Origin of the sequence: Deinococcus psychrotolerans (assembly GCF_003860465.1) — a bacterium.
GTDB classification, from domain to species: Bacteria; Deinococcota; Deinococci; order Deinococcales; family Deinococcaceae; genus Deinococcus; species Deinococcus psychrotolerans.
Genome location: NZ_CP034183.1, coordinates 442,340 through 497,633, shown reverse-complemented (window position 1 = coordinate 497,633; position 55,294 = coordinate 442,340). Strand labels below are relative to the sequence as shown.

Sequence of the window (55,294 nt, the reverse complement as noted above, 5' to 3'; positions counted from 1 at the left end):
GTCTTAGGGGGTTACCGGGAAAAGGATGACGAAACGGGATGTCGCAACCGCCAAAATCGCCTTTTGTCAGAACATTGGCGCTCAATTCTTCACATGTCTTGGCAAACCAAGTCACGGTTCATTGGAACTCACAACCCTAAAAAGCCTGATTCAGACGAGAAAAAAGGCGCAACTTGACCGCTGCGCCTTTTTCCGAACCCGTTGTTACCGTGTAGTCTTGCTCATTCGTCGCTGCTCAGCACCGCGAGGAACGCTTCTTGCGGCACTTCCACCGTACCGATCTGCTTCATGCGGGCCTTGCCCTTCTTCTGCTTATTGAGCAGCTTTTTCTTGCGGCTGATGTCGCCGCCGTAGCATTTGGCCAACACGTCTTTGCGGTAAGCCTTGACGGTGGCGCGGGCAATAATTTTGCCGCCGATCATGGCCTGAATCGGCACCGGCCACATCTGACGCGGAATGACTTCGGCCATCTTGTCTACGATCTTACGGCCCAGCGGATAGGCCCGGTCTTCGTGGACGATCACAGCCAGCGCGTCCACGATCTCGTTGTTGACGTAGATGTCCACTTTGACCAGCTCGCCCTCACGGTAGCCGGTGATCGAGTAATCCATGCTGGCGTAGCCGCGCGAGATGCTCTTGAGGCGGTCGTGGAAGTCATACAGAATTTCGGCGAACGGCACTTCGTAGATCAGCTCGACGCGCTTGCCGAGGTAATTCATGGTCACCATGCTGCCGCGCCGCTCTTGCAGAAGCTGCATCACCGGGCCGACGTGTTCTTCGGGCAGCATCACCGAGAGCTTAATGTACGGCTCCTCAATCAGTTCCACCCGGTCGCGGGTCGGAAACTGCGCCGGATTCTGCGTTTCAAACACGTCGCCGTTGTTGAGGGTGATGCGGTAGATGACGGCAGGCGCGGTGGCAATCAAGTCAAGGTCATACTCGCGCTCGAGGCGTTCTTGGATGATTTCTGCGTGCAGGAGGCCCAGAAAGCCGCAGCGGAAGCCGAAGCCCAGTGCTTCACTCGTTTCCGGCTCAAAGGAAAAGGCAGCGTCGTTGAGCTTGAGTTTTTCGAGCGCCTCGCGCAGTTTGCGGTACATCTCGGTGTCGGTGGGATACAGACCCGAGAACACCACCGGCTGGGCCGGCTTGAAGCCGGGAAACGGATCGGTGATGGGCCGCTCGCGCTCCATCAAGGTGTCGCCCACCTGCGCGTCGTGGATGTCGCGCACGCCCGCCGCCACCCAGCCCACGTCGCCCGCCGTCAGCGAGTCGCCGACCACCAAGCCGGGGGTGAAGGTGCCGACTTTATCGACTTCAAAATGCTTGCCGGTCGAAAACAGGGTGATTTTGTCTTTGGGCCTGATGGTGCCGTCCAGCACGCGCACAAAGACGATCACGCCCTGATAAGCGTCGAACACCGAATCGAAGATCAGGGCTTTGAGCGGCGCTTCGGGCGTGCCCGGCGGCGAGGGAATGCGCTCCACGATGGCTTCCAGAATTTCCGGGACGCCCACGCCGGTTTTGCCGCTGGCAAAGATGGCGTCCTCGGCAGGAATGCCCACCACTTCTTCGAGTTCCTGCGCCGCGCCTTCAGGATCGGCGGCGGGTAAGTCGATTTTGTTGACCACCGGAATGATCTCCAGACCCGAATCGATGGCGAGGTAGGCGTTGACGATGGTCTGGGCTTCCACCCCCTGCGAGGCGTCCACGAGCAGCAGCACGCCCTCACAGGCCGCCAAACTGCGCGAGACTTCGTAATTGAAATCCACGTGGCCGGGGGTGTCGATCAAGTTGAGGGTAAAGACTTCACCGTTAGGACGGGTGTAGCTCAGCCGCACGGGGGTGGACTTGATGGTAATGCCGCGCTCGCGCTCGAGTTCCAAGGTGTCGAGCGTCTGGTCGCGCTTGTCGCGCTCACCCATTGCTCCGAGGTGTTCCAAGATTCTATCGGCAAGGGTGCTTTTGCCGTGATCGACGTGGGCGATAATTGAAAAATTCCGAACCTGCATCCCGACAGTCTAGCGGGCAGGCGTGGATAAGCACAGGGGCAGCGGCGGGAATCTGAGCCATTTGGCTGAAGCGTAAATCTGCCGCCCTGTTTACACTAAACAAAATGGATGTGAAATCGTTAGGCTACCGAACGGATTTGATGCTGCTACGACTGTGCGGTAGCCAGCTTGAAGAGCAGAGCGGTCATTTTACTATTCGCACGCCACGCAATCCCGGCTTCTGGTGGGGAAATTTTTTGCTCTACAAGTCTCTGCCCGCTTCCGGCGAGTTTGAACGCTGGCAAGCCGAGTTTAGAGCCGCTTTTCCTGCCGCCAAGCACATGACTTTTGGCGTGGACTGTACTGATGGTCAACTCGGAGAAGTAGCCGCTGAAATTGAAGCCGCCGGATTTGAACTTGCTCCAAACACGGTGATGACGGCAGGCCGAGCAGATCTCAGGCCCCCAGCGCGGCCCAATATGCGGGGCGAATACCGGAAGCTCACCAGAGACGATGACTGGGCACAGGCTTTACAGCTCCGACTGGCCTGTAACGACACGGTGAAAGCTCAAAGCTACCAAATTCATGCTGAGGAGCGGATGCGGGAAGCGCGGCGCATGGCCGAAGCTGGGCATGGCGGATGGTTCGGTGCGTTCGTGAATGGGCAAATGGAAGCTGGAATGGGCCTTTACACAGACGGTTGCGGCGTGGCCCGCTTCCAAAGCGTAGAAACCCGGCCTGAAGCGCGGGGGCAGGGATTGGCCTCAAACTTAGTCCACTTCGCCGCCCAGTACGGCTTTGAACAAATGAATGCCCAAACGCTGGTGATGGTGGCTGATCCCGATTACCTTGCCATCCGCCTTTACCGCGCTGTGGGCTTCAAGGACACCGAAACGCAACTGGGGTTTGAGAAGCGGCCAGCCTGAATGGAAGGACTTCAAAGTTTCAACGCCGTGAACGCACTATCTTGCGGCTATGACTTCTCCAGCTCTCCTTCAAACCGTCCGAGCCGCTTACGCCCGCTATGAGGGGGAGGCGGGCCAATTTTTGCAAGAATTCAAGGCGGCGGGCGGGCAAGTCTACTGCGGCGCGGGCTGCTTTGGCTGCTGCAACATGCCGATTCGCCTGAGCCTTGCCGAGGCCGCCCTGATCGCCAGTGTCCTGACGCCCGAAGAAGCCCGCAAAGTCGAGAAACACGCCCGCAAAGTCATCCACAACGCCCGCACCGCGCCGAGCGAGGACGAATATGTCAGCCGCCACCGCCTCAACGTCGGCTACTGTCCGCTGCTGGGCGCAGACGGCGCGTGTACCCGCTACGAGGTGCGCCCGACCCGCTGCCGCGACACCTTCAGCGCGTTTCCGGCGGTGTACTGCCAGGAAGGCACCTGGGAAGGCATGACCAAAACCGAGCGCCGCGAATACGGGCGGGAAGTCAGGCAAACGCTGGGCACCGACGGGGAGACCCATTTCATTGCGCCGCTCGAAGAGATGAGCGAACCGATCTGGGCGAGTTGCAGCCGCGCCATGCAAAAAGCCTGGAACCTGGAAGCGTGGGGAGACTTTTGGGTGCTGACCACGCTGGCAGCCAACCCTACTTTTATGGCGGCCATCGAGCGGGGCAACAAAGGCGCGGCCCTCCGGGAAGCGCGGCAAGCGGGCTTGGAGCATCCCGAAGTGATCGAGTTCGCTTAAATCGAGGCCACTGCCGGCAAAATCGGGCGCTCAGGATTCTCGGCTTCCAGCTTGTGGCCCGCTTCAAACAGGGCGGCGGGCACCACCACACCTACCGGACGAGCGCCTTTGAGGTGGCTGGCCAGCACGTTGTTGGCTTGGCTGACCACAAAGCGCGGAGCATGGTCGTCTGTCCACTCGGCGCTGACGCCCTCGGCCTGCATTTTTTGCCAGACCTGCCGGTAAGGCGCTGAGAGTTGATCGGCCCAGTTTGCGTTGAGTTCGGCGGCAGTGGTCATGGCTCAGGCTAAACCCTGCTCGGCGCACTGCACAAGCCGGACAACGTTCACCTTTGCCAAAGGGGTTTACTCGAAGCTGCTGCCGCCGCCGATTCGCACGCCCTGATAGTAAGCGTAAGCGGCGGCGTAGCAAGGCGGCTCTTTGTACCAGGGCTTGGCATTGCAGATGCCTTTCATGTTGGTGTAAAAGGCTTCGTCAGTGGTGCGGCGGTTGGCGTCGGTTCGCTGAAACACCTTGAGATTGCGGTAGCCGAAATCGTGGACATTGCAGGCCGGCCGGAAATCTTCGGTGTAGCTGAGGCCGAGGCCACTGGGCGTAGAGCAACCGTCGCGGCTGAAATCCAAGCCCGGATAAGCGGGACTGAAGCGGTTGGCGTACTGGACGTTGTAATACGCCACGCTGCCCCAGCTCACTCCCTTGACGTACGCGAGGCGGTCTGAGGCGAGGTCAAGCCCAGTCAACGCCGGAGCGGCCGGCAAGCTGAGCTGGCGCGGCACTTCGTTATAAGCTTCTTGCATCGCGGCGAGGAGTCCAGCGTCGTCGCCGTACTGCTGCAAAATCGCCTGACTTTGAGCGTCTTGGAGTTCGGGCCGCTCGGCGTAGGGACTGAGCGCAGAAGTATGCATTTTGGATTGTTGGCTACACGAAGCGAGCAAGAGGCCGGCGGCGAGAAGAGCAAGGTATTTTTTCATCTGAGCGCTCCTAGCGCCGCGTCTCCGCTCGGGGCCAAGACCCACAAGCCAGCGTGGCAACTTTAGTTTGATTGGCTCTACTCTAAGACAAATCTCATTTGTTTGTCTAGCTCCTCCCCCATTTTCGGGACTTCAAGCCAAAGCAAAGACCGCCCAGTTTTCACCGAGCGGCCTGCTTTGCATCTATTTGAGCGAGCGGGTAAGGCGTGAATCTTCTTTACCGCTTACTCGCCTCAATCAGCGCCGGAACAATCTCGTTCACGTCGCCCACGATGCCGTAATCGGCAACCTTGAAAATCGGCGCTTCGGCGTCTTTGTTGATAGCCACGATGAATTTGCTCTTGCCCATACCCGAGAGGTGCTGCACCGCGCCCGACACCCCCAGCGCGATGTACGCTTTTGGCTGCACGGTTTTGCCGGTCTGGCCGACCTGTTCGGCGTAAGGCCGCCAACCTGCGTCCACCACTGCGCGGGTCGCGCCCACGCCTGCACCGAGGTTGTCGGCGAGCGGTTCTACAAACTTACTGAAATTCTCGGCGTTGCCCACCCCGCGTCCGCCGGTCACGATCACGTCGGCTTCGCTGAGGGCCACGCGGCTGGACTTCTCCATGCTCTTGCCGGTAATGGTGACGCGGCTCTGGGGCAGCTCTAGATCGACGTCGTACTGCTCACCAGCGGCGGCAGCGGGCGCGGCAGGCGCGAAACTGCCGGGCTTGGCGCTGATCACGGTAACTGCTCCCTCCGCCTCCACCGTTTCAGTGACACGGGCGAGATAGGTGTAGCGCTGGGCCTGAAGACCTGCACCGCTGCCGCTGAGCGAAATCACGTCTTCCAAGTAAGGCGCGTCCAGCTTGACGGCCACACGCGGCGCGTACTCGCGGCCAGAACGGCTGCCCGGCGTGATGACGGTGTGCGCCTCGCCTTCCTGGGCAATTTGGGCAACGGCGGCGGCCCAAGTTTCGGCGCTGTACTGCGCCAAGCCAGCACTGTCGGCCACCAAGACTTGGTCGGCGACGGCGGCCGCTTCGCTCGCCACTCCGGCCACATTCTGGCCGAGTACCAAAATGGTGATCGGGCCTTCTCGTCCGGTGCCACGCGCCGCCGTGACCATTTCTAAGGTGGCTTTGGCAAGTTTGCCGTCAGCGTGTTCTGCAACGATTAAAATCATGGAAGTGCTCCTTTGGAGGGGAAGAAAGGGGAAGCAAGTGAGAGCGGTTCCTGCGCTACTTGATGACCTTCGCTTCATTGCGCAAAAGATCAATCAGTTGCGCCGCCGCTGCCTGCGGGTCTTTACCGTCAATGATTTTGTTCATGCGGGCGCGGGTCTGGATTTCTGCGCTGATGAACTTGACTTTGCTGGCGGCGTTATAGCTGGCCAAGTCGTCTTTGCGAAGTTCTTTTTTCTTGGCCTTCATGATGTTGGGCAAGGTCGGGTAACGCGGCTCGTTGAGGCCCTGCTGGGTGGTCACGACGGCGGGCAGCGTGGCTTCAAAACTTTCGTTGCCTTCGTCTACGTCGTGCCTGCCGGTGAGCTTGTCGCCTTCTAGCTTGAGTTCGTTCGTCCAGGTCAGTTGCGGCCAGCCGAGTCGCTCGGCGGTGGCGGCTCCCAGCGCCTGCGAGTCCCAGTCGGCTTCCTGACCGCCCACCAAGATCAGTTCGGCGTTTTCAGCCTTGGCCAGTTCAGCCACCACCTTGCTCAGCGACACGGCGTCTAAGCGCTCATCGGTTTCCACATGCACGGCGCGGTCTGCGCCCATCGCCAGCGCGGTTCTGAGGGCGTCCTCATTGCGCTTGGGGCCAACCGCCAGCGCGATAATCTCGTCTACGCCCGCGCCGCTTTCACGCAGACGCAGCGCTTCTTCCACGCCGTATTCGTCCATGCCGTCCATCACCACTGTGGTGCCGTCTAAGTCGATGGTGTTGCCGCTCAGCCGCACGCGGGCTTCGGCGTCCGGCACTTGCCGGATCAAAGTCAAAATCTTCATGTCTTGCCTCCAGTTGAATACTTGTTTATTCTCTCAAATTAGACTCGGTACAAGTTTAGCAGTTTACACAGACTTCTCTCAAGACAACTGGCTCTCAAGTTAAGTAGATCAAGCCTGCTTCGGTGGCCCGGAAGCCGCACGCCCGGTAAAAGCTCCGCAGATGCGGCTCAAAGTCCACGTGAAGCCAGTCGATTTCGCATTCACGGGCAGCTCCGGCCGCGCGGCGCACCAGCTCACGGCCCACGCCCTGACGCTGGAACTCAGGATGCACGGTGGTGTCGAGCAAAAAAGCGTGAACGCCGCCGTCCCAAGCCACGTTGACGAAGCCGATGAGCTGCGGGCCATCGTAAGCGCAAACCCACGTCAGGCTGTGCTCTAAGCGCTGCAGACTCGGCGAACCTGCTCCACCCCAAGCCAGCGCCCAGAGGGTTTGGTAAGCGGAGAGATCGGGCAACTCACGGACGGCATAACGGATATTCACGGTCAGACCAGCCTAAGCCAAAGCACCGCTGTTCACCCTGAGTACGCCGCCAAGCTGGGGCGTTTGTTGTTGCTCAGGGGACGGGGCCGCTCTGCACCTGAAGCTACTGGGTGAGATCAATCATCGTCGTAGCGAACGCAGCTTCTCTTTTCCCCCAGTCCGGCGGAATTGCAACGATCCTCTTTCTTTTTACCGAGTCTCATCTTTACCAAGCCGTATTCGCTAGCCTGATGGCAGCGGGGCAAACTGCAAGCTTACTGCTGCATTCTTACTCCAACGGAGGAACCACCGATGATTACCGTGATGAACCGCATTGCCGTCAAACCCGAATACGCCGAGAGGTTTGAAGAACGCTTCCGTGACCGCGCCCGCTTGGTCGACGAGATGCCCGGCTTTGTCAGCAACCAAGTCTTGCGGCCCGTCAACCCACAAGAGCCGTACATCGTGCTGACGCTTTGGAACAGCCGAGCGGAGTTTGAAGCGTGGACGCGCTCAGACGCTTTCATTCAGGGACACGCCCGCTCCGGTTCGCTGCCCAAAGAGGCCTTCAGCGGCCCCAACAGCTTGGAGATTCACGAAGTCTTTCAGGATTCGGGCCGCCCCGATCTGGTTGCCGAGCCGCGTGGGGAAGCCTTCAAGCCTCACTGAACACCGTGAAAGTCGAGGAACCCTCTCTGTGCTGACACGCCTTCTATACTGACGGCTTATGACACATCAAACGCACGAAACCGTCTTCACGATGGAAGCCACTCCGGTCAAATTCGGGCGCGGCGCGGCGAGCGAGGCAGGCTGGGAAGCCGCCCGGTTGGGGATGCGGCGGGTCATCCTCATCACCGATCCGCACGTGGCGCGGCTGCCCATTGTAGATGACGTGGCGGCGCAGCTCAGATCGGTTGGGATTGAGGTCAGCGTGTTTGACCGCAGCCGCGTGGAGCCCACTCTGGAGTCGCTCGAAGAAGCGGTGGCCTTTGCCCGCGCCTTCAATCCGGACGGCTTCGTGTCGCTGGGCGGCGGCAGCAGCATAGACACTGCCAAAGTCGCCAATTTGCTGCTGACGCACGGCGGCGAGATTTTGGAGTACGTCAACGCTCCAATTGGTGCGGGGCGCAAACCCACTGGCCCGCTGCTGCCCCACCTCGCCATTCCGACCACGCCGGGCAGCGGCTCGGAAGCGACCACCGTCGCGGTGCTGGATTTGCCGGAACTGAAGGTCAAAACCGGCATCTCGCACCGTTATTTGCGGCCTTCTCAGGCCATCGTCGACCCCGAACTGACCCGCAGCGCTCCAAGTGCGGTGATCGCTTCGGCGGGCCTGGACGTGGTGTGTCACGCCGCCGAGAGCTATCTCAGCCGCCCATTTGACAGCCGCCCTCAACCGAAAACGCCAGACGAGCGCCCCCCCTATCAGGGCAGCAATCCGGTGGCTGACGTGTGGAGCAGTCAGGCGCTGCGGTACGGCGGCCAGTATTTGCGTCGGGCAGTGGCAGACGCGGACGACTTGGAGGCGCGGGGAATGATGATGTTGGCGGCCACCATGGCGGGCGTGGGCTTCGGCTCGGCGGGCGTGCATATTCCGCATTCGTGCGCTTACCCGGTTGCGGGCCTAAAGCACGAGTACCAAGCCGAGGGCTACCCCAGCCCGTTTATTCCGCACGGCTTTTCGGTGATCGTCACCGCGCCCGCGGCGTTCCGCTTTACTTACGAAGCGATGCCGGAGCGCCATTTGCAAGTGGCCGAGTGGTTGACCGGCAGGCCGATTCAAGACCCCGGCCCGGACAGTTTGCCCGACGCCCTGATCGCGCTGATGCGGGAGGTGGGTGCGCCCAGTGGGCTGAGCGAACTGGGTTACACCGAACAGGATTTGCCGGAGCTGGTGGCCGGAGCCGTGAAACAGCAGCGGCTTTTGGCGGTGGCTCCAAAGACGCCCAGCGAAGCGGATTTGGAAGCAATTTTGCGGGCGAGTTTTGAGAATTGGTAAGGGTGATACCCGTATCTGCTAGGCTCAAACCGTGAAAATTGCCGAAGCCCTCATTGAACGCGCTGATTTGCAAAAGCGCATTCACCAACTTCAAGACCGTATTCAGTTGAATGCCCGGAGTCAAGAAAATGAAGCGCCCAGTGAAGACCCTCTTGCCTTGATGGCCGAACTCGACCAAATCTTTGCAAGAATGGATTACCTCGTTCCCCGAATCCACCACAGCAACAGCGCTGCCCGCCTTGACGCTCGGCGCACGCTTACGGACGCACTCGCGCACCGCGAAATTCTGGATCTGCGCCTGACGCAGTACCGCAGCGCTATTGCGGCGGCCAGTTCGGGGCAGGCGCGGCAAACCCGGAGCGAGTTGCGCTGGGTGTCGCACTTGCCAGTCCGCGAGCTTCAGGCACAAACGGACACCCTAGCTCAGGAGCGCCGCAAACTGGAAACCGAAATTCAGCAGGCCAACTGGCAACACGATTTGCTAGAGTAAAGGCGCTGCGCCGCGCCGGGCGAGCGCCAAACCCCGCCTGTGGGTCAAGACAGGCACATGTCGCGCTGGGGCAGCGTAGAGGGGTAATGCCCTCCTCACTTTTTTGCCCAGCACTTTGCACTCCAGAACTGCACCGCGCACCATTTCTCTTTATGACCAAGGTGCTGACGGCGGGAAGCAGCACAGCGCAGGCCACCCTTCTTCGGAAGCGGTGGCCTGCGTTGTTTGACACTCAGGCTTTTTCTAAGAACGTCAAACTGTCCTCGCAGCCTTTACGCTCCCCGAATGACGATTCGCTCCTTTCTGCCTTTACTTCAATTCAATCAGCTTCACACCTTCACCCAAACGCAAAACCACAGTTCCCGATTCACAGACGGCGCTGTACTTACCTGTTTCAGGTTCTAAAATGCGTTTATCTCGTTTGCTCATGGTCATGCTGGCTGTCACTTTGCCTATATTTGGATCAAAAATCAGCACACTGGCGACTATCTTAGAGCCATTCCAGTCTTGCTGACCATAAATCCTATCACCCCGACAACCAAGCTCAAGCGCCTTCGAGCCGTCCGCATAAGCTGAAACTAGAGTTGTTTGCACATTCTGCCGAACATAAATCGGCGTTTCGTCCGTGAGTGACGCGTTTTTGGGCGCAACCATTGCTGAGGCGGCCAAGCTGGAAAGGCCCAAACCCAGCAGGCCGATTCCAAGCAGTCTCACTCTACTTGCCAGCGAAAGGCCGGAACATATCATGCTGGCCGTACCAAGCATGGTGAACGTCTTTATCAATGGCAAACAAGCGGGCCAGCACTTTGGCTTCCTCATCGTTGATGTCGCGCACAGTAAATTCACTCAGGTACTCGTCCACGCTGGTAAAGGTGCGGTCTTCCCCATTGACGCGGACATGCAGGTGCAAGTTGCCCGCTTCGGCGCTGTCATCAAAACGGCGGCTGAGGTTGTCGCGCCAGCGGTCAAAATCGTGTGTGCCCATCACCACGAAGCCCTGGCCCTGATAATCGATCATTTTATAAGTCATGCCCTCATGCTAACGCGCCGACCTGCCTACATATCCCCGCTCCGACTTGTTACCCTGCGTTCATGACTTCTTCCCGTGCTTTTGTTTCTCTCATCGGTGCTGGCCCCGGCGACCCCGGCCTGCTGACTTTGCGCGGCCAAGCCGCTCTCGCCGCCGCCGATGTGGTGCTGTTCGATTACCTCGCCAACCCCGAGCTCCTGCGGCACGCACCGCAGGCCCAGACCATTTACGTGGGCAAAAAGGGCTTCTCGGAATACATCAGCCAAGAGCAAATCAATGCCCTGATCGTGTCTGAAGCGCAGAAGAACGGCGGGCAGCGGGTGGCGCGGCTCAAAGGCGGCGACGTGTTTGTCTTCGGGCGCGGCTCTGAGGAAGCGCAGGCGTGCGTGGACGTGGGCATCCCCTTTGAAATCGTGCCGGGCATCAGCAGCGCGATTGCCGCCCCGGCCTACGCAGGCATTCCAGTGACGCACCGGGGCGACGCCCGCAGCTTTGCGGTGCTCACCGGAAACACGCAGGAAGGCAGCGCCCACTACGAGCGCCTCAGCGGAGTAGACACTCTGGTGCTGCTGATGGGGGTGCGCAATCTCGGCACAATCGCCAGTGACCTCATCAAAGCGGGCCGCCATCCCGGCACGCCCGCCGCCACGATTCAGTGGGGCACCACGCCGCAGCAGCGCGTCGTCAGCGGCACCCTCAGCAGCATTGCTGAAGAAGTCGAAAAGGCCGGACTCGAAGCCCCCGCCGTGACGGTGGTCGGTGAAGTGGCGCGGCTCAGAGACCAGCTGAAGTGGTTTGAAAGCCCCGCCGAACTCGGCCACCCGCTACTGGGCAAGCAGGTGGCCGTCACCCGCACCCGCGACGGTTCGAGCGCTCTGGCCGACTTGCTGCGCTCCAAAGGCGCGAACGTGCTGGAAGTGCCGCTGATCCGCTTTGAGGCCAGCTCAGCGCCGCAGGAGGTTCGGGCGCGGCTGCGTGACCTGAGCGGCGTGGACTGGCTGCTCCTCAGCAGCAACCAAGCCGTCAGCGCTTTATTCGCCCACCTCGACGAACTCGGTTTAGACGCCAGAGCGCTGTGCGGCGTCAAGCTGGGGGCCGTCGGGCCGAGCACCGCCCGCAGCCTCGAGGAGCACGGCTTAAAGGCGGATTTCATGCCGTCTACGCCCGGAGCGAAGCACTTGGGAACGGAGTTGCCCGCAAAAGCCGGAGAGACGGTGCTGCACCTCACCAGTCAACTGGCCGAGGCCGAGCTGCAAGATGCTCTAGAAGCACGTGGCCTGACGTACCAGCGCGGCGAACTCTACCGCACCGTGCCCGCCGTACCGAGCGAAAACGAACTCGAACGCCTCAAGGCCGCCGACGTGGTCACGCTGGCTTCCGGCAGCGCGGCGCGGCATTTGGCGCAGCTGGCCGGAACACACTTCAAGGTGGCGGCGATGGGGCCGCAAACCGCCGACGCCGCCCGCGCTTTGGGCTTTGAGCAAGTCAGGGTGGCCAGCACAGCCAGTTTGGAAGCGCTGGTCGAAGCGGCGGCGGAATTGGCCGGAGGATTGATCGAAGAGCCGCAAGCGTAGGACAGCCCAGCCCACTTCTCAGCTCAAGTGAAAACCAATGGAACAACGAAAGAAGAGCAGCCAGCCCTTAGGCTCCTGCTCTTCTTTCGTTGTTGAGTTTTAAATTAAGCGGCGCGGCGGCGAACGAGGCCCAGCGTCATTACGCCTTGGGCACTCAGCGCGGCGGTGAGGCTGGCGAGGCTTAGCGAACCGTCGTCGGCGTGGGCCTGTAAGGTGGCGTCACCGAGGCGGGCCTGGGGCCACAGGCGCAGCGTCCAGCCTTCCACTTGGGGAAGGGCGCGGCCCTCGGGCAAAACGACTTCCATTAGCACGTCTTCGTGCAGGGGCTCGGCAGGGGTCGCAGTGGTGGGCTGGGCAAAGAGCTGAGCAGGTTGAGTGGTGGCGGCGCGGCGACCAAAGCGGGGAAGGGTGAAGGTCATGCAGTTATGCTACGCCCGCACTGAAACGGCGTCCATCGGATTAGTGTGTGCTTGACGCTTATTGTATCGGGACTTCCGATACCGGCCAAGTCAGCTTTTCCCAGCCCATTCGAGAACCCGCTCCACCGACAGCCAGTCTGCTCCGTAAGAATTGTAGTGGGCAGCTTCGATGGTGCCGTCTGCGCCGATCAGGAACTCGGCAGGCATCCGGGTCAGTTCTCCGTCGTCTTTGAGCGCCGAAGTGCCCATCATTTTCAGGCCGCTCAGGGCGGTGGGCAAGTTGCGCAGGTCGAGGAACCCGCGCAGGCTGTGATCCAGACCGTAGCGGTCGTACGTTTCGTCGAGTGGGTCGGCCAGCACCGGGTAAGGAGGGCGCAGTTTGCCGATGCCGAGCGCCAAATCGGCCACCGTACTTCCCCACACCGAAACGATCTGCACCCCCTGCTGGCGCATCCGTTCGCTGAGCGCAATGATCTGGAGATGGTGCGGGTTGCACAGCGCACAAGTACTCTGGCGGTTAAAGATCAACCAGATTTTTTTGCCGCGCAGGTCGCTGAGGCGCACCTCACCGCCGCCGAAGTCCGGCAGACAAAATTCCGGAGCCACCTCACCCACTTTCAAACGGCCTGCCACCTCACGCGCCCGCTTGCCTGCCTGAACCGGACGCAAGGCCCCGGCCGCCGTAAGGTGCGTGACGGCCTTGGTCAGTGCGTCCCAACGCAGCCCGTGACGCTGAGCCGTTTCACCTAAGCTCAAACCGTGCAGGGCAGCCAAGTAAACGGTGCGGGCTTCCTCACTGCCTAGAGACTCGGTGCTGGCCAGTGGCGAGGCCGTGAAATGGTCATTCAAGGTAAGTGCCTGCTCGCTCGGGCTGAGCGCCGAGGCGTGGTACTCGGCGGCGCTGACACTCTGGAGGGTATCGGCACTGGTCAGCGGCAAAACCGTATGGCTTGGCGTGCTGCTCACCTCCATCAGCCCTGAGCGCCACACCAGCGGCAGCAGCGAACCCAGCGTCCGCAGGCGAACCAATTGCGCAAGGCTGTGCGCTTCCAGATGCCCGGTCTCGATGAGCGAGGCCAGCACGTCATCTACCTTGCGGCTGCGCAGTTGCGCTTCGACAACCGCTTGTGTATTGACCCCCAGCCGCAGGAGCGAACTGCTCCAACTCGGAAGCAGAGCGCTGCGAACACCGGTAATCCGCCCTTCACTGAAGCGCAAATGGGTATTGAAGCTCGGTTCTGAGAAGCTCAATTGCAGGACGGAGGGAAGCGGCTGTTCGGCAGTTTGCACCACAGCCTGCATGGACGGAAGCATCAACATGAAGCCACCTTGACAGCCTGAGCCACACAGCCTTCTGTCAGGGCACTGTCTTGAGCGCGTCTAAATCAAAGCTCTCACAGAGCTTGCTTAGAACGTGTCAAGGCGGCCTCGGAACACCACAGCAGTGGCCGCTCCGCTCCCTCCAGCACATTCGTTTAAGATTGAAGGGATTTGAATTTGGCAGTCGGGCGGCGAACACAGCAGCCAAGCACAAAGTGAAGTCACCCAGTCTTTGAGAGAAAAGTCACATGCAAGACTCTGAATGCTGCATCTTCTCGCGCCAAAACTGTAAGTCAAACGCAAATTAGAGGCGACGTACTGGGATAAAGAGCACCTGTGGCATTTGGCTCCTTTGGGCAGCGGCGTAGCAAATCCCTCAAGCCAACAAATCCAGAGCGGTCATGCCCTCAGCAGGGTGCTAAGGCTGCCGCTGAGGCTGAGAAGATCAACAGCTCAGCGGGGTCGCTGAATGGATACCCAGGGCCAGTTTCCTGCGCCAGGCGCTGGAGCTGCCGCCCCGCCGGATCAAAGTACAGCCGAATTTCCTTCCGTGCTTGATTGACCGCACCGCCGCGCCAGAAGGCAAAACGCAATTTTCCCGCCGCATCGTAGGTTTGGGCCAAGGTGGTAAAGCTGTCGCTGGTTCCACCCGCATAGGTCAGGCGGCGCACCGTCCCTGAAGCGTTGCGCCAGCGGTCGCAAGTGGTGTCATCCGGCCAGATGGAGCCGGGAGACATGACCCGGTGTTCCTCTTTCAGGCGGCCCTGACGGTGCGCCGTTTCGACTTGCACCACCACCGACCTGACTTCGGCCACCCCTACGGGCAAAGCGGCGGCCAGCGTAAGCAGCAGCGCTAGCACTTGGCTCCTTTGGGCAGCGGCTTGACGTAACTTTTGAGCGGCGTGGTAAAGCCCCTAGCTCGGAAGCCAGTTTCTTTAATCAGCTGGCCCCGCATGTCATACGAAGCCCGCGCATCCACCATCTGGCCCGCAAAGCCGCTCCACGCCACGCTGACGCCGGTCAAACGGCCAAGCCGGTCATAACTTTGGCGCACCCGTAGGGTGTTGTCGGGGTACTGCTGGCCGTACTGGGCAAACCGGACTTTGCCGCTGGCGTCGCTCATCAGGCGCAGCTCGCCCAGCGTGCAGGTCTTGAATGGCGCGGGCCGAATGGGTTTGATCGGCTTTCTGACGACACCGGCGGCAGCGAGCGGCAACAGCGCAACGAGAAACGTAACGAGAAAGAAGGCCCTCAAGTGGTTCATACGGTCAGTACGGTTGGCACACCCGCAAAGTTGCCGACTCGCCGGAAGTCCCGTTTGGTTTGCTTGCTTACCTGCCATACTTGCCGAATGTTGACGGCTCAAAATATTTCCGTAACCCTCGGCGCGGCCCGCGTGCTGCACGACGTTGATTTGAAGGTTAAGGCCGGCGAAATCCTGCACCTGACTGGCGGCAACGGCGCGGGCAAAACCACTTTGCTGCGGGTGCTGTGCGGCCTAACGGCCAGCGCGGGCCAAATTCAGGTGCAGGGCCACCCGCCGCGCAGTGTGGCGGGCCGCGCCGCCTTCGCCTTCGTGCCCGACGAAGCCGAGCTGTACGACGACCTGAGCGTTGCCGAACATGCCCAGTTCGCTTCACTGGCTTACGCCGCGCCGCTCGAAGACCTTCACACGGCCCTGAACGCCTTTGACCTCGGCCACCGCTTGGATCAGTTTCCGGCGGAGTTGTCACGCGGCACCCGTCAGAAAGTCGGTTTGGCTATCGCTTTGGGCCTCAAAAGGCCGCTGACTGTGCTTGACGAACCGTTCGGCACGCTGGACACCGACTCGCGTCAAGTATTGCGCGACCACCTGAGCCGCCTCGCTGCCGAGGGCCGCTGCGCCGTGCTGACCACCCACGGCGGCGAGTTGGCACAACTGCCCAAGGTGCGCGTCGTGTCGGTGGCCCAGCTTCAAGGGAGCAGCCGCTGAACGGCACCCTGCGTTACCTGCTGCTGATTTCGCTCGGGCGCGGCGGGCTCAATTGGTGGGGCTTTATGCGCCGCTCCGGTACGGTGGTGCTGGCCCTCTACGGCGGCACCTTCGCGGTGCTCTTGCTCATCAGCATTCGGCAGGCCGCGCCGCCGCCGCATGTGCCCGAGATTCTGATCGCGGGGCTGTCGGTGCTGGCCCTGCTGTCAGGCACGCTGACCCGTTGGCCGCCGTTCGGCTTAGATCGCCGGGACGCGGCGCTGATGCTCACGCCGCTGCCGACCCGTCAAGCGCTGCTGTGGCCGCTGCTGCGGGCCGCACTCCCAGGAATGGGCGCGGGGCTGCTGCTGGGAGCACTGTTCGGCATCTTTTCGCAGGGCTGGCTGGGCTTGCTGCTGTTTCCAGCGGTGATGCTGGCCCGCTTCGCGCTGGGCTGGCTGAGTTACACGGCCCGCCAGAACTTGCGCTCTCCGGCTCCGGTGTGGGCGCTGGCGCTGCTTCCGGCACTGAGTGTCGTGGCACCGGGCCAGTTCGGTTGGGGAGCGCTGGGCCTGAGCGTGGCAGTCGTGCTGACCCTGAGCATAGCGCTGGGCTGGCCGCTGCTCTCGGAGCCGCCCGCCCGCCTTCCCCAGCACGCCCAGTCGCTGTGGCTGTGGCGACTCAGGAAGAAATACAAGCTCCCCAAGATGCCGCTCCGGATGGAGCAAGCCCGGCCCGCCCGGCGCAACTTACGGCCCGCTCCGGCGACTTGGGGCGCGGCTGGAGCGCTGATGTGGCGCACCACTCTCAACCTCCGCAGCGCACCGGGCGGCCTGCTCTGGGGGGTGGTGGCGCTGACGGCGGTCATGCTCGGTCTGGTCGTGGCGTTGCCTTATCACTTGCCCGTCGCCGTTCTGATTCTGGCCTTGCTGGTGGGGGCCGAGCCGTTTACCCGCTTGCTGGGCGTGACCGCTTCTGCGACTTGGCCTATTTCGCAGAGCGCGGCGTGGTTGGGACGGGTCTTGCCGGGCAGTGCTGTGGGCGGCGCGGTAGTAGCTGTGCTGGTGCTGATTGGAGCGCTTGTGCTGCGCTTGCCGCTGCTGCAAAGTGGGGCGGTGGTTTTGTCGGCTCTGGTGCTGCCGCTGGCGACGTTGGGCGTCACGGCCCTGCTGGTGCGCTGGCTGGGCGGTCACACCAATGAGGTGCGGCTGGGCAGCGCTGCTACTGTCGCGCTGCTGACAGCGGGTTTGTGGGTGCTGCTCCCGCCCGCTTCGCTGGGCCTCCTACCGCTGACGCTGCTGACTCTTGCGGCGCTGAGTTGGGGACTGAGTAGTTTGGAATTAGGTTAAGCGTAATACCTGCGGCAGCCGGGGAGATTCTTCTGGCTGCCGCTTTTTTTATGTCGGGCTTCAGCTTTTTGCTTCTAAGTACAGCAAGATTACCGTTTCGGGATTCCGCGTCTTGGGCAGAGCGGCACCTATTGGGCCTGCCCGCTCCGCTCGGTTTATCCAAAGATAAACATTGGCGTACTTAGCGCTAGCCCCCTCACCGTTGGGAAGGGGGAGCCAGTCGCTGCGCTCGGCACTGTGTCTTCGCAGCTTTGCTACTGGCTCGTTTCTCCAGCGTTCTTCACGGCTGGCCATTCGTTTACGTGCTGGCCGCTACTGTTTGTAGCTGCTTGGCTTGGGGAGTTGGAAGGCGAAGGTTGACCTTAAAAATGACAGAGTCAGGTTTTTAGCTCCTCCACCTTGAGGGGAACGAGTCGCGGGAGCATTGAGGTTAGGACTAACACAGCTTCGAAGGAGAGCGAGTGAACGGGCTGGCCGTCCCAAGAAAATAAGCCTTCTCTAGTCTGTATCCGGCCGTTACTGATTCAAACTCAACCCTTTCTCTGCTTTGCCGACAGCAGCCGCAACACTTCCCGTGCCGACTGCAAAATCGGCGTGCCCGGCCCGAAAATGCCCGCTACGCCCGCTTCCCGCAGAGCTGCATAATCCTGCTGGGGAATCACGCCGCCCGCAATCACCAGAATGTCGCCCGCGTCTTCGGCCCTCAGTGCTTCGATCAGCGCCGGAATCAGGGTCTGGTGGCCCGCCGCCTGACTGGAGACGCCCACCACATGCACGTCGTTTTCGGTGGCTTGCCGCGCCGCTTCATCCGGCGTTTGAAACAGCGGCCCCACGTCCACGTCAAAGCCCAGATCGGCAAAGCCACTGGCAATCACCTTTGCGCCCCGATCATGGCCGTCTTGGCCCAGCTTGACGACCAGCATGCGCGGGCGGCGGCCCTCGGCCTCGGCGAAGGCTTCGATCTCGGCCTGAAGCTGGGCAAAGTCGGCGTCGCCCGCGTAGCCCTGCGCGTAGACTCCGCTTAGAGTTTTCACCTCGGCTTGGTGGCGGCCCCACACGCCTTCGAGCACCACCGACAGCTCGCCCACGGTGGCCCGCGCCCGCATCGCTTCCACGCTGAGGGCCAGCAAATTGCCCTCGCCAGTGCGGGCGCACTCGACCAAGTCTTCCAAGGTGCGGGTCACGGCGGCCAGATCACGCCCAGCTTTGACTTCTTCCAGGCGGCGCAACTGCGAATCGCGCACGCTAGCATTGTCGATTTGCAGCACGTCCACCGCCGTCGGCTCGCTCGGCTGGTATTTGTTGACGCCCACGATCACGTCTTCGCCCCTATCGATCCGGGCCTGCTTACGGGCCGCCGATTCCTCAATGCGCAGCTTGGGCAGGCCCGAGGCCACCGCTTTGGTCATGCCGCCGAGTTCTTCCACTTCACCAATCAGGCGTCGGGCCTCGTCGGCGAGGTCGGCGGTCAGGCGCTCCATCAGGTACGAGCCGCCCCAGGGATCGACCACCTGCGGAATACCCGTTTCTTCCTGCACGATCAGTTGGGTATTGCGGGCAATGCGGGCCGAGAAGTCGGTGGGGAGGCCAATCGCCTCATCAAACGAGTTGGTGTGGAGGCTCTGGGTGCCGCCGAACACGGCCGCCAGCGCTTCCACCGTCGTGCGAACCACGTTGTTGTAGGGGTCTTGCTCGGTCAGGCTCCAACCCGAGGTCTGGCAGTGGGTTCTCAGAGCACTGCTGAGCGGGTTTTTGGGGTTGAATGGGGTCAGCAACTCCGACCACAGCAGCCGCGCCGCCCGCAACTTGGCGACTTCCATGTAAAAATTCATGCCGATGGCGAAGAAAAAAGACAGGCGCGGCGCGAACTCGTCAATGTCTAACCCTTTCTTCAAAGCCGCCCGCACGTATTCGAGGCCGTCCGCTAAGGTGTAAGCCAGCTCCAAAGCGGCATTTGCGCCCGCTTCTTGCAAGTGATAGCCGCTGATCGAAATAGAATTGAAGCGCGGCATTTGCTTGGCCGTGTATTCGATGATATCGGCCACGATCTGCATACTTGGCGCGGGCGGATAGATATACGTGTTGCGAACCATGAACTCTTTGAGAATGTCGTTCTGGATGGTGCCGGAGAGTTCTGAGAGCGCCGCACCCTGTTCCTCGCCAGCCACGATAAAAGCCGCCAGAATCGGCAGCACCGCTCCGTTCATGGTCATGGACACCGACATTTCATTGAGGGGAATGCCCTCGAACAAAATCTTCATGTCCTCTACCGAGTCGATGGCCACGCCCGCTTTACCAACATCGCCGGTGACACGCGGGTGGTCGGAGTCGTAGCCCCGGTGGGTCGCCAGGTCGAAGGCCACACTGAGGCCCTTTTGCCCAGCAGCGAGGTTGCGGCGGTAAAAAGCGTTGGACGCTTCAGCCGTCGAGAATCCGGCGTACTGGCGAATCGTCCAGGGGCGGGCGGCGTACATGGTGGCGCGGGGGCCACGGGTGTACGGTGGCAAGCCCGGCAAGCTGGGCGTCAAATCCCGCGTGTCAGCGGCGGTGTAGAGCGCTTTGAGGGTCAAACCCTCCGGGGTCAGGCGGCTGAGCGTGCTGGGATCAGCGCCGCGCAGGTCTTTGCGGGCGAGCGCTTCCCAGTCGTTGAGGGGAGGCCCATTAAGCGTGGGGGCGTCGGTCATGATGGCTCCTTGTTTGAAATCATGATAGCGGCATGGCGCGTCTAGACAAGAACACCTAAAGCCTACTTGTAAAGGGTGCGTGAAGTGAACCGCTTCACATCAAAGCATTGAGTCCGTCAAGCTAAGACCATGAAGATGAACAAATGGATGCAGGGCGCGGCGCTGCTCGGCGGATTGACTTTGGCAAGCTGCGCTCCTACCCAGATGAGCGGCGACATGGGCATGATGCGCCAAACGCAGGGCCGTCTCAATGTGGCTCAGCCTGCGCCCACCGTCGGCGCAAGTACCCTGACGCTCAGCAGCGCTCAGTTCCGCGACGGCGGCACCGTGCCGGTGGAGCAGGTCGGCAGCGGCGGCTGCACCGGCATGAACGTGTCGCCCGCCCTGAGCTGGAGCGGCGCACCCACTGGCACCGTCAGCTACGTCCTGACCACCTACGATCCCGACGCGCCCACCGGCAGCGGCTTTTGGCACTGGGTGGTCTACAACATTCCCGCCAGCGCCAGCAGCTTGGACAAGGGTGCAGGCTCAGGCACCTTCAACTTGCCTGCCGGAGCCATGCAGGTCAACAACGACGGCGGCTCGGCGGGCTACACCGGCCCCTGCCCGCCTCCTGGCCCGGCCCACCACTACATCTTCACGCTCTACGCCCTCAACAAAACGCTGGACTTGCCCGCTGGCGCGTCCGCCGCTTATGTCGGCTTCAATTTGAACGGCGCGACGATTGCCAAGACGAGTATTTCGGCCACCTACGGGCGCTGATTCAAGCATGAGCGCCTAACTACGCTCTCGCCGCCGCCAGCACTTCATATTGATCAGTCCAGAACAACGCGGGCGGATTTGAGAGTAAATGCCATTCCAGCGAGTAACCGACTTCGAGCGGCTGCCCGCTGGTTTGTTTGGTGCGGCATAGAAAAAACCTGTTCTGAACCCAGCGGGTGCGGGTAAAGTTCTCGCGCTCCCAGGTGCCGAGTTCGGCCAGCACTGCAAAGTCGGTCAGTCCAGCTTCCTCGTGAACCTCGCGGCGCAGGGCGGTGAACGGGTCTTCACCGGGTTCGATGCCGCCTTTGGACAGGGTCAAACTGCCATCGGCCTCGCGCACGACAGCCAGCCACTGGCCGCGCAAGATGACCGCGCCAACGACGAGGCGCAGAGGCAAGCCAGACGGATTAATCAAGAATGACTTCCCCTCTTGTGGTGTCCAATACGGCCCGTAGGGTCACGGCTGGCGCGGTCTCAATCTCCACCAGCTCAAGAAGTTCGAGTCGTGTCAGCGCTGAACGGAGTTCCTCCGGCTGAGGCATCAGCAGGGTCAAACTTTGCAGGCGCACGCCCACATCCGGCAGCGTTTTGGCTGGCGTGTCGGTTTGCCAATTGATCAGGCTGGGCAGAACCCCTCCCAGCGGCAGCGAGCCGTCGGCAGGAACCGTCAACGTCCAGACGAAGCGGCCACGTTCCAGAGCAAGGGTTTGTCCCTGCGCGGGCAGCGGGGCGGCAACTGTGCTCGCTACCCAGTGAACCAAGGCAGGCCCAGCTTCCAGCCGCTTACGCATAGCGGGCGTGTCCAGCCCGAACCAACGCGGGCGCGTGGGCGCGGGTGCATCGGGGTTGACGGCAATCACTTCCAGATACGCCGCGCCCAAGCTCAGCAAACGGTTGTGGGTGCCGAAGGTGGGATGCTCACCGCCGGGCGAGAGAGAAACGCCCAGACGGTCTTCTAACCACGTTACGCCTTCCGGCAAGTTGCGGGCGGCAATCACCAGATGGTCGATCATGCGCCGCGTGCCCGGCTCATCACCGCGAGGTCGCCCAGCACGATGGCCGCCGCTTTCTCGCCGCTCTCCATTGCGCCCTGAATGCCGCTCATGGAAGTGATTTCACCGGCCAGCAGCACGCCGGGCAGGTGAGTGGCGTGGCCGGGCAAGCTGGCCGCGTAATCAGGCGGCTGGGGGTATTGGGCATACAGAATGCGCTCCACGGCGAGGGTGTTCAACTGCTCCACGCCTGCGCCGTACCAGACGTTCAACTCGGCCCGCACCGCCGTGTCCAGTTCAGTATCCGTCAAATCAGGGTCGCCCAGCACTGTGACGGTCAGCAGGGCTTGACCGGCGGGGGCACGTTCGGACAGCAGGTGGCTGAGCCACTGTGCATTATTGATTAGCCCCTCACGCGGATTGAGCATCAAACGGTACTCAGCGTCGAGCGCCGAGGAACTGGAGTAATACAGGTAAGTGCTGCTGACTTTGCCGCGCCCGATCTCCTCACCGAGAAGCTGGCCCGCGCTGGCCGGGTCGGTGGCCACGATGACCTGCGGCGCTTCCAACTCGCCCAGCGAGGTGATGACGCTCACGCCCCGCCCGTGCGGTGAGAGCTTCAGCACGCGGGCGTTCAGGGTCACGTCACTGCCCGCCGCAAGCTGCTCGCTGATGGCCGACACGCCGCGCCGGGGCAAGCTGATCGGGCCGCTGAGCAGCATCCGCAGGTAATAGCGAAACAGCCGCGCACTCGTCGAGAGGTCGCGCTTCAGGAAAATGCCGCCGAAGAAGGGCGCGAAAAACCGCTCCAAGATGAGATCGGAAAAGCCCAGACGCTTCAAAAAAACGCGGGTCGGCTCGTCGGGGCCAGTCAGCAAGGTATGGGGCGGCACGGCGGCCACCGACGCCACCAAACGGGCAAACATCAAGCGGTCTTTGAGGGTGAGGCTGCCGGCACTCAGCAAGCCGGGAATCACGCCGGGGTCGCGGCGCGGATCGCCCAGCAACTCTGAGCGCTCACCCAGCCGGATGGCGGCAGAAGGCGGAATGCTGACCAGATCCAGCGCCGCCAAATCGAGCTGGCGCTTGACGGCGGGATACGCTTCAAACAGCACTTGGTAGCCTGCGTCGAGTGTAAAGCCGCCGACTTCACGCGAGCGCACCCGCCCGCCGACTTGCTCCGCCGCTTCCAGCACCCGCACCCGCTTGCCGGCTTGCCTCAGGACGCGGGCCGCCGTCAGTCCAGCCAGCCCCGCGCCAATTACGATCACGTCCATGTGACGCAGGGTAACGCATTGGGAAGAATCAGGACGGCGCTCTAGCCCAAATCTTCTTGCCAAGCGGTGCGCTGGGCCAGGTGCGTGGCCATTACTTTGGCCAGCCAGGGCAAAGCGTCGGGCGGCAGGTCATCCGGCAAAAACCAAGCCACTTCCGAGCATTCCCGCGCCGGGTACGGCTCGCCTTGCCACTCCGTCGCCAGATAAAAGGCGTCCAGGCCGCGCAGCGGCTCGCTGCCGGTGTGATCCACATAACGGGTCAGGCCCAGCGAGATCAGCGAGGCCGGATCAAGCGTGACGCCGATTTCTTCCCACGCCTCGCGGGCAGCGGCCTCAGCCACCGTTTCATCGTCCTCGACATGACCGCCGGGGAGGCCCCACAAGCCGTTGCCGTAACTCACACCGCTGCGGCGGGCCAGCAAAATTTTGCCGCCCCGCTGCAAAATGGCCCAAGCGACCAAGTGAAAAGGAGTAGCAGGCATAAATCACTATGGCAGAACTGGGGAGAAGGAAAGCGGCGTTTGTTGAAACGCGGGTGGTTAGACTGAGAGCCGTGGATTCGGATTTCAGCGGCAATTTGAATTTCAGCGGCGAGGTCTGGTTTTGGCGTGGCCCCGCGCCTTGGTACTTTGTAAGCGTTCCAGAGCCCATCAGCCAACAGCTCAAAGCCGCCTCACCGCTGGTGACTTACGGCTGGGGCATGATTCCGGTGAAGGTGGAGCTCGGACAAACCGTTTGGGCAACTTCGCTGTTTCCTAAAGAGGGCCTTTATCTGGTGCCGATCAAAGCCAGCGTGCGGGCCAGCGAGCACCTCAGTGAGGGTGACGAAGTGAGCATTCGGCTGACGCTGCGTTCTGGGTAGTGCCGCCGGTTGCTGCGCTCAAGGACGGCCCCCGCCTCTCCCGCCGCCGCCTCTCTAGGCTTAACCGCTCACAGTTGCTACACTACCCCGTGCCTGTCAAACTCGCTCCGAGCATTCTCGCCTGTGATTTCACCCGACTCGGTGAAGAAATTGAAGCAGTTGCCGCCGCCGAATACCTGCACGTAGACGTGATGGACGGCCTCTTCGTGCCGAACATCAGCTTCGGTTTGCCGATTCTGGCTGCGGCCAAACGCGCCGCGCCGCCCGAACAACTCATCGACGTTCACTTGATGATCGAGCGGCCCGAGCGCTACCTCGCCGACTTTGCCGAAGCGGGAGCCGACAGCCTCACCGTTCACGTGGAAGCCACCCCGCACCTGCACCGCGCCGTTCAGATGACCAAAGCGCTGGGCAAACGCTCGGGCGTGGTGGTGAATCCCGGCACGGCCTTGGAGACGCTGCGGCCTGTGCTGGGCGACGTAGACCTGATTTTGATCATGAGCGTCAACCCCGGCTTCGGCGGCCAGCAGTTTTTGCCGGAAACTCTGGGACGCGTCCGCACGGTTCGCGACTGGCTCGATGAAATCGGCAGCGTGGCAGAGTTGCAAGTCGACGGCGGCGTGAGTGCCAGCAACGCCGGAGCCCTGCGCGACGCGGGCGCGAGCGTGTTGGTGGCGGGCAGCAGCGTCTTTGGAGCGGGCGGTGCGGCGGCGGGCCTAGCACAGCTACGGGCCGCGCTGACGCAGGGCCGCGCATGAAACTGCGGGTGGATTTGCTGCCGCACGGCAACTATTCCGATACGGTGCTGGTCATCGACGTGCTGCGGGCCACCACCACCGCCGTGACCTATTTGGAGCGCGGCGCTGAGAGCTTGCTGCTGACATCGAGCCCCGACGTGGCTCTAAGTCTCAAATGGCAACCCGGCGTTCACGACGACGCGGGCGAGGCGGTTCGCAACGAGCAGTATTTGCTGGGTGGGGAGCGCGGGGGCCTGGCGATTCCGGGGTTTGACTTCGGCAACAGCCCGCAGGAAGCCAGCCAGCAAAACTTCACCGGCAAGACCATCATCATGAACACCACCAACGGCACAGCCGCTGCTCACATCGCCGCCCAGAGCGGCAGCCGGGTGCTGCTGGCTTCGCTCACCAACGCCCACGCGGCGGCGCGGCGGGCCAAGGCGCTGGCCGTCGAAGAAATCGCTATCGTCTGTGCCGGAACCGATGGCCGAGTAGGCTTGGAAGACGTGTACGCGGCGGGCGTCATCGCCGAGTATTTACTGGCCCTCGGCGAACTGAGCGTAGACGACGGCGCACGCATCGCCCTGACGCTGCGGCGCAGTGCGGGCAATCCACTGGAAGCGTTGTCGAGCAGCCAGCACGGCCAGACGCTGGAAAAGCTGGGCCTCGGCGAGGACGTGCGCTACGCCGCCCAAGTTTCGGAAAGTACGCTGGTGCCCGTGATGAGCGAAGTGCAGGACATAGAAGGAGCACTCAGGTTCGTGGCGGCAACTTAACTTTAGAGTAACTCTCCCGCGCCCTTGCTACTTCGCCGCCTGAGCCGCTTCACGCGCCGCTTGCCGCAGCTCGGCAGCCTGACGACTCTGACCCACCTGCCGCGCCCACCACTCCCTGATCCAGATTCTGAAGGCGGCGTATTTGTCGCCTAAAATCATTCGGGCCTTGCGGTCTTTTTCGGTTCTCATGGCGCTGAGCTCGGTGTTGAGCTGCTGGGCCTGAGCGCGGCTTTGCACCGCCTCACCCAGTTTGGCGCTTCTGGCCTCGCCCGCCGTCAGTTGGCGCAGCCCCTGCACCTGCTCGGCGCTGAGGTCAAGGTCGGCGGCGAGTTGCTTGACGTCCGACTTGGAAGCAGGCAGGGCAAACAAGCGGGTCAGCACCGGGCTGCTCGGCCAAGGATCTGTGCGGACGGCGGCAGCAATGGCTGTACCTGCGAGGAGCAGGCCGCCCAGCACCCACCAAGCCGGGCGCGGCTTCGGCGCTTTAAACGCGAATCTGGCCTTCACCGCGCACCACCCACTTCATCGTCGTCAGCTCAGCGAGGGCCATGGGGCCGCGTGCGTGCAGCTTTTGGGTGGATACTGCCACCTCCGCGCCGAGGCCAAGCTGCGCTCCGTCATTGAAACGGGTAGACGCGTTGACCATCACGGCGGCGCTGTCCACATTTTGCACGAACAGCTCGGCTTGCCGCTCGTCGCGGGTCAAGATGGCGTCGGTGTGGTTACCATACTCGGCGATAAAGTCCAGCGCTTCGTCTAAATTTGCAACAGTTTTGAGGCTGAGGGTCAGTGCCAAAAACTCGGTGCCGAAATCGTTTGGGGTGGCCGCAGTCGCCGCGAGCTGGTGTTCTTCGAGCAGCTTGAAGGTCAGCGGGTCAGCCCGCAGTTCTACGCCCGCCGCGAACAGTTCGCGGGCCACACTCGGCAGGGCCAACCGCGCCGAAGCCTCGGTGAGCAGCAGGGTATCGAGAGCGTTACAGGCGCTGGGCCGCTGGACTTTACTATTCAGGATCAGCTCGGCGGCGCTTTGAATGCCCGCCGCGTCTTGCACGTAGCTTTCGTCGAGGTACAGATGCACCACGCCCACCCCACCCACGATCACCGGCACGGTGGCATTTTCCACGCAAAACCGGTGCAGACCCGCGCCGCCGCGCGGAATGATGGCGTCGACGAGGTCGTCGAGCCGCAGCAGTTCCAGCATTCGGGCTCGGTCAGGGTCGCTGATGACTTGCACGGCGTCAGCCGGAATGCCGTGCTGGGCGAGCGCTTCACCGATCACCCGCACCAGCACGGCGTTGCTGTGAGCGGTTTCCTTGCCGCCGCGCAAAATCACCGCGTTGCCGCTTTTGATGGCCAGCGTTGCCACGTCCACCGTGACATTGGGGCGCGACTCGTAAATGACCCCCAGCACCCCCAGCGGCACCCGGCGGCGCGAGACGTGCAGGCCATTGGGCCGCGTCACCTCACCCAGCGTCTCCCCCACCGGATCGGGCAGCGTCACCACATTTTCCACGTCGGCGGCGACGGCGGCGAGGCGCTCGGGGGTCAGGGTCAAGCGGTCAATCAGCGCTTCACCGAGTCCGGCAGCGCGGGCGGCCCGCATGTCCTCGGCGTTGGCCGTGAGGATCTGCTCGGCATTGGCCCGCAGTTGGGCGGCCACCTCGCTCAGCGCCGCGTTTTTTTGCAAAGTGGGCAATGTTCCCAGCACCCGTCCGGCGCGGCGGGCTTGAATAGCCATCTGCCGCACACTGAGCAGTGAGGCGGAGCGGGAACCGGGCAAAGTGCTGGTCATAGGGACAGGGTAGCAAGTTTGGATGAACGCAGTGGACAGAGCGCTGCCGCGAACCAGCAAAAAAACGCCCCAACCAAAGATGCAGGCTGGGGCAAGTTCATTCACAGCTTAGGGAATCAGGTACGTCACCACCAATTGCGCTTTATTGGCATTGTTGCTAATAGCGATATAGTCCGACGCGTTGTCGCCGTTGGTGTCTATCGGGAATTTCATTCGCACTTCGCTGAGATTGCCGCGTGCGGCGCGGTTGGTCAAGTCGTCTTTGAGCCAGGGGCTGATGTCGCTGGCATTCCAACCCGTGGTGGTGCCAACGAAAAAACAGATGCCGGAGCCGCAGGGCGTTTCGTCGGTCAGACCGCGCACGTCGGTACTCAGCGGCGCAATGTTGTAAGCGCTGCCCACGATGGTATTGCCATAAGTCACGTGCTCCAACACCACGCTTTTACCGAGCAGAACACAGAAGAGGCCACTGCAAGAAGAAGCTGGAAACAAGTTGGTGAACGGCGTGCCCACAATCGGCGAATTGACATACATTCTCAGCCGCGCCGACAACACGTTGTTGGGGTCAAGGCCGGAGGGCAAGCTGGAAATATCAAAGCCCACGAAACCCCGCCGAGAGGTGTTGTTGGTAAAGTCGCCCACCAAGATGTCGCCTATTACCGAATTCACGGCAAAGGTGTTGCTGATTTCGCCCACACTGGTGGCCTTGATCGGCAAAGTGGCCGAGAGCTGTTTGTAGGTCTTGAAAGTCGCGTTGGCCGGATTGCTCAGCGCGTTGCCGGCCAAGTCGGTGGCGGTGTTGGTAACCTGAAAACCATAGGACTTGCCCGCAGCGGTGTACGCCAAATCTGCATTGGGATTGACCGTCATCACTGTGCCGCCCGCACTCCAGGTAATGGTGCTGGCTCCCACGTCCGCCGATTGAAAAGCCGCCTGAGCGCTGGCCTGATTCATCGGTTCCGAGAAAGTCACGACGATGTTGGCGTCTTTGGCAACCCCTGTAGCGGCGTTGGCAGGCGAAACCGAGACAATCGTGGGCGCAGTGGTATCGGGGGCGTTGGAGCGGGTCACGGTCAGGGTGGTGGACGTTTCATTGCCCGCCGCATCTTTGGCGTACACGACGATGGTGTTGCTGCCGACATTGAGCGCTGCCGGAAAGCTGAAGGTGTCGCCGACCGTCACGCTCTGGCGTGCGCCGCCGTTGAGCGTGTACTCGATGGCGGTAACCCCGACATTGTCGCTGCTGGTGCCGCTGACGGTGATGCTGGCATTGGTGGTGGTCGGCGCTGCTGAGGCGCTGAGCGTCGGCTTGGTGGTATCGCCTGTGGGAGTTGGTGTGCCGCCGCTGCAAGCCGTGAGCGCCAACCCGAGCGTCAGTACTGCTAGCCCTCGTAAAAAAGAACGCTGCATCTTTGTTCCTCCTTGCCTCTTGAATTCAGAGCAAAGGTAGCAAAAGGAGCGTCAAAAACTTGTCAAAGATTTGGGCTTCAATCTGTCAAACCCGGCGCAGTCCCTTCCTGTGCGTCAGAGGGCAAGCTCAGCGCTCTGGGTTTACCGTTCAGGCCAGCATGCAAAATCAACACGTCGAGTTGGGCGTGCGGCACCAAAAAAGGCAGCCACGAATGAGAAAGGTAGCTCCGCGCCTGCCCCGCTTGTTCCAGCAAGTTGAGGCGCTCACCCCCCGCGCCGCGCCCGTCGAGGCCGCGCAGCACCAAGACGGCCCGCTCGCCGCTGCTGACTTCCCAGATGTCAGCCTGCCCGCTGCGGTCTATACCAGCAGCGTCGCGGTATTCAAATTCATGTGCTTCCCGCAGAAGTCGCACCCCAAAGCCCCCTTGTTGACTGATCGTTGACAGCAGCTTAGCAAGTGAGGCGGGTACACATGCCCCTCAAGTGAGTACCAAACTCATCGAAAGAGTTCGCTGGCCTTAAGACTAACTTAATTTAGCCCTGAATTGATCGTAGCCGAACTCCCGCACGATTTCATAGGTGCCGTTTTGATGCCAGATACCGATGTCGGGATGCTTGACGCCGTTAAAGAAGGAAGTCTTGACCATGGTGTAGTGCATCATGTCGTCAAAGATGACTTGGTCACCGACTTTGAGTTCGTTGGCAAAAGAATATTCGTCGATCACGTCGCCCGCCAAGCAGGTGGTGCCGCCCAGCAAGTAATCATGGGCGAGCTCATTCGGCAAAGCCGCACCGAGGACATTCGGGCGGTAAGGCATTTCCATGACGTCGGGCATGTGGGCGCTGACCGAGACGTCGAGCAAGGCGATCTTCTTGCCGTTTTCCACCACGTCGAGCACGGTGCTGAGCAGCCAACCAGTTTGCCAGCCAAAGGCCGAACCCGGTTCCAGAACCACGTCCACATTCCACTTCTGACGGAAGTCTCGCACCAGCCGGATCAAGCGGTCGGTGTCGTAGCCGGCGCGGGTCATCAGGTGGCCGCCGCCGAAATTGACCCACTCCATTTGCGGCAAGAACTCGCCAAAATTGCGCTCCACGACTTCCAGGGTGCGCTCCAGGGTGTCGGAATCTTTTTCGCAGAGGGTGTGGAAGTGCAGGCCGTCCACGCCGTCAAGGAGATCGGGGCGGAAGTTGCTGCGGGTCACGCCGAGACGCGAAAACGGCCCGGCAGGGTTGTAGAGATCGGTTTCGACTTCGGCGTATTCGGGATTGATGCGGATGCCGATGCCGACTTGTTTGCCTGCGGCGCGGGCGGCTTCGACTTGCGGCTTAAAACGCTCCCACTGCGAGAACGAATTGAAACTCAGGTGGTCGGCCAACTCCAGGAGTTGCGGGAACTCATTATCGGCGTAGGCCGGAGCGTAGACATGCACTTCGCCGCGCATTTCCTGCTTGGCCAAAATCGCTTCGTTCAGGCTGCTAGCGGTGGCTCCGGTGACGCCGTATTCGCGCAGCCAGTGGAAAGTGCTGAACATCGAAAAGCCCTTGAAGGCCACGATAATCTGCGCTCCGCTCAACTTCTGTACCTGCGAAATCAGCGACAGGTTGCGCCGCAGCCTTGATTCGTCCAGCAAGAAGGCGGGGCTAGGAATGGTGTCCCAGGGGATTTGCTCGGCGGGATAGACGTCGGGGAGGGTGATCTGGAATTCGGCGGGAGCGGCAGTCATAAGGCTTAGGGTACAAGATCGGTGAGTGGGCTTTTGTGCCGATTCCAACGTGGGCGTTTTGCACTACACTTCCCCCCATGTCTACGGTCTTTTCAGGAATCCAGCCCACCGGCGAGCCGCACATCGGCAACCTGTTTGGAGCAATGTTCAATTACGTCAAATTGGGCGAGCAATACGGCAAAAACGCCATTTACTGCATCGTGGATTTGCACGCGCCGACCAATCCTCTGGCCTACGACAAAAGCACCTTGGCCCGCCTGACCTACGAAATGGCGCTGGCGAATATGGCGGTAGGGCTCGACCCCGAAAAAGTTATTTTCTTCGTGCAGTCGCATGTCCGCGAGCATTCGGAGCTGAGCTGGCTCTTTACGGTGCAGACTCCGGTGGGCGAGTTGGAGCGCATGACCCAGTACAAAGACAAAGCCGGCAAGCTGGAGAGCGTTCCGGCGGGGCTGCTGATGTACCCGGTGCTGATGGCCGCCGACATCCTCTTGTACAAAGCCGACACTGTGCCCGTCGGTGAAGATCAGCTTCAGCATATCGAGCTAACCCGCGAAATTGCCCGGAGATTTAACCACACCTTTGGCGAGACGTTTCCTGAGCCGAGGGCGGTGCTGACCCAAGAAGCCCTGCGGGTGCCCGGCGTGGACGGCAACGGCAAGATGGGCAAAAGCAAGGGGCCGGGCAGCACCATCGGCATCTTGGAGGACTTCGGCAGCATCTGGCAAAAACTGCGGGTGGCCCCCACCGACCCCGCCCGCGTGCGCCGCACTGATCCGGGCAACCCCGACATCTGCCTCATTTTTGATTACCACAAGCTCTTCAGCGACCTGCCGACCATCCAGATGGTGGACGTGGAGTGCCGCCGCGCCGGAATCGGCTGCATCGATTGCAAGAAAGCCCTGCTGACCGGCATTGAGCGCACCCTGACGCCGATTCAGGCTAGGGCCGCCGAGTTGCAGCAACGCCCACAGCAGGTTTACGACGCGCTGGCCCACGGAGCCGATCAGGCCCGCGCTATCGCCCAGCCGGTGATGGAAGAAGTGCGGGAAAAGATGGGGTTTTTGAAGCTGTGAGCGCAAGCAGTTGATGGCGCGTGCCAAAAACACCGTTGAGCCGTCATCATTGACTTCTCTCGCGGCGGTCAATCCCTTCCTGTTCACCTTTCTCAACTTCTCCGGCACACTGGGCGAGTTGGCCGCCGAGTTGCGCTCGGAGCGGCTGGAACCGGGCGAGGTGCCGCTGCTGCTGCTGACCCGCGAAGTGCTGGCGCGGGCAGCCGCCCACCAACTGAGGCCTGAAGAACACGCCGAAACGCTGCCGCTGCTGGCGGGGGTGATTGCCCTCAAGGCCCGTTTGCTGCTGCCGAAACCAGAAGCGCTGGCGGCAGACGACGCGGGCGAGTGGGACGAGTTGGAAGAGGTGTTGGAAAGCGTGGAGGCTTTGGCCGAGCTGGACGCTCTGGTGTCATTTTTGAGTCAGCGGCGCTCAGAGCGGGCGGGGCTGATCGCGGCGCGTCCTCTCGATCTTCAGTTGGCCCGCAGGGCGCGACCAGCGGCGGGCAGCGCGGGGCTGGCCAAATTGGTCAAGGCCGCCCAAAGCACGGTGCGCGAAGTGCAGGTGCCGCTGCTTTCCCGCGAACGCCTGACCCTGGCCGGAGCGCTGCGGGCACTCAGCGCGTTCGGCACGCGGCTGCGAACGTTTACTTTTTTCAGCGTGTCGGTGAACGACTGGGGCGAGCGGGCCACCTATTTTTCGGCGCTGCTGGAAGGCGTCAAAGACGGGACGTTCAGCGTGCAGCAAGCTGAGCCGTTCGCGGACATCGAGGTGCGGCACCTGCGCGAGGAGTTGGAAGAAGTGTCTTAGATGGGTTGCCGAGCGCGGGAAAAGTGCTAGGCCTTCTTCCGCGATGCCTCGAACACCTGCACCCAGCCGGAATAGTTGCGGGCAATCTGGCTGACGGCGGCTTCACGGCTGATTTCCTTTGCCAGATAAGCCTTGAGGGCGTCCCAAAACGTCGTGCGGCCCACCGCGAAACCGGTGAAACCGGCAGTGGTCGCCGCCGTTTCCAGCCACGCCTTGACCTGCTGGTCGTCCGCGCCGCGCCCCAAGATAATCAGGTCTACGTTGCCGCGTCCGCCGCGCCGAGCGGCTTGCACCAGCGCTTCAGCGTTTTGGTGGCTGCCGACGCCCTCCACTTTCCATAGTTGCGGTTCTATGCCCGCGTCTTGCAGCTCGTGAATGGCCCGCACCATCAACTCGGGGCGAGCTTGGGTATCGTAATCAGCAGCTTTTTGCCTGTCGGTGGCGGGGACGAGCAGTTCAAACATCAGCGGGCGCTGGGTCTGCTGCGAATACGCTGACAGTCGTGCCAATTTCTCCCGCTGGCGGGCGTTGGATTCGGCGTCCCCGGTGGGGTTGTAGCGCACCAGAACTTTGACATACGCCGGATTCATCGCCTCGATATGGGCCTCATAGTCATCTCCATATTCGAAGTCGAACTCGTCTTGGCCGCTCTTTTCGACTGGGCAGGCGGTCAGGATGCCGCGCCGCTGGGCGTCTTGCAAAATTTCCGCGCCGAACTGCTCGTCGACCAGAATGCCGCCTTTGTCTAGGGCCTCGTTCGCTTCCAAAAAGCCCTCGTAGACCACTTGCTTGGCGGCTTTGATCTGAGCGGTCTGCTCGGCACTCAAGGGCGGCTCTAAGCCGAACAGGCCCTGCTCGAACGAACCCCGGTGGTCAAACGGCAGGATGTAAAGGGCGCTGGGATTGGGTTTCATGAGAGCAACGTACACCCCCAGCCCCAGCGCCCGGATGAAGACAAGTCAAAGACGGCTCAATCTGTGCCGTGCGAGATGATTTCTTGGTTGATCTTCGGCTCGTCCACTGCGATGCGGTGACGGAACACGTAATAATTCCAAGCTTGGTAGCCGATAATCAGCGGCAAGAAAATTCCGCCCACGATGGTCATCAGGTACAGCGTGTACGGCTGGCTGGCGGCGTTGCGGATGGTCAGATCGTAGGCCGCGCCGAGAGTAGACGGCAAGACTTTGGGAAACAAACCCAGAAAAACTGTGACCACCGAAAAGACGATGGTGAGGCTGCTCATGGCAAAGCTCAGTCCATCGCGCTTGAGGCGCAGAGAAAGCCAGATACCGGCCAAGGTCAGCGCCGCCAGCGCAGGCAAGACCCAGTTGCTGAGGCCAAAGCTTCTGAACAGTTCCTCGCGCACGTAGCCGAGGTAGACAAAGCCCAGCACCGCGACGGTGGCAAATGCGCCCCAGAACAGTGCCGCCGAGCGGGCGCGGGCGTGAAGTCCGCTCTGGGTGTCCAGGCGCAGCAGCAAAAAGGTTGCCCCATGCAGCATAAACAGCAGCGTGGTGGTCAGGCCGCCGAACAGGGTAAAGGGGGTGATGTAACTGGTCAGCGTGCCTTGATAAACGCCCGCCTGACCGATTGGAAGGCCCTGCACCAGCGCCGCCATGATCAGCCCCCAGGCAAACGCCGGAATAAAACTGCCGATAAAACTGGTCACGTCCCAGAAGACGCGCCAGTGGCGGTGATCCACCTGCGCCCGGAACTCGAAAGCCACTCCGCGTCCGATCAGGGCCAGCAAAATCAGGGTGAAAAGTGGATAGAGGCCGGTCAGGAGTGCGCCGTACCACAGCGGGAAGGTGGCAAAAATCGCGCCCGCCGCCAAAATGACCCAGACTTCGTTGCCGTCCCAAAACGGGCCGATGGTGTTGATCAGCGCCTTGCGTTCGCGCTCGTTGCGGGCCAGAAAGGGGCGCAGCAAATCCACGCCGAAGTCGAAGCCTTCAAGGAAAAAGTAAATGGCAAAGCAGGCCGTGACGATCCAAAACCAAAGTGCGGCGTAGTCCATTGGGGGAGTCCTCCAGAGTGTGTGGGAAGGTGGAAAGGCAACCGCTGGCGCTCACTTCTCCCAACTTCTCGCAGCGAGAGAGGGGGTGGTGAGCAGTGCGAATCCCTCAGCTCCCCTTCAATTTCACCGGATCAGATCCCAGCGTGTAATCCGGCGCGGGCACGCTGGCCAGTTCGGTGTCGGGCGGGTGCATTCCGGCGCGGGCGGTGCGGGTCAGCAAGAAGACGTCTAGGCCGATCAGCAGCAGGTAAATAATCCAGAAGGCGACCAAACTGGCGATCACGTAGGCCACCGGCAGCGGACTCACCGCGTCTTTGGTAAGCAGCAACCCCTGAACCACCCAGGGTTGCCGCCCGATTTCGGTGGTGACAAAGCCCGAAAAGTTGGCGAGGTGCGGCACCAGCGGCATGATCAGCAGGAAGATCAGGTAACCTTTGGCAGTTTCCAGCTTGCCTTTTCGCCACAGCCACAGCCCCCACAGCGCCGTCAATAGCATGATTCCGCCGAGGCCCACCATGATCCGGAAGGCCCAGTAGACCGGCCAAACAGGAGGAATGTAATTGCCAGGGCCGTACATTTTGACCATCTCGGCTTGGAGCTCGTTCATGCCCTGCGCCTTTTGGTAGAGGTTGTCGAAGGCCAAGAATGAACCAAGGTACGGGACTTCCAGCGAGAACAAATTGCGGTTTTGGGCGTTGCTGGGCAGAGCGATCAGGCTTTCGGGCATACTGCCGCCTTCCGGCGTGTCCCACAGGGCGCTGAAGGCCGCGTACTTCATCGGCTGATCGCGCACGGCGCTTTGGCCCTGAATATGTCCGCTGGCCACCACGCCCAAACTGCCCAGCGTCGCCAGCACCAGAGCGAGGTGCAGACCCGTTTTGAAGAGGGGAATTTCGTGCTTGCGCCGCAGGTGGTAACCGCTGACGGCCATCACGAAAAAGGCCGCCACGGTCAGGCCACCCGCGAAGATGTGCGAGAACCACTGCCAGCCTTTGGGATTGGTCATGACGGCCCAAAACGAGGTCAGCACCGCTTGACCGTTCAGGATTTCGTAGCCGACGGGGTGCTGCATCCAGGCGTTGGCAATGATGATCCAAAACGCGCTGATGGCGGTGCCGATGGCCACCAACCAGATAAAACTCAGGTTGAGCCAGCTCGGCAAGCGGTCTTTGCCGAACCACCACAAACCGAGGAAGGTACTCTCCAGAAAAAAGGCCATCAGCACTTCTAACGCCAGCGGCACGCCGAAAATGTTGCCGACGAAGTTGGAAAAGACCTGCCAGTTCATGCCGAACTGAAATTCCTGCACGATGCCGGTGACGACGCCCACCACAAAATTGATGAAAAACAGGTGACCGAAAAAGCGGGTCAGCCGCTCGAGGTCATCACTTTTGCGGACGAAAGCCAGCGTTTGCAGCAGCGCGATAAAAACGGCAAAGCCCACTGTGAACGGCACGAAGAAAAAGTGGAAAATACTGGTGGTGGCAAACTGAAAGCGCGAGAGTTCAAGGGTGCTAAAGTCCATGTGGCAGCTCCGTGAGGGTTCCTTGATGCAGGCGGCAAAGGGTGTCGGCAAGGGAAAGCGGCGCGGTGTGGTGGGTGGCAAAAATCAGGGTGCGCCCGGCTCGGCGGCGCTGAATAGCCGCGACCGCCAAGTTTTCAGAAACGGGGTCGAGGTGTGCGGTGGGCTCATCCAGAATCAGCACGGCTGACGGCCTCAGCAGAGCGCGGGCCAGTGCCACACGCTGCTGCTCGCCGCCGCTGAGCTTTGCGCCGCCCTCACCGATCCAAGCGTTGAAGTTCAGGTGGCTGAGGCCGAGTTCGTCCAGCCGCTCGCGCAATTCGGCGTCGCTGGCGGTCGGCAAGGCGAGGCGCAAATTGGCCGCTACAGTGCCGTCGATCAGCGCCGCGTCTTGGTCGAGGATGCTCAGCTGGCTGCGCCACGCGGCCGGGTCAAGCTGGGTCAGCGGAGTGCCGCCCACGCTGATCTGACCCGAAGCGGGGTCGAGGTCGCGGGCCAGCAAACGCAGCAAAGTGGTTTTGCCCGCCCCGCTTTCTCCGATGATGGCGGTGGCTGAGCCGTGCGGGAAGGAGTGGGTGAGGCGCGACGGGTCACTGGAAAACAGCGCTACGTCGTGCAGCGTGAGGGCCAACTGCGCTGGCAGGCTGGCCGGATGCGCGGGCGGCGTCACCCTCGGCCTCAGCGCTTGCAACTCAGCCAAGCGCTCCGCTGCGCCGAGGCCTTCTGCGCGGGCGGCGGGCAGGGCGCTGAGCACGGCAGCAGCGTCAAAAGCGGCCACCACGCCTAGAGCGGCGGCGGCCAGCCACGCGGCGGCGAGGTCGCCCGCTTGCACCAAGCCGCCCAAGCGCCAAATCAGTAGGGTCAGCGCCAGCACCGCCAGGCCTTCGCGGGCAAAATTCAGGCGGGCGGGTAGGGCGGCCAGTCGGGCTTCCACCTCGGTCAATTCGGCTTGAATGGGTGCGAGGCGGGCGCGGGCTGCTTGCGGGGCCAGTTCGCCGCCGAAGCTGCTGAGGGCCAGCAAGGTTCCGGCATGTTGGCCGTCCAATTCGGCGCGGGTGCCCGCCAGTTGGGCAGCTTGGCGGCTCAGGCGAACGGGGAAGTAAGCGGCCAGCAACAGGAGTGGCCCCACCAGCAGCGCCGACAAGGGATCGAGCAGTGCCAAGCCCAGTGTCAGTAGAGTTGCCAAGCCCAGATACGTCCACAGCGGCAGATCGGCCCGCAAAGTTTCAAAGGTCAGGGCGTCCACGTCGGCCCCGGCCCGCAGCAGGAACGCACCCTGACCGTGCTGGGCGGGCAGTTCGCGGCCCAGCGGCGCGAGGCGGACATACAACTGAGCGCGGAGCACTTGCGCCTGCGTCAGCGCCGCGCCGTGTGAGAGCAGCCGCTCGGCGTAGCGCAGCCCGCTGCGGCCCATCCCGAAGGCCCGCACGCCAGTTGTCAGCACGCCGAGGGCCAGCAAGGTTTCGGGATGCTGGGAGGCCCGAACGAGCAACGCGCCGCCCGTCGCGGTGAGGCCAAAGGCGCAGAGGGCCGCCAGCAGCGCCAGAAAGAGGGGAAAAGCGTAGCGTTTCATGACTGCTGCTCCAGCCTGCCGCCGGCCACCCGGTACACGGCGAATCCGTCGGGGACATGGCGGTGGGTAACGAGCAGCAGCGTTTTGCCCGCGAATAAAACGTCCAACTGGCCCAAGACTTCACGCTCCGAGAGGGGGTCGAGGTGAGCGGTGGGTTCGTCCAGCAAAATGAGATCGGCGTCGCTCAGCGCGGCGCGGGCGAGAGCGAGGCGGGCACGTTCGCCGCCGCTGAGCGGGTGGCCGTCTTCGGTGATGCGGGTGTGAGGAGAAGCGGTGAGGCCGACCAAGTTGAGAACGGTTTGGACGCGTTCGGGTTTGGCATTCAAATTCTCCAACACCGTCCCTGCCAGAAAACGGGGCCGCTGGCTTACCACCGCACAGTGGGCTTGCCAAGCTGCCGTGTCGAGCTCGGCCAGCGCCACGCCGTTGACTTTGACGCTGCCCACCAAAGTCAAATCCTTGTGCAGGCCGCGCAGCAAAGAGGTTTTTCCGCCGCCGCTCTCCCCCACCAGCGCGGCCCGCCCGCCGGCTGGGAGGCTCAGGTTCACGCCGCTCAGGACTGGGCGTCCGGCCAAACTCAGGCCCACCCCGCGCAGAGTGAGAGCGGGAAGGCCGTCCACCTTCGCCGCGCCGCTCTCCACTTCCGGCGTATCCAGCAGCGCGTACAGTTCGGCGGCGGGAGCTTCGGCGTCCAGCGAGGCGTGCCTGTCGGTGCCGAGTTGCCGCAGCGGGGCGAAGACTTCGGGGACGATCAGCAGCGCGGCCAGCGCGGGCGTAAATGTCCAGCCTCCTTCAAAGAGTCTGACGCCGATGGTCACGGCGATCAGGGCCACACTCATGGTGGCGGCAAAATCCAGCACGAAGCCGGAAAGGAAAGCGGCCCGCAAGACCTTGAGGGTGGCGGCGCGGTGGGTTTCGGCTTCACCCGCCAGCGCCTGAGCCTGCGCCGCCTCTGCGCCGAAAGCCCGCAAGGTCGGCAGCGCCCTGAGCGACCCCGACAGCCGAGCGCCCAGCCGGGTGGTGGCTGTCCAAGCCTGCGTGCTGGCGTCTTGGGCGGCCCAGCCGACCAGCACCAAAAACAAAAGGCACAGCGGCACCGTCAGTGAAACGATCAGGGCGCTGCGCCAGTCGAGCCACCACAGCGCCGCGCCCGCCACCAGCAGGCCCGCCGCCGAGTGGGACGCCTGTGGAAGCCAGCGGGCGTAATAAGCCGAGAGTTTGGGCAGACTTTCGAGCAGGCCCACACTGCTTCTGGCTTCACCCAAATCGGAGAGCGCCGAGGGGCCGAGCGCCAGCAACTTGAAGCTGGCCCGCTGGCGCAAGTCGCCCACAATCTGCGCCGAGCGGCGGGCGTTTCCGGCTTCGCGCAGGGCATTCAGGCCCGCCCGCAGCAGCAGTAGGCCGGCTGTGACGGGCAGCCACCAAGCCGCGAGCGGTTGCCCACTTGCTTGCCCAGCCGTTTGACCAAAGGCCAAGCCGCCGATCACCCGCGCCAGCAATAGCCACGCGCCGACGCCCAGCAGCGCTCCCACCACGCTGAGCACAGTGGAGAACAGCAGCAGGCCGCGCACGCCTGTTTCCCGGCTCAGTCGGCGGGTCGGCGGCGGCGCGAAGCGGGCGGGCGTTTGGGACTGAACGGCGGAAACAGCAGTGGTCATGAAAAGCGCCACCTCCTTGCGTTGTGAGCGGTAGGAAACGGGACAAGAGGCAGGGCGTTGACTGAGGCTCACTGCCCATAAGGCAGACAAGCAAGCGGCGCTGCGCCAGACCACAAGTGAGAACACCCTGCTCCAGCAGGAAAATAGCTTCCTTGAACAGCTTCCCACTCCGGCTTGGACGGCCCATCCGCCTCTGTCCGCATCCTGCACCACTCCTCTGCTCCGCTCAAGGCAAAGCGTCCCGCCGACGCATCTGAAGTTTGCCTTTGGACGCTCCACATAAAGCAGCCGGGTTCTATTTGCGCGTGACCCAGAGTGTTTATCTTGAGTGCGATCAGAGGAGCCACATGACCGAAAAAATTCGCAGGGACAACGTAATTCAGGGCGCGGTGGACGAAGGCGGCCTGCAGACCAAGAGCGATATCCACAGCGGAGAGACGCCGCTGCCGCACTTTTACGGCACAGCAGGTCAACCTGACGCCGGCCCGCTCAGAGGCCGCTCCCCTAAAAACAACGCAGCAGTCAGCCTTAAGATCGACGGCGGGGCCTTTACCGGTCAGGCGGGCGAACTGCTGATCGACGCCATCAACCGCGCCCAGATCGAAGTGGCGCAGGTCTGCTACCATCCGCAACTCGGCAGCATTCAAACGTGCGACACCTGCATCGTGGAGGTGGACGGCCAACTCGTCCGCGCCTGCGCCACCCCCGTCCGTGACGGCCTGACGGTTCGCACCCAGACCAACGCCGCCAGAGCCGCCCAGCGCGAGGGCATGGACAGAATTCTGGCCAACCACGACCTCTACTGCACCATTTGCGACAACAACAACGGCAACTGCACCGTTCACAACACCGTGGAGCTGCTGGACATCAAACATCAGGCCCGGCCTTACCAGCCCAAGCCGTACGAACAAGACTGGAGCAATCCCTTTTACCGCTACGACCCCGACCAGTGCATCTTGTGCGGGCGCTGCGTGGAAGCCTGCCAGAACCTGCAAGTCAACGAAACTTTGAGCATCAACTGGGAAGACGACAATCCCCGCGTGCTGTGGGACGGCGGCAAACCGATTGGCGATTCGAGCTGCGTGAGCTGCGGCCACTGCGTGTCGGTGTGCCCCTGCAACGCGCTGATGGAAACCTCAATGGTGCATCAAGCGGGCGTGTTCACCGGCATTCCGCTGACGGTGTTTGACGCGGCGGTGGGCGTGGTCAAGGGCAGCGAGAGCAGCACCGGCTACGGCCCGATTTTCAAGATCTCGGAAATCGAATCGTCGGTTCGCGAAGGCTACATCAACCGCACCAAAACCGTCTGCACTTACTGCGGCGTCGGCTGCTCGTTCGACGTCTGGACCAAAGACCGCCAGATTCTCAAAGTAGAGCCGCTGCACGGGCACGCCAACGGCGTCTCGACCTGCATCAAGGGCAAGTTCGGCTGGGACTACACCAACAGCCCCGAGCGCCTCAAGACCCCGCTGATCCGCGAGCACGGCGCAGACGGAGCTTATTTCCGCGAAGCCACCTGGGACGAAGCGCTCGATTTGATCGCTTGGCGGATGAACGAAATCAAGGCCCAGCACGGCCCCGACGCGCTGGCGTTCGTGGCGTCCAGCAAAGCCACCAACGAGGAAGCCTACCTGGTGCAGAAGCTGGCCCGCGCCGTGATCGGCACCAACAACGTGGACAACTGCTCACGCTACTGCCAGTCGCCCGCCACCGTGGGCCTGTGGCGCACCGTGGGCTACGGCGGCGACAGCGGCACCATCAAGGACTTGGAAGTGGCGCGGTTGGTCATGACGGTGGGCAGCAACACCACCGAGAGCCACCCGGTGCTGGCGACCCGCATCAAACGCGCCCACAAATTGCACGGCCAGAAACTCATCGTGGCCGATTTGCGCCGGCACGAACTGGCCGAGCGGGCCGACGTGTTTATTCAGCCGCAAGCCGGCACCGATTTCGTGTGGCTCTCGGCGCTCAGCAAACACATTCTCGACACCGGGCGGGCGGCGCAAGCCTTCCTCGATCAGCATGTCAACGGGCTGGACGACTACCGTGACAGCCTCAAAGACTTCACGCTGGAGTTTGCCGAAGCCGAAACCGGGCTGAGTCAGGACACCCTCAGGCAGTTGGCCGACCTATTGGTCGAAGCGTCTGACCAGACCCAAGACGGCGGCGTGTGCATCTGCTGGGCGATGGGCGTCACGCAGCAGATGGGCGGCTCGGAAACCAGCACGGCGATTGCCAATCTGCTGCTGGTTACCGGCAATTACATGCGGCCCGGCACCGGCGCTTACCCGCTGCGCGGCCACAACAACGTGCAGGGAGCTTCCGACTTCGGCGCGATGCCCAATATGTTGCCGGGTTACGAGAAGATCAGCAAGCCCGAAATCATGGCCAAGTGGGAAGCCGGGTGGGGCGTCAAACTCAGCCGCGAGAAGGGACTGGACAACACCCAGATGATCGACGCCATGCTCGACGGGCGGCTGCACTTTCTGTATCTCAACGGTGAAGAGATGGGCCTGACCGACGCCAACACCAACCACGCGCAACACGCCTTTGAGCAGCTGAGCTTCATGGTGGTGCAAGACGTCACCATGTCCGACACCGCCAAGTTTGCCGACGTGGTGCTGCCCGCCTCGCCCGCGCTGGAAAAAGACGGCACGTTCACCAACACCGAGCGCCGGATTCAGCGGCTGTATCAGGCGATTGAGCCGTATGAAAACAGCTTACCCGATTGGGAAATCTTGCAGCTGGTCGCCAACCGCCTCGGTGCGAACTGGAACTACTCGCACCCCGGCGAGATCATGCTGGAAGCCGCTTCGCTGACCGAACTGTTCGCGGGCGTGACCTACGAGCGCTTGGAAGGATACAAGACGCTGTGCTGGCCGGTCAACGCCGACGGCAGCGACACCCCACTGCTGTACACCGACAAGTTTCACAGCGAAGACGGCAAGGCGATTCTTTATCCAGCGGTCTATCAGCCGCGTGTCCACGCCCCGACTGAGGACTATGATTTGCACCTCAACACGGGCCGGATGCTGGAGCACTTCCACGAAGGCAACATGACCTTTCACGTGCCTGGGATTGCCGCGCAGGTGCCGGACGGCTTTGTGGAAGTCAGCCCTGAACTGGCCGCCGAGCGCAGGATCAAGGACGGCAGCGCCGTGCGGCTGGTGTCCAGCGTGGGCGCGGTGCGGCTGCGGGCGCTGGTGACAGACCGGGTAAAAGGCAAGGAAGTCTACGTGCCGCTGAACATCCGCAACGCCGTAGACGCCGTCAACCGCCTGACCGGAGCCAATAAAGACACCAACACCAACACGCCCGCCTACAAAGACACCTCGGTACGAATGGAGGTGCTGGGCGAAGACTGTGCCACGCCGCTGCCGAAGAGCAATCACCGTTACTATAAAGCCACTCCGCAAAAGGGTGTGGAAGTTCAGCGCAAATGGGCGCGGCCCGATTACGCTTTTCCTGGCAGCAGTTTGCCGCTGGTGGGCGACAGCTTGAATGCGCGGGCAGACCGGCTGGGAGGGGACGACTAGAGCTTATTCGCGCTGGTCACTCGCTCCCTCTGTCCCAGCTTGGCAGCAGAGGGGGCAGTGAGCGCCAGCAGTCGCTCCTCCTCTCTTTCCACTGAGGTCTTTCCTACTGAGGTACATTCCCAATGGCCAAATACATCCAGTACACCCCCAAACCCAAGACTTCACAAGAACACTACGCCGACGCTGAGTTCGAGAGCGCCGAGGCCCGCACCGAGTCGCTCAAGCTGCTGCGCGAACTGCACGAAGCGGGCGTGCTGGACGTGCTGAGTAAATTGGTGCGCGGCGGCGAGGGCCTGACGTCCGCCATCTTTCACACGCTCAGCGATGAGGGCAGCCTCAAAGCCATCCGCAACGTCACCGAACTCGGCAAAACGCTGGGGTCGCTCGATCCGCAAGCGGTGGGCCAGCTCGGCGCTGTGCTCAATGCTGGGGTCAACGAAGGCGCTCGCAGCGTGGCGCAGGGCAAAGGCGTGGGCCTGACCGATCTGCTCAAATTGCTGAACGATAAAGACGTGCAACTAGCGCTGGGCGCAGTGTTCGGCCTGCTCAAGGGCGCGGGCAGAGCGCTCAGGGAAGCGCGGGGCGACACCACCAACACGCCAAATCAGGGCGAGTTTGACCGCCACGACCAGATTCAGCCGACGCCCAACGCGCCCAAGCGCCCGACCAAGCCCGTTCGCAGCAAGCCGGTTTCCAGCAAGTAACTGTGCCGAACCAGACCACCCAATATCCGGTTGGGGCTTACCGAGACGCCGAGTTCAGTGCCCTGACCGACGTGTTGGCCATCGAGGAGCCGCTGGAACTGCGCGTTGACGCTGATCCGGCGTTTACCCTCAGCTTGATGATGAGGACGCCCGGCCATGACCGCGAGTTGGTGACGGGTTGGCTGTGGGCCGAGGGGCTGCTGGACGCGGTGGACGCGCTGGAACTCAACCCAGACACCCCCAATGTAATTGCCCTGCGCGGCGACGTGGGGCGGCTGCGCGGCGCGGCGCGGGCAAGTTTTACCTCGGCGGCGTGCGGCGTGTGCGGGTCGGGCAGCGTGGAGCGGCTGAGCATTCGGGCTGAGCCCGTCATCTGGACCCCGCCGCCGCTGACCCCCCAACTGATTTTGGACTTGCCGGAACGCCTCCGAGCAGCTCAGACCGGCTTTAACGCCACCGGCGGCCTGCATGCAGCGGGCCTTTTTAGCGCGGGAGGCGAACTGCTGTGCGCTTACGAGGATGTGGGCCGCCACAATGCCACCGACAAAGTGGTGGGCTGGGCGGCCCTGCGCGGTGAGCTGCCGCTGTCCGACCGGATTCTAGTGACCAGCAGCCGGGCAGGCTTTGAAATCGTGCAGAAAGCGGCGCTGGCAGGCGTGGCCGTGGTGGTCACGGTGGGGGCGGCCAGCAGCCTCGCTGCCGACACCGCCGCCGCGCTGAACCTGAGCTTGCTGGGCTTCGTGCGCGGGGAGCGCTTCAATGTGTACGCGGGTGGGGAGCGGGTGCAAAAGATTGAGTAAGCGTTGATTGACCCGCGCTAAATCTCAATTTCTTCCGGCGCTTTATGCTTGTGCCGCCACCACACCACGCCCGCCACCACCACCGCCGCGCCGATCAAATACGGCAAGGCCTGACCTTGCAGCCGCTCAAACTGCTCCAGAATGCTGGGGCCGAATCTCCAGATCAGGGTTTGCCATACGCCGACATGCAGCGCCGCGCCCAGCGCACTGAAAGCCAGGTAAGCGGGCCAAGCGTAGTGCGAGGCTCCGGCATAAAGCGTTACCGGCGTTCTGAGCGAACCGATGGTGCGGCTGACCACCACCAGGAGGCCGCCGTAACGGTTCATCAAGCGGGCCGTCCGGCGGCTGTGGGCGAGGCGTTGCCAGCTCAGGGGCAAGCGCGTCAACAGTGAGGCGGCGAGGCGGTAGCCTGCCAAGCTCCCCAACCAGTTGCCCAACGTGCCCGACAGCAGCGCTTCCCAGAGCGTGGTCTGTCCGGCGTGAATGGACTCGGACAAAGCCAGCATCGGCAAAAAACCCGGAATGCCCGGAATGCCCATGCCTTCCAAAAACATCAGCGTAAAGCTGGAAAAGTGCAGCCAAAATGGATTAAGAGAATCGAGCCAAGCCAACACTTGCCAGAGCATAAAGCAAGCAGATGGGCAGGAGATGCGGAGCGCTCACTGCCGAACCTACTGACCCAAAATGAAGCTGCGCACCGCCGTCACGATTCGCGCTTCGGTGTCTACGCGGCTGGCGGTGGGCGTGCCGTCGCCCGCTTGAGCACCGTAGCGGCCAAAGAAGGCGTGGACGGCTCCGGGCAAGCGCACCAGTTGAGTGTATGCCGGCAAGCGTTTGAGGCCGTCTTCCACCTTGGCGGGCAGGCTGAGTCCATCGTTTTCAGCCAGCAAGTCCAGCACCCGCAGTTTCTGGCCGCGCAGAGTCACGTTGTCGGCAGGATAAGAGCCCATCAAAATCAAACCGGAGATACGCCCCTGATGGCTTTCCAAGTACTGCGCCGCCGTCACGCCGCCGAGGCTGTGGCCCGCCAAATACACCGGCTCGCTGGAGGGCAGCGCGGCCAGTACTTCGTCGGCGCGGGTGGGCGCAAAAAAGGCCAAGTCTTGCGGAAAGCCCACGATCACGGTTTGAATGCCCGAAGGAGCCAGCGCTTCACCCAGCCAGCGGTAAGCCTCCGGTTTGACTTTGCCGCCGGAGTAGTAGATCAGGGTGGCTTTGCGCTCGCCCACAGCAGGCACGGTCACGGCGTTGTTGAGGGTGACCGACTGCGTAGAACTGATAACGGCGGTTTGCTGCTGGGCAGCGGGAGCGCAGGCCGCCAAAATCAGCGACGACGAGAGCAGCAAGATCAATTTTAAGTTTTGCCCTTTGAGCGGTGTCATGGCTGTCAGCATGACGCTTCGGCGCTGCACTTGCCGCGCATAAAGTTTGGGTAAAGGTCTAAAAGCATCACTTCAGACAGCTGACCAGTGGGCTTAGACCCTACAACTCTGTCAGGAACAAACCACCAAAGCTCCACAAGTAAACCCGCTCAATTCCCGAGTTCCTGCAAGGCAAGGAGAGTCCAACATGATGAAATCCAAGATGACCGCATTGATCGCCGCCGCCCTGACGCTCAGCGTTTCCGCTTCCGCGCAAATGACCGACGCTTACGTGCGCGTTGTTCACGCCGTGGCCGACGCACCTGCTGTGGACGTCTACGTGGACGGCACCAAAACCGTCTCCAACGCGCCCTTCAAGGCCGTCACACCATACGGGAACGTCCCCGCAGGCAGCCACACCGTCAAAATCACGGCGGCTGGCGACGCCAACACCGTCGTCTTCGACGGCAAGGTCGATCTCACCGCAGGCACGTATTACACCGTCGCGGCCGTCGGCTACCTCGCCAACCTTAAGCCGAAAATCTTTACGGCCACTTCGCTCAACACCGATCCGGGCAAGGCGCAAGTCAATGTCTACCACCTCTCGCCCGACGGCCCCCGCGTGCAGGCGCTGGCCGTCGACATGAACAATACGGCGTTGCTGCCCAAAGGTCTCGCCTACGGCAACATGGGAACGCTGAATGTCGCGCCGATGGCCGTCAACCTCAACATCGTGCCGTTCGGCGCAACCCAGCCGGTGGTCAAAAACGTGACTGGCCTGAGCATCGCGGGCGGCAAAACCTACAGCCTGTTTGCGCTCGGCACTTTGGCCGGCAAGAGCTTTGACGTGGTGGCTACTGAAGACAAGCTGGAGATGGGCAGCATGGGCGGCAAATAAAGATCATTCAAAAAAGTTCAGCCGCTGATTGAGTTCAGGGCGAACCCATAACAAGAAGGGACGGCGGAGAGGCGAGTAGGAAAGTCTGATCCGCCGTTCTTCGCACGCTGTTGTTACTCGTCTTGGCCCAGTTGCCGCTTCTGGTTTTGGCTTCGCCGGCTTTGTGAATCACCTTAAAGTTTGTATAAAGGGTAAAAGCAGGGCATCCAACATCTGAACAGGGTCTCTTTGGCATACAACTCAGTGAAGCAGCAAGATACGTTCAAACAGCAATACCAAGGAGAGTACAAGATGACGAAATCCAAAATGACCGCCATGATCGCCGCCGCACTGACCCTCAGCGTTTCCGCCTCCGCCCAAAACATGGGCATGAAAGACGCTTACGTGCGCGTCGTTCACGCCGTCTCGGACGCGCCCGCCGTGGACGTCTACGTGGACGGCACCCGCACCGTTTCCAACGCGCCTTTCAAAGCTGTGACCGCCTACGGCGAAGTCCCCGCCGGAATGCACAAAGTCATGATCACGGCAGCAGGCAACATGAAAGCGGTGGTCTTCAGCGGCAGCGTCAACCTCAAGGCGGGCGTCTACTACACCGTCGCGGCGTCGGGCTACCTCAAGAAAGTCACGCCAATTATTTTCTACACCAGCGGCCTGAATAAGAACAAAGGCAAAGCCGAAATCACCGTCTACCACCTTGCTCCCGACGCTCCTGCAGTGCAGGCCATCGCGGTGGACATGAACAAAGCTGGCCTATTCAAGACCCCCCTCAAGTACGGCTATGACCGCACCCTGCTGGTCAACCCGATGGGCGTCAACCTCGACATCGTGCCGTTCGGCAAAATGTCACCCGTGGTCAAGAATATCTCGGGCATCAGCGTAGCGGGCGGCAAAACCTACAGCTTGTTCGCGGTGGGCACCCTCAAGAACAAGAACTTTGACGTGATCGTCGCCGAAGACAAGCTGGAAATGGGCAGCATGGGCAAGAAGTAAGCCGCTTCCCAACTGAACTGAATTTGATTGATCCTTTAGGCGCGTGGCTTCCTGAGCTGCGCGTCTTTTTTGAATTGACCTAACTTCCTGAGAAAGGAGGAGAAACCAGCCCATGTCAAACCCTGAGTCCAATCTTCAAAATGGAAAACAAAATAAGAATGCCCCGGCGCAACATTTTTGGTGGCGACTTTTGAGAGCGTGGATCGCCGCCGTGCTGCTGAGCGTGATCGGCTACGCGGCCCTGGTCTGGGCAGGTCTGGCCTATCCGCCGATTGCCTTATTCGGCGTGCTGACGCAGGCGCTGGGCGTGCCCGCCGTGTTTCAGTTTCTGCACAAGCTGTTGGGCCTCGGCCAAGACGCCAAGTTGCTGGCCTTCAGCGGGGTGGCGGTGCTGTGGCTGGGCGGTTTGAGCTTACTGGGCGCAGTGAGTGTGCCGTGGGCCGCCGCCGGAATGCTGGCGCTGCTGTGCATCGTGGGGCTGGGTTCACTGGGCTGGTGGCTGCCGCTGCTCTACGGCCTGGTGTTCTGGGCGCTGCTGGAAGGCGTGAACCGGCTGCTAACATTTGGGCCGGGCGGGGAGAGGCTGCAAGGCGTGACCACTCCTACCGATACGGCCCGCCGCTTGACGACACTGGGCCTCGCGGCTGGAGGAGCGGTGGTGGCGGGCGGGGGCCTCAGCGCTCTGCTCAAGCAAGGCAGCGCAGACACCACCGCTGCCGCTCCCGTGCCGGGTCAGCCGCTGCCGTTTGGCGTGACGCCGGTGGAGCAGTTTTACTACGTCTCCAAAAACCTAGAAGCCTTCGATCCTCGCCTGAGCGCCGAAAAGTGGAGCCTGACGGTGAGCGGATTGGTGCAGACGCCCAAGACTTACCGTTTGGCTGACCTCAAGCAGTTCGCCCCCGTGACCAGCGAGCGCACCCTGTCGTGCATCTCCAACCCCGTCGGCGGGCCGCTGATCTCCAACGGAATCTGGGGCGGCTTCCGGCTCACCGACTTGCTGCGCGACGTGGGTATCCAGAAAGAAGCCCGCTTCGTGCTGTGGAAGGCCGCCGACGGCTACACCGAGTCGTTGCCGCTGGGCGAAGCGCTCGACCCGGAAAACCTGCTCATCACACAGCTCAACGGCGAAGCGCTCAACGCCAAGCACGGCTTCCCGCTGCGGGTGCTGATTCCCGGCCGGTACGGCATGAAGCAGCCGAGGTGGATCACCAACATTACGCTGAGCGCCGAAGATCAGCCGGGATACTGGGTCAAGCGCGATTGGTCGAAAGCGGCGCGGGTGGAACTGATGAGCCGCATCGACCAGCCGCCAGAAATTGACCCAGTCGTCAAAGCAGGTCGGCAGACTTTTATTCGGGGCGTGGCCTTTTTTAGCCAGCCGATCACCAAGGTAGAAGTCAGCACCGACGGCGAAAAGACCTGGCGCGAAGCTGAACTCGTCAGGCCGCGCAGCATTTATGCCTGGACACCCTGGCAACTGGCCTGGACGCCGGAAGCGGGCCAATACACTCTGGCAGTGCGGGCTTATTCAGGCGACACCGTTCAGAAAAAAGCAGACAAAGACGCCCTGCCCGAAGGTGCGACCGGCTACCACCGCTTTGAAGTGAAGGTAAGTTGAACAGTGCGTTCATTGTAAAGTTGAAATTTTTCACAAAATGAACCGAATCGGTAAGACAGAGCAAAAGCGGGCCTTCATTTGTATGGTATGAGTCTTCGCTTTTAAGAAATTCATAAACGTGCTCTTCCCCCAAAAGACTTAAGAAGAATGAACAGCAAAGCAGTACAAACCCCCAAAACTTGATACTTCTCTCATCAGGGGCGTCTCGGCGCACCGCAAACTGTAAGCCATGAAACATCTAATTTTCCCCACCGTTGCACAAGCCGACGCCTTCGTGGCCGACCTCCGTTCTCAGAACCTGATTCAGCCGGAAATGGGCCAGACTTCGGTCAACCGCACCAGCAGCATGACCAACTCGGCTGCTAGCACTGCTCCCCTGACCGGCATCACCGACCCCACACTGGACGCCGGCGGTACGCCTGAAGACGCAGGCGAAGGCGCAGTCAAGGGCACCGGCGTCGGTTTGATCGCGGGCGCAGTCGCGGGCGTCATCGCCACGGCCACCACCGTAGCAACGGGCGGCCTCGCGTTGCCGGTTATTTTGGGCATGGCGGCGCTGGGTTCGGGCGTCGGTGCAGGTGTGGGAGCCATCGGCGGCGCGGCGGGCGTTGACGAAACCGGCGGCAGAATGTACGACGACAACTACCACGTCAGCGACGAGCACTACACCCAAATGAGCAGCACCATGGACGCCGGTGGCCGCGCTATCGCCGTCGAGGATTCGGTGCCGATGGACGCGCTCAAAGCCACTGCCGACCGCCACGGCGGACAGTTCGTCAACTAAGCAACAAACAAATAACATCCAAAAAACCGCGAGCGCTTCTCAAAGGCTTGCGGTTTTTCGTTGGAACTGACCTGCTTAAGATTGAGCCGCCGCGTATTCGAAATAGGCGTTGACTTGCGGAATGACAAACAAACTCAGGGCGCTCAGGAATTGCAGAGCGCCGATCAGTGCCACGAAAGCGCCCAGACCGCCGCCGAAACTCAGGCCAGCGATCAGGGCGCTCACCGCGTTGAGCAGCAGCAGCAACGCCAAGACCACCCGCGCCCAGATTTTGCCGTTGTAGACTGCCCAGCACAACCCCACCAGCAGGGCAAAGCTCAGCAGCAAGCCGAAACTAAAGCCGCCGTACCTCAGGGTATTGGTGATGACTCTCAGGAGATTGATACCGATAATCAGTATCAGCAGGCCGGACACCACGCGGAAACCGGCCCGAATACTTTCAGCAGTCGCATTCATGAGTCAATTCTAATGAAAAGCTGAAATGAAACTGCACACCCTATGGGGGCTGGTGTTCCTGACTTTATACGCGCACCGTGACGCGTGCGCCGTCGTCTTCCAAGTGGATGGAGTCGATGAAGCGCACTACGCGGGTGGCGTACCCCATCACCAGCGTATGCGTCCGCGCTCCGCCGCCGAAGCGCCGCACGCCGCTGAGCAGTTCGCCGTGCGTGATGCCGGTGCCGGAAAAGACGATTTGTTTGCCGGGAGCGAGTTCATCGGTTTTGTAGACCCGCCCTTCCTCGACGCCCATCAATTTGAAGCGCTCCCGTTGCTCTTCGTTTTCGGCGATCAAGCGGCCCTGAATCTCTGCGCCGAGGCACTTCATGGCCGCCGCCGTGATGACACCCTCGGGTGCGCCGCCCGATCCCATCAGCGCGTGAACGCCGGTGCCGCGCACGCCCACCGCGAGGCTGGCGATCACGTCGCCGTCGGTGATCAAGTTGACTCTCGCGCCCGCCTGCCGCACCCGCGCGATCAGGTCGGTGTGGCGCTCGCGGTCAAGGATGCTGATCAGCAAGTCGCCGGGCTTGCGGCTGAGCGCTTGGGCCAGCGCGGCGATGTTGGCTTCCACCGGCCAGTCGAGGTGAACGCGGCCAGCCGCAGGCGGCGGCACCACCAGCTTTTCCATGTAGCAGTCGGGAGCCTGCATCAGGCCGCCTTTTTCACTGAGCGCAATCACGGCTAGGCCGTTGGGCAGTCCTTTGGCAGTCACTTCGGTGCCTTCCACCGGGTCAACCGCGATGTCTACCTGATAATGGCCGCTGCCCAACATTTCGCCGATATACAACATCGGGGCTTCGTCCATTTCCCCTTCACCGATCACCACTTCGCCCTGAATATCCATTTCGTTCAGCACGTCGCGCATGGCCTCAGTGCCCGCGCCGTCCACGGCGTTTTTGTCGCCCATTCCGACAAATCGGCTCGCCGCCAACGCCGCCGCTTCGGTGACGCGGGCAGTTTCGAGGACGAGGGCGTGTTCTAAGTCAGACTTTCGGCGGAGGGGTGTCATGCCTCACACCGTAACATAACCTTAGACGGCTAAGAAATGGGAGCGCTTCCATGTTTAGCCTCAGAAAAATAGGCCTTTACTCAACAAAAAGCCGCCCACTCCAAGTCAGGCGGCTCTTTGATTCCAACTTCAGCGAACCACGATATTAATAATCCGCCCCGCCACGTACACTTCCTTGACCAACTGCTTGCCTTCCAAATGCTTGGCGATGTCGGGGTTGGCGCGGGCGGCAGCGAGGGCTTCTTCTTGGGTGGCCGTCTTAGAAATCTCCACTTCGCCGCGCACTTTACCGCTGACCTGCACGCCGATGACGATACTGTCGCGTACGGCTGCCGTCTCGTCTACAGCGGGCCAAGTTTGTAAGTGAACGCTCTGGGCGTTGCCCCGTTCACGCCAGATTTCTTCGGCAATGTGCGGCACCAACGGAGCCAACATCAAGTTGAACAGATTCAGCGCTTCGTTCCAAGCGGGCGTGTGGGCCACGGGCGAGCGCTTGGCCTTCACCAAGGTATTGGTCAGTTCCATCAGCGAGGCCACGATGGTGTTGAAGCTCAGGCGCTCAAAGTCAGCGGTGATTTTTTTCAAGGTGCTGTGAACGGCGTAGCGCAAATCATGCTCGCTGACATTTTCGGCGGGGCCACTAATCGCGTCGAAATACAGCGACCAGACGCGGCCCAACCACTTGGCGGGGCCGTTGATGCCGCTGGGATCCCAGGGGCCGCCGACTTCCCAAGGCGCAATAAACGCCAAGTAAGTTCGCACCACGTCCGCGCCGTATTCGCGCACCAAGTCGTCAGGGTCGATCACATTGCCCCGGCTCTTGGACATTTTTTCGTTGTCCGGCCCCAAAATGATGCCCTGATTTCGCAGCACCTTGAACGGCTCGGAGATGGTTGTCAAGTTCATGTCGCGGGCCACTTTTGTCCAGAAGCGGCTGTACAGGAGGTGCAAAATGGCGTGTTCGATGCCGCCGGTATACAGGTCAATCGGCATCAACTTGTCGGCCAACGTGGGGTTCCAGGGGCCTTCGTCAAAGTGCGGCGAGGTGAAGCGGTACATATACCAACTGGAATCGACGAAGGTGTCCATGGTATCGGTGTCGCGCTCGGCAGGGCCGCCACACACCGGACAAGTCGCCTTGCGGAACTCGGCGTCTTGTTTCAGCGGGCTCTGACCGTTGGGCATAAATTGCACGTTGTCGGGCAGCAACACGGGCAACTGATCCGCTGGAACGGCCTGAGCGCCGTGTTCGGGGCAATAGACAATCGGAATCGGCGTGCCCCAGTAGCGCTGACGGCTGACCAGCCAGTCGCGCAGGCGGAAAGTGGTTTTGGCCTTGGCAATGCCGCGCTCCTCCAGCTTGCCGATGATGGTTTCGATGCTGGCTTTTCCGCCGATCAAGCCGTCAAATTCACCGCTGTTGACGATCAAGCCTTCACCGCTGTACGCCTCGTCGCCGGTGATATCCAAGGGCTCACCCCCTTCGGGACGGATGACTTCCACAATGTCCAAACCAAACTTTTTGGCAAACTCAAAATCGCGCTCGTCGTGAGCAGGCACGGCCATGATGCTGCCGGTGCCGTAGCTGACCAGCACGTAATCGGCCACCCAAATGGGAATCTGATGCCCACCAACCGGGTGGGTGGCAAAGCTGCCGGTAAATACTCCGGTTTTGTCGGTGCTCTGCTGGCGCTCCACATCGGTTTTGCCGCCTGCCACTTCCAAGTAGGCCTTGACCGTCTCGGCTTGGTCAGGGGTGGTCAACTCGGCAACTTTGGCGTGTTCGGGGGCCAACACCAAGAAGGTCGCGCCCATCAGGGTATCGGGGCGGGTGGTGAAGACGGTTTCCGGGCCTACGGGCGTGTCGAACACCACTTCTGCGCCTACCGACTTGCCGATCCAGTGGGTTTGCATAGCGCGAACCCGTTCGGGCATGTCGGTGCCGCCAAAGTCCAGCAGTTCGTCGGCGTAGTCGGTGATTTTCAAATACCACTGGCTCAAGTTGCGCCGCTCGACCTGTGTGCCGCAGCGCTCGCACTTGCCGCCCACGACCTGCTCGTTGGCCAGTACCGTCTGATCTTTGGGACACCAGTTGACCAATCCGCCCTTCTTGTACGCCAAGCCGCGCTTGAACATCTCGGCAAAAAACCACTGATTCCAGCGGTAATACTCCGGGTCGGAAGTGGCGAACTTGCGGCTCCAATCAATCATGGTGCCCATCCGCTGAAACTGGCCGGTCATGTATTCGATGTTGGAATATGTCCACTGGCGCGGATCGACATTGTTCTTGATAGCAGCGTTTTCGGCAGGCAAGCCAAACGAATCAAAACCCATCGGAAACAAGACATTGCGGCCATTCATTCGCATGTAACGGGCGCGGGCGTCCGGCACGCAGTAGGCGTACCAGTGGCCGATGTGCAAATTGCCACTGGGATAAGGAAACATGGTCAGGGCGTAGAACTTTTCGCCTGCCGCTTCAGGATCGAAGGTGTACAGGCCTGCCTCGGCCCAGCGCTGTTGCCATTTGGCTTCTATGGCGTGGGGGTTGTAGCGCTCGGAGCGGGGTTCGGGAATGTTGATCGGTTGGGGCTGGGTGTCAGTCATGAGGGGAACTCCTGTGTGTGGCCAGTGAAAAAGAATGAAAGCAAAAAAAAGCTCCGGCGCAAACCAAAGCCGGAGGCAGGGCGAGCAAGCTTAGTTCAGCTCGTCGCGGCAGCCTCCGGTGGTAAGTGCAGAGCGGATCATACAGGTAGTTTAATGCACAGGCGAAAGGAAAGAAAGCCGCACCTGCTGGATATAGTGAAACCACATGATTCATGTTTACCTGGAACGCTCTGAAGGAGCAGAACATAAGTTCTACGAGGCCGTTACCGGAGCCCAGACGCTGACACTGCGTTACGGCAGAATTGGCACGCAAGGAACAACACAGATCAAAACGTTTGACACGCCGCAGGCCGCTGAAGCCGAGGCACACAAAAAGCTGGCCGAGAAGCGCAAGAAGGGATACGCCGAAGCTGTGCTGGGCGAGACCGAGAAGAAAAGGCCCTCTCCTGCACGAATCAAATTGCCCAAACTCTTAGAGCCTCACCGCGAAGCCATTGAAGCTACTCTGCACCCCGTCATAGAACTTACGCTCAGTGAAGAGTCTTTGGTGGCTTGGGATAGCAAGGTGGGCGGCGTGCCGTACCGCTTGCAAGGTGAAGCTTGGCCGCTTGATCCGGCGGGTCTGCCGCTGGCTTTTCTAGCGCAGATCAATTTTGCACAGTTACCCGCGTTAGAAGGTTTTCCCAATGCGGGGATTGTGCAATTCTTCATCGGCACAAATGACTTGATGGGTTTTCGTTTCAAGAATATAGACCAGCCGCAAGACACCTACCGAGTGTTGTACTTTGAGCAAGTCATTCATGACGAATCGCAACTCGATTTATCTTTACCCATTTGGCCCGATGACCGCGAACGCCACAGCCCACTCGAGGAGAATTTGGCTCTTAAAATCAGCGGTGTCAAAGGGGAAATGCTCATGACCCCTCGTGATCGGCTGTTTGAATCTACCGTTAGAATTGATTTTTTAGACGAAGCTGACTCGCCAGATGATGATCTGCAACTTGGCGAATATCTTGAAGAAAAGTACAATGAAATCAGCCCAAGCGGTCATCAGCTCGGCGGTTATCCAATGTTTACTCAAGAAGACCCGCGCACGCCAGAACACGCCCATATTCTGCTGTTCCAATTGGATTCGGATTGGGATCACAACATCATGTGGGGTGATATGGGGATCGGCAACTTCTTTATTCACCCGAATGACCTGGCCAAACGCGATTTTTCCAGGGTGTTTTACAACTGGGACTGTAGCTGAGCCGAGCACTATTTCTTATTGCAGATCAGATCAAATTCCATGTTGTAAATCTGGGCGAGGGGCAGCTTGGCTTTCTGCAACTCTTTGACGGCATCAGCGCTGGGCCGGATCAGCAACCGCGTCCATTTGGTCGCCGTCCCCCGATTGTCTGTTTCCGTCTGAAGCGTCATGGATGTGCCGGGGAGCAAGGTTTCAATCCACTGATTCTTGTAGTTGTTGAGGGGAGCGGCGCTGTCATTGGTGGCCACCACTACATCTGATGGCGAGAAGGCCATGAAGTTGTGAAGCTCCTGCTTGGACGCGTTGCTGAGCTTCAGGGTAACGCCGAACCGGTCTCCATCCATTCCAAATTTG

Annotated in this window: 55 protein-coding genes (1 of these 55 only partly in view); 22 read left to right on the top strand and 33 right to left on the bottom strand. The window is 61.3% G+C overall.

From position 1 onward, the window contains the following. Positions 1-221: 221 nt before the first annotated feature. The gene (lepA, locus tag EHF33_RS02475) at positions 222-2,009 is read right to left on the bottom strand and encodes a translation elongation factor 4 (RefSeq protein WP_124867576.1); all 1,788 of its coding nucleotides are present in this window, start codon (positions 2,007-2,009) and stop codon (positions 222-224) included. A 104-nt stretch (positions 2,010-2,113) separates the two neighbouring features. Here lepA and EHF33_RS02470 point away from each other — a divergent pair, with 104 nt between their 5' ends. Together EHF33_RS02470 and EHF33_RS02465 are read left to right on the top strand one after the other, a co-directional pair. Further along, positions 2,114-2,914, top strand: coding sequence for a GNAT family N-acetyltransferase (locus tag EHF33_RS02470; RefSeq protein WP_124867574.1), 801 nt, complete (start codon positions 2,114-2,116; stop codon positions 2,912-2,914). A gap of 49 nt (positions 2,915-2,963) precedes the next feature. Then, on the top strand, positions 2,964-3,680 hold the full coding sequence (locus EHF33_RS02465) for a YkgJ family cysteine cluster protein (RefSeq protein ID WP_124867572.1): 717 nt from the start codon (positions 2,964-2,966) through the stop codon (positions 3,678-3,680). Here EHF33_RS02465 and EHF33_RS02460 read toward each other — a convergent pair. The 5 genes from EHF33_RS02460 to EHF33_RS02440 form a co-directional block, all read right to left on the bottom strand. Then, positions 3,677-3,958: a hypothetical protein gene (locus EHF33_RS02460; RefSeq protein ID WP_124867570.1), complete on the bottom strand. Its 282-nt coding sequence runs from the start codon at positions 3,956-3,958 to the stop codon at positions 3,677-3,679. The genes EHF33_RS02465 and EHF33_RS02460 overlap by 4 nt on opposite strands. Before the next feature lie 66 nt (positions 3,959-4,024). Next, a complete protein-coding gene (locus EHF33_RS02455; protein ID WP_124867568.1) occupies positions 4,025-4,651 on the bottom strand; it encodes a phospholipase A2 in 627 nt (208 codons plus the stop codon). A gap of 217 nt (positions 4,652-4,868) precedes the next feature. Beyond that, a complete protein-coding gene (locus tag EHF33_RS02450) occupies positions 4,869-5,819 on the bottom strand; it encodes an electron transfer flavoprotein subunit alpha/FixB family protein (protein ID WP_124867566.1) in 951 nt (316 codons plus the stop codon). Positions 5,820-5,874: 55 nt separating this feature from the next. Then, positions 5,875-6,636 (bottom strand): electron transfer flavoprotein subunit beta/FixA family protein, encoded by a 762-nt coding sequence (locus tag EHF33_RS02445; protein WP_124867564.1) that lies wholly within the window; start codon positions 6,634-6,636, stop codon positions 5,875-5,877. Positions 6,637-6,730: 94 nt separating this feature from the next. After that, positions 6,731-7,117 (bottom strand): GNAT family N-acetyltransferase, encoded by a 387-nt coding sequence (locus EHF33_RS02440; protein ID WP_124867562.1) that lies wholly within the window; start codon positions 7,115-7,117, stop codon positions 6,731-6,733. A 291-nt stretch (positions 7,118-7,408) separates the two neighbouring features. On the opposite strand from EHF33_RS02440, the gene EHF33_RS02435 reads away from it, so the two are divergent. The 3 genes from EHF33_RS02435 to EHF33_RS02425 are packed head-to-tail and all read left to right on the top strand — an operon-like array spanning position 7,409 to position 9,585. Beyond that, positions 7,409-7,765, top strand: a complete 357-nt coding sequence (locus EHF33_RS02435; protein WP_124867560.1) for an antibiotic biosynthesis monooxygenase family protein — start codon at positions 7,409-7,411, stop codon at positions 7,763-7,765. Between the two features lie 58 nt (positions 7,766-7,823). After that, entirely contained in the window at positions 7,824-9,095 is a 1,272-nt protein-coding gene (locus EHF33_RS02430) for a hydroxyacid-oxoacid transhydrogenase (protein WP_124867558.1), read from the top strand. A gap of 31 nt (positions 9,096-9,126) precedes the next feature. After that, positions 9,127-9,585: a DIP1984 family protein gene (locus EHF33_RS02425; protein WP_124867556.1), complete on the top strand. Its 459-nt coding sequence runs from the start codon at positions 9,127-9,129 to the stop codon at positions 9,583-9,585. Positions 9,586-9,894: 309 nt separating this feature from the next. Here the strand turns inward: EHF33_RS02425 and EHF33_RS02420 are convergent, their stop codons facing one another. Together EHF33_RS02420 and EHF33_RS02415 are read right to left on the bottom strand one after the other, a co-directional pair. Beyond that, positions 9,895-10,299, bottom strand: coding sequence for a hypothetical protein (locus tag EHF33_RS02420; protein WP_124867554.1), 405 nt, complete (start codon positions 10,297-10,299; stop codon positions 9,895-9,897). A gap of 1 nt (position 10,300) precedes the next feature. Beyond that, the gene (locus tag EHF33_RS02415) at positions 10,301-10,615 is read right to left on the bottom strand and encodes a hypothetical protein (protein WP_124867552.1); all 315 of its coding nucleotides are present in this window, start codon (positions 10,613-10,615) and stop codon (positions 10,301-10,303) included. Between the two features lie 62 nt (positions 10,616-10,677). Between EHF33_RS02415 and cobA the strand changes: the two genes are divergently transcribed. Beyond that, positions 10,678-12,189: a uroporphyrinogen-III C-methyltransferase gene (gene cobA, locus EHF33_RS02410; RefSeq protein ID WP_124867550.1), complete on the top strand. Its 1,512-nt coding sequence runs from the start codon at positions 10,678-10,680 to the stop codon at positions 12,187-12,189. 104 nt (positions 12,190-12,293) lie between these two features. On the opposite strand, the gene EHF33_RS02405 is transcribed toward cobA, so the two are convergent. From EHF33_RS02405 to EHF33_RS02390, 4 genes are all read right to left on the bottom strand, one after another. Then, positions 12,294-12,608: a hypothetical protein gene (locus tag EHF33_RS02405; RefSeq protein WP_124867548.1), complete on the bottom strand. Its 315-nt coding sequence runs from the start codon at positions 12,606-12,608 to the stop codon at positions 12,294-12,296. A gap of 90 nt (positions 12,609-12,698) precedes the next feature. Beyond that, a complete protein-coding gene (locus EHF33_RS02400; protein WP_124867546.1) occupies positions 12,699-13,928 on the bottom strand; it encodes a redoxin domain-containing protein in 1,230 nt (409 codons plus the stop codon). Positions 13,929-14,335: 407 nt separating this feature from the next. Further along, on the bottom strand, positions 14,336-14,788 hold the full coding sequence (locus tag EHF33_RS02395) for a hypothetical protein (protein ID WP_124867544.1): 453 nt from the start codon (positions 14,786-14,788) through the stop codon (positions 14,336-14,338). Next, positions 14,782-15,192, bottom strand: a complete 411-nt coding sequence (locus tag EHF33_RS02390) for a hypothetical protein (protein WP_124867542.1) — start codon at positions 15,190-15,192, stop codon at positions 14,782-14,784. Before EHF33_RS02390 ends, EHF33_RS02395 begins: the two co-directional genes overlap by 7 nt. A gap of 87 nt (positions 15,193-15,279) precedes the next feature. On the opposite strand from EHF33_RS02390, the gene EHF33_RS02385 reads away from it, so the two are divergent. After that, positions 15,280-15,900 carry an ABC transporter ATP-binding protein gene (locus EHF33_RS02385; RefSeq protein ID WP_124867540.1) on the top strand — a complete coding sequence of 207 codons (621 nt, stop codon included), beginning with the start codon at positions 15,280-15,282 and terminating at the stop codon, positions 15,898-15,900. Positions 15,901-15,965: 65 nt separating this feature from the next. Next, the gene (locus EHF33_RS02380; RefSeq protein ID WP_124867538.1) at positions 15,966-17,228 is read left to right on the top strand and encodes a hypothetical protein; all 1,263 of its coding nucleotides are present in this window, start codon (positions 15,966-15,968) and stop codon (positions 17,226-17,228) included. 530 nt (positions 17,229-17,758) lie between these two features. Here EHF33_RS02380 and scpA read toward each other — a convergent pair. Then, on the bottom strand, positions 17,759-19,912 hold the full coding sequence (scpA, locus tag EHF33_RS02375; RefSeq protein ID WP_124867536.1) for a methylmalonyl-CoA mutase: 2,154 nt from the start codon (positions 19,910-19,912) through the stop codon (positions 17,759-17,761). Positions 19,913-20,041: 129 nt separating this feature from the next. Here scpA and EHF33_RS02370 point away from each other — a divergent pair, with 129 nt between their 5' ends. After that, positions 20,042-20,674 (top strand): YbhB/YbcL family Raf kinase inhibitor-like protein, encoded by a 633-nt coding sequence (locus tag EHF33_RS02370; RefSeq protein WP_206431601.1) that lies wholly within the window; start codon positions 20,042-20,044, stop codon positions 20,672-20,674. 19 nt (positions 20,675-20,693) lie between these two features. Here the strand turns inward: EHF33_RS02370 and EHF33_RS02365 are convergent, their stop codons facing one another. From EHF33_RS02365 to EHF33_RS02350, 4 genes are read right to left on the bottom strand one after another with little or no spacing between them, the layout of a single operon-like run. Next, positions 20,694-21,089, bottom strand: coding sequence for an NUDIX hydrolase (locus EHF33_RS02365; RefSeq protein ID WP_124867534.1), 396 nt, complete (start codon positions 21,087-21,089; stop codon positions 20,694-20,696). Next, positions 21,082-21,687 (bottom strand): VOC family protein, encoded by a 606-nt coding sequence (locus EHF33_RS02360; RefSeq protein WP_124867532.1) that lies wholly within the window; start codon positions 21,685-21,687, stop codon positions 21,082-21,084. Before EHF33_RS02360 ends, EHF33_RS02365 begins: the two co-directional genes overlap by 8 nt. Next, positions 21,684-22,952, bottom strand: a complete 1,269-nt coding sequence (locus EHF33_RS02355; protein ID WP_338135036.1) for an NAD(P)/FAD-dependent oxidoreductase — start codon at positions 22,950-22,952, stop codon at positions 21,684-21,686. The genes EHF33_RS02360 and EHF33_RS02355 overlap by 4 nt, the downstream gene beginning before the upstream one ends. A 32-nt stretch (positions 22,953-22,984) precedes the next feature. Continuing rightward, positions 22,985-23,425: an NUDIX domain-containing protein gene (locus EHF33_RS02350; RefSeq protein WP_124867528.1), complete on the bottom strand. Its 441-nt coding sequence runs from the start codon at positions 23,423-23,425 to the stop codon at positions 22,985-22,987. A gap of 71 nt (positions 23,426-23,496) precedes the next feature. Here EHF33_RS02350 and EHF33_RS02345 point away from each other — a divergent pair, with 71 nt between their 5' ends. The 3 genes from EHF33_RS02345 (at position 23,497) to EHF33_RS02335 (ending at position 25,318) form a co-directional block, all read left to right on the top strand. After that, positions 23,497-23,805, top strand: a complete 309-nt coding sequence (locus EHF33_RS02345; RefSeq protein ID WP_241191220.1) for a DUF1905 domain-containing protein — start codon at positions 23,497-23,499, stop codon at positions 23,803-23,805. A gap of 89 nt (positions 23,806-23,894) precedes the next feature. Continuing rightward, a complete protein-coding gene (rpe, locus tag EHF33_RS02340) occupies positions 23,895-24,563 on the top strand; it encodes a ribulose-phosphate 3-epimerase (protein WP_206431600.1) in 669 nt (222 codons plus the stop codon). Continuing rightward, positions 24,560-25,318 carry a 2-phosphosulfolactate phosphatase gene (locus EHF33_RS02335; protein ID WP_124867522.1) on the top strand — a complete coding sequence of 253 codons (759 nt, stop codon included), beginning with the start codon at positions 24,560-24,562 and terminating at the stop codon, positions 25,316-25,318. The genes rpe and EHF33_RS02335 overlap by 4 nt, the downstream gene beginning before the upstream one ends. A gap of 27 nt (positions 25,319-25,345) precedes the next feature. Here the strand turns inward: EHF33_RS02335 and EHF33_RS02330 are convergent, their stop codons facing one another. The 5 genes from EHF33_RS02330 to nspC form a co-directional block, all read right to left on the bottom strand. Continuing rightward, the gene (locus tag EHF33_RS02330; protein WP_124867520.1) at positions 25,346-25,825 is read right to left on the bottom strand and encodes a hypothetical protein; all 480 of its coding nucleotides are present in this window, start codon (positions 25,823-25,825) and stop codon (positions 25,346-25,348) included. Continuing rightward, on the bottom strand, positions 25,803-27,110 hold the full coding sequence (locus EHF33_RS02325) for a glutamate-5-semialdehyde dehydrogenase (protein WP_124867518.1): 1,308 nt from the start codon (positions 27,108-27,110) through the stop codon (positions 25,803-25,805). Before EHF33_RS02325 ends, EHF33_RS02330 begins: the two co-directional genes overlap by 23 nt. 108 nt (positions 27,111-27,218) lie before the next feature. Continuing rightward, positions 27,219-28,520 carry an Ig-like domain-containing protein gene (locus EHF33_RS02320; protein ID WP_124867516.1) on the bottom strand — a complete coding sequence of 434 codons (1,302 nt, stop codon included), beginning with the start codon at positions 28,518-28,520 and terminating at the stop codon, positions 27,219-27,221. 77 nt (positions 28,521-28,597) lie between these two features. After that, complete coding sequence (locus tag EHF33_RS02315) at positions 28,598-28,933, bottom strand: hypothetical protein (RefSeq protein ID WP_206431599.1); 336 nt, start codon at positions 28,931-28,933, stop codon at positions 28,598-28,600. Between the two features lie 111 nt (positions 28,934-29,044). Beyond that, on the bottom strand, positions 29,045-30,247 hold the full coding sequence (nspC, locus tag EHF33_RS02310) for a carboxynorspermidine decarboxylase (RefSeq protein WP_124867514.1): 1,203 nt from the start codon (positions 30,245-30,247) through the stop codon (positions 29,045-29,047). Between the two features lie 77 nt (positions 30,248-30,324). Between nspC and trpS the strand changes: the two genes are divergently transcribed. Beyond that, complete coding sequence (gene trpS / locus EHF33_RS02305) at positions 30,325-31,323, top strand: tryptophan--tRNA ligase (RefSeq protein ID WP_124867512.1); 999 nt, start codon at positions 30,325-30,327, stop codon at positions 31,321-31,323. Between the two features lie 49 nt (positions 31,324-31,372). Further along, positions 31,373-32,113, top strand: coding sequence for a segregation/condensation protein A (locus tag EHF33_RS02300; RefSeq protein WP_124867509.1), 741 nt, complete (start codon positions 31,373-31,375; stop codon positions 32,111-32,113). Positions 32,114-32,139: 26 nt separating this feature from the next. On the opposite strand, the gene EHF33_RS02295 is transcribed toward EHF33_RS02300, so the two are convergent. From EHF33_RS02295 to EHF33_RS02275, 5 genes are all read right to left on the bottom strand, one after another. Then, a complete protein-coding gene (locus tag EHF33_RS02295) occupies positions 32,140-33,027 on the bottom strand; it encodes a 2-deoxy-5-keto-D-gluconate 6-phosphate aldolase domain-containing protein (protein WP_124867507.1) in 888 nt (295 codons plus the stop codon). Between the two features lie 56 nt (positions 33,028-33,083). After that, on the bottom strand, positions 33,084-34,130 hold the full coding sequence (gene cydB / locus EHF33_RS02290; protein WP_124867505.1) for a cytochrome d ubiquinol oxidase subunit II: 1,047 nt from the start codon (positions 34,128-34,130) through the stop codon (positions 33,084-33,086). A 106-nt stretch (positions 34,131-34,236) separates the two neighbouring features. Beyond that, the gene (locus tag EHF33_RS02285) at positions 34,237-35,655 is read right to left on the bottom strand and encodes a cytochrome ubiquinol oxidase subunit I (RefSeq protein ID WP_124867503.1); all 1,419 of its coding nucleotides are present in this window, start codon (positions 35,653-35,655) and stop codon (positions 34,237-34,239) included. Beyond that, complete coding sequence (locus EHF33_RS02280) at positions 35,645-37,225, bottom strand: ATP-binding cassette domain-containing protein (RefSeq protein WP_124867501.1); 1,581 nt, start codon at positions 37,223-37,225, stop codon at positions 35,645-35,647. Before EHF33_RS02280 ends, EHF33_RS02285 begins: the two co-directional genes overlap by 11 nt. Then, a complete protein-coding gene (locus EHF33_RS02275; protein ID WP_124867499.1) occupies positions 37,222-38,883 on the bottom strand; it encodes an ABC transporter ATP-binding protein/permease in 1,662 nt (553 codons plus the stop codon). The genes EHF33_RS02280 and EHF33_RS02275 overlap by 4 nt, the downstream gene beginning before the upstream one ends. 347 nt (positions 38,884-39,230) lie before the next feature. Here EHF33_RS02275 and fdhF point away from each other — a divergent pair, with 347 nt between their 5' ends. From fdhF to fdhD, 3 genes are all read left to right on the top strand, one after another. Beyond that, a complete protein-coding gene (fdhF, locus tag EHF33_RS02270) occupies positions 39,231-42,419 on the top strand; it encodes a formate dehydrogenase subunit alpha (protein WP_124867497.1) in 3,189 nt (1,062 codons plus the stop codon). Between the two features lie 122 nt (positions 42,420-42,541). Then, positions 42,542-43,123: a helical membrane plugin domain-containing protein gene (locus EHF33_RS02265; RefSeq protein WP_124867496.1), complete on the top strand. Its 582-nt coding sequence runs from the start codon at positions 42,542-42,544 to the stop codon at positions 43,121-43,123. Positions 43,124-43,125: 2 nt separating this feature from the next. After that, positions 43,126-43,923 carry a formate dehydrogenase accessory sulfurtransferase FdhD gene (fdhD, locus tag EHF33_RS02260; protein ID WP_241191219.1) on the top strand — a complete coding sequence of 266 codons (798 nt, stop codon included), beginning with the start codon at positions 43,126-43,128 and terminating at the stop codon, positions 43,921-43,923. A gap of 17 nt (positions 43,924-43,940) precedes the next feature. On the opposite strand, the gene EHF33_RS02255 is transcribed toward fdhD, so the two are convergent. Beyond that, complete coding sequence (locus EHF33_RS02255) at positions 43,941-44,549, bottom strand: DedA family protein (protein ID WP_124867494.1); 609 nt, start codon at positions 44,547-44,549, stop codon at positions 43,941-43,943. 45 nt (positions 44,550-44,594) lie between these two features. After that, on the bottom strand, positions 44,595-45,305 hold the full coding sequence (locus tag EHF33_RS02250) for an alpha/beta fold hydrolase (RefSeq protein ID WP_164473383.1): 711 nt from the start codon (positions 45,303-45,305) through the stop codon (positions 44,595-44,597). A 187-nt stretch (positions 45,306-45,492) separates the two neighbouring features. On the opposite strand from EHF33_RS02250, the gene EHF33_RS02245 reads away from it, so the two are divergent. The 4 genes from EHF33_RS02245 to EHF33_RS02230 all read left to right on the top strand — a co-directional run bounded on the left by EHF33_RS02245 (position 45,493) and on the right by EHF33_RS02230 (position 49,574). After that, positions 45,493-46,182, top strand: coding sequence for a DUF4397 domain-containing protein (locus EHF33_RS02245; protein ID WP_241191218.1), 690 nt, complete (start codon positions 45,493-45,495; stop codon positions 46,180-46,182). A 291-nt stretch (positions 46,183-46,473) separates the two neighbouring features. Further along, complete coding sequence (locus EHF33_RS02240) at positions 46,474-47,172, top strand: DUF4397 domain-containing protein (RefSeq protein ID WP_241191217.1); 699 nt, start codon at positions 46,474-46,476, stop codon at positions 47,170-47,172. 112 nt (positions 47,173-47,284) lie between these two features. Next, complete coding sequence (locus EHF33_RS02235) at positions 47,285-48,790, top strand: molybdopterin-dependent oxidoreductase (RefSeq protein ID WP_124867491.1); 1,506 nt, start codon at positions 47,285-47,287, stop codon at positions 48,788-48,790. Between the two features lie 229 nt (positions 48,791-49,019). Next, a complete protein-coding gene (locus EHF33_RS02230; protein WP_124867489.1) occupies positions 49,020-49,574 on the top strand; it encodes a hypothetical protein in 555 nt (184 codons plus the stop codon). Between the two features lie 75 nt (positions 49,575-49,649). Here the strand turns inward: EHF33_RS02230 and EHF33_RS02225 are convergent, their stop codons facing one another. The 3 genes from EHF33_RS02225 to leuS form a co-directional block, all read right to left on the bottom strand. Further along, positions 49,650-50,030 carry a hypothetical protein gene (locus EHF33_RS02225; RefSeq protein WP_124867487.1) on the bottom strand — a complete coding sequence of 127 codons (381 nt, stop codon included), beginning with the start codon at positions 50,028-50,030 and terminating at the stop codon, positions 49,650-49,652. A 64-nt stretch (positions 50,031-50,094) separates the two neighbouring features. Beyond that, a complete protein-coding gene (gene glpX / locus EHF33_RS02220) occupies positions 50,095-51,084 on the bottom strand; it encodes a class II fructose-bisphosphatase (RefSeq protein WP_124867485.1) in 990 nt (329 codons plus the stop codon). 129 nt (positions 51,085-51,213) lie between these two features. Continuing rightward, complete coding sequence (gene leuS, locus EHF33_RS02215; RefSeq protein ID WP_124867483.1) at positions 51,214-53,688, bottom strand: leucine--tRNA ligase; 2,475 nt, start codon at positions 53,686-53,688, stop codon at positions 51,214-51,216. 205 nt (positions 53,689-53,893) lie between these two features. On the opposite strand from leuS, the gene EHF33_RS02210 reads away from it, so the two are divergent. Next, positions 53,894-54,940: a DUF1963 domain-containing protein gene (locus EHF33_RS02210; RefSeq protein ID WP_124867480.1), complete on the top strand. Its 1,047-nt coding sequence runs from the start codon at positions 53,894-53,896 to the stop codon at positions 54,938-54,940. Positions 54,941-54,948: 8 nt separating this feature from the next. On the opposite strand, the gene EHF33_RS02205 is transcribed toward EHF33_RS02210, so the two are convergent. After that, on the bottom strand, positions 54,949-55,294 hold the 3' portion of the coding sequence (locus EHF33_RS02205; protein ID WP_124867478.1) for a hypothetical protein. 269 nt of this gene lie beyond the right edge of the window; the window shows 346 of its 615 coding nt (coding positions 270-615); the start codon falls outside the window, past its right edge — the gene reads right to left on this strand; the stop codon is at positions 54,949-54,951.

What these genes read in the sequence shown, in the direction of transcription:
- leuS (WP_124867483.1), bottom strand. Translation starts at nt 53,688, where the DNA reads ATGACTGACACCCAGCCCCAACCGATCAACATTCCCGAACCCCGCTCC.
- cobA (WP_124867550.1), top strand. Translation starts at nt 10,678, where the DNA reads ATGACTTCTTCCCGTGCTTTTGTTTCTCTCATCGGTGCTGGCCCCGGC.
- EHF33_RS02320 (WP_124867516.1), bottom strand. Translation starts at nt 28,520, where the DNA reads ATGCAGCGTTCTTTTTTACGAGGGCTAGCAGTACTGACGCTCGGGTTG.
- scpA (WP_124867536.1), bottom strand. Translation starts at nt 19,912, where the DNA reads ATGACCGACGCCCCCACGCTTAATGGGCCTCCCCTCAACGACTGGGAA.
- EHF33_RS02350 (WP_124867528.1), bottom strand. Translation starts at nt 23,425, where the DNA reads ATGCCTGCTACTCCTTTTCACTTGGTCGCTTGGGCCATTTTGCAGCGG.
- EHF33_RS02380 (WP_124867538.1), top strand. Translation starts at nt 15,966, where the DNA reads ATGCGCCGCTCCGGTACGGTGGTGCTGGCCCTCTACGGCGGCACCTTC.
- EHF33_RS02295 (WP_124867507.1), bottom strand. Translation starts at nt 33,027, where the DNA reads ATGAAACCCAATCCCAGCGCCCTTTACATCCTGCCGTTTGACCACCGG.
- EHF33_RS02210 (WP_124867480.1), top strand. Translation starts at nt 53,894, where the DNA reads ATGATTCATGTTTACCTGGAACGCTCTGAAGGAGCAGAACATAAGTTC.
- EHF33_RS02455 (WP_124867568.1), bottom strand. Translation starts at nt 4,651, where the DNA reads ATGAAAAAATACCTTGCTCTTCTCGCCGCCGGCCTCTTGCTCGCTTCG.
- EHF33_RS02445 (WP_124867564.1), bottom strand. Translation starts at nt 6,636, where the DNA reads ATGAAGATTTTGACTTTGATCCGGCAAGTGCCGGACGCCGAAGCCCGC.
- EHF33_RS02245 (WP_241191218.1), top strand. Translation starts at nt 45,493, where the DNA reads ATGATGAAATCCAAGATGACCGCATTGATCGCCGCCGCCCTGACGCTC.
- EHF33_RS02335 (WP_124867522.1), top strand. Translation starts at nt 24,560, where the DNA reads ATGAAACTGCGGGTGGATTTGCTGCCGCACGGCAACTATTCCGATACG.
- EHF33_RS02285 (WP_124867503.1), bottom strand. Translation starts at nt 35,655, where the DNA reads ATGGACTTTAGCACCCTTGAACTCTCGCGCTTTCAGTTTGCCACCACC.
- EHF33_RS02255 (WP_124867494.1), bottom strand. Translation starts at nt 44,549, where the DNA reads ATGCTCTGGCAAGTGTTGGCTTGGCTCGATTCTCTTAATCCATTTTGG.
- EHF33_RS02280 (WP_124867501.1), bottom strand. Translation starts at nt 37,225, where the DNA reads ATGAAACGCTACGCTTTTCCCCTCTTTCTGGCGCTGCTGGCGGCCCTC.
- trpS (WP_124867512.1), top strand. Translation starts at nt 30,325, where the DNA reads ATGTCTACGGTCTTTTCAGGAATCCAGCCCACCGGCGAGCCGCACATC.
- glpX (WP_124867485.1), bottom strand. Translation starts at nt 51,084, where the DNA reads ATGACACCCCTCCGCCGAAAGTCTGACTTAGAACACGCCCTCGTCCTC.
- EHF33_RS02400 (WP_124867546.1), bottom strand. Translation starts at nt 13,928, where the DNA reads ATGTTGATGCTTCCGTCCATGCAGGCTGTGGTGCAAACTGCCGAACAG.
- EHF33_RS02465 (WP_124867572.1), top strand. Translation starts at nt 2,964, where the DNA reads ATGACTTCTCCAGCTCTCCTTCAAACCGTCCGAGCCGCTTACGCCCGC.
- EHF33_RS02230 (WP_124867489.1), top strand. Translation starts at nt 49,020, where the DNA reads ATGAAACATCTAATTTTCCCCACCGTTGCACAAGCCGACGCCTTCGTG.
- EHF33_RS02415 (WP_124867552.1), bottom strand. Translation starts at nt 10,615, where the DNA reads ATGACTTATAAAATGATCGATTATCAGGGCCAGGGCTTCGTGGTGATG.
- EHF33_RS02370 (WP_206431601.1), top strand. Translation starts at nt 20,042, where the DNA reads ATGAAGATGAACAAATGGATGCAGGGCGCGGCGCTGCTCGGCGGATTG.
- cydB (WP_124867505.1), bottom strand. Translation starts at nt 34,130, where the DNA reads ATGGACTACGCCGCACTTTGGTTTTGGATCGTCACGGCCTGCTTTGCC.
- EHF33_RS02385 (WP_124867540.1), top strand. Translation starts at nt 15,280, where the DNA reads ATGTTGACGGCTCAAAATATTTCCGTAACCCTCGGCGCGGCCCGCGTG.
- EHF33_RS02360 (WP_124867532.1), bottom strand. Translation starts at nt 21,687, where the DNA reads ATGATCGACCATCTGGTGATTGCCGCCCGCAACTTGCCGGAAGGCGTA.
- EHF33_RS02225 (WP_124867487.1), bottom strand. Translation starts at nt 50,030, where the DNA reads ATGAATGCGACTGCTGAAAGTATTCGGGCCGGTTTCCGCGTGGTGTCC.
- EHF33_RS02435 (WP_124867560.1), top strand. Translation starts at nt 7,409, where the DNA reads ATGATTACCGTGATGAACCGCATTGCCGTCAAACCCGAATACGCCGAG.
- EHF33_RS02235 (WP_124867491.1), top strand. Translation starts at nt 47,285, where the DNA reads ATGTCAAACCCTGAGTCCAATCTTCAAAATGGAAAACAAAATAAGAAT.
- EHF33_RS02275 (WP_124867499.1), bottom strand. Translation starts at nt 38,883, where the DNA reads ATGACCACTGCTGTTTCCGCCGTTCAGTCCCAAACGCCCGCCCGCTTC.
- EHF33_RS02325 (WP_124867518.1), bottom strand. Translation starts at nt 27,110, where the DNA reads ATGACCAGCACTTTGCCCGGTTCCCGCTCCGCCTCACTGCTCAGTGTG.
- EHF33_RS02240 (WP_241191217.1), top strand. Translation starts at nt 46,474, where the DNA reads ATGACGAAATCCAAAATGACCGCCATGATCGCCGCCGCACTGACCCTC.
- fdhF (WP_124867497.1), top strand. Translation starts at nt 39,231, where the DNA reads ATGACCGAAAAAATTCGCAGGGACAACGTAATTCAGGGCGCGGTGGAC.
- lepA (WP_124867576.1), bottom strand. Translation starts at nt 2,009, where the DNA reads ATGCAGGTTCGGAATTTTTCAATTATCGCCCACGTCGATCACGGCAAA.
- EHF33_RS02460 (WP_124867570.1), bottom strand. Translation starts at nt 3,958, where the DNA reads ATGACCACTGCCGCCGAACTCAACGCAAACTGGGCCGATCAACTCTCA.
- EHF33_RS02390 (WP_124867542.1), bottom strand. Translation starts at nt 15,192, where the DNA reads ATGAACCACTTGAGGGCCTTCTTTCTCGTTACGTTTCTCGTTGCGCTG.
- EHF33_RS02405 (WP_124867548.1), bottom strand. Translation starts at nt 12,608, where the DNA reads ATGACCTTCACCCTTCCCCGCTTTGGTCGCCGCGCCGCCACCACTCAA.
- EHF33_RS02450 (WP_124867566.1), bottom strand. Translation starts at nt 5,819, where the DNA reads ATGATTTTAATCGTTGCAGAACACGCTGACGGCAAACTTGCCAAAGCC.
- EHF33_RS02430 (WP_124867558.1), top strand. Translation starts at nt 7,824, where the DNA reads ATGACACATCAAACGCACGAAACCGTCTTCACGATGGAAGCCACTCCG.
- EHF33_RS02250 (WP_164473383.1), bottom strand. Translation starts at nt 45,305, where the DNA reads ATGACACCGCTCAAAGGGCAAAACTTAAAATTGATCTTGCTGCTCTCG.
- EHF33_RS02470 (WP_124867574.1), top strand. Translation starts at nt 2,114, where the DNA reads ATGGATGTGAAATCGTTAGGCTACCGAACGGATTTGATGCTGCTACGA.
- EHF33_RS02265 (WP_124867496.1), top strand. Translation starts at nt 42,542, where the DNA reads ATGGCCAAATACATCCAGTACACCCCCAAACCCAAGACTTCACAAGAA.
- nspC (WP_124867514.1), bottom strand. Translation starts at nt 30,247, where the DNA reads ATGACTGCCGCTCCCGCCGAATTCCAGATCACCCTCCCCGACGTCTAT.